We start from the raw sequence: 55,979 nt of genomic DNA, 5'->3' as shown, positions 1-55,979 counted from the left end.
CCCAGGCGCACAGCTCGCAGCCGACGCACTTCTCCAGGCCGTCCGGATGACGGTTGAGCTGGTGGCGGCCGTGGAAGCGGGGCGCCGTGACCTTCGGCGTCTCCGGATACTGCTCGGTGAGCCGCTTCTTGAACATGGCCTTGAAGGTCACGCCGAAGCCGGCCACGGGGTTCTGGAACTTCTCCCCCGGCTCCCCCGAGGCTCCAGCGGACCCCGATGAGCCCGTGAGCTCTGGTTTCTCAGACACCGCCGGCCTCCTTTCCGTCACTCGCGTTTCCGTCACTCTGAGTATCCGGCCCACCACTGACAACGAGCTCCCGCTCCCGCCGCGGGCTGCGCCTGGGCACCGGGGGCAGGGTCTGTCCGGGCAGCGGGGGCACCGGGAACCCGCCCGCCATGGGGTCGAAGGCCGGTTCGGGTCCGGCCGCTTCCGTCTCGGCCCGGGACCTGCGGTCGCGGAACATGTCGACGAGGAAGGAGACCAGCAGGACCGCGATCACGGCCGCGCCGACGTACAGGACGATCCGGGAGAAGTCGTAGCCCTCGTTGCGCAGGGCCCGCACGGTGGCCACGAGCATCAGCCAGACCACCGAGACCGGGATGAGGACCTTCCAGCCGAGCTTCATCAGCTGGTCGTAGCGGACCCGCGGCAGGGTGCCGCGCAGCCAGATGAAGAAGAAGATGAGCACCTGGAGCTTGAGGAAGAACCACAGCATCGGCCACCAGCCGTGGTTCGCCCCCTCCCAGAACGCGGAGACCGGGTACGGGGCCCGCCAGCCGCCCAGGAACATCGTCACCGCGATCATCGACACGGTCACCATGTGGATGTACTCGGCGAGCATGAACATCGCGAACTTGATGGAGCTGTACTCGGTGTTGAAGCCGCCGACCAGGTCGCCCTCGGACTCCGGCATGTCGAACGGGGCCCGGCTCGCCTCGCCGACCATCGTCACCATGTAGATGATGAAGGAGAGCGGCAGCAGGATGACGTACCAGCGGTCCGCCTGCGCCTCGACGATCGCCGAGGTCGACATCGTCCCGGAGTAGAGGAACACCGAGGCGAAGGCGGCGCCCATGGCGATCTCGTAGCTGATCATCTGGGCACAGGAGCGGATGCCGCCGAGCAGCGGGTACGTCGATCCGGAGGACCAGCCTCCGAGGACGAACCCGTACACCCCGACCGCGCCGACGGCGAGGATGTAGAGCGCGGCGATCGGCAGGTCGGTCAGCTGCATCGTGGTGCGCTGGCCGAAGATCGAGACCTCGTTGCCCGCCGGGCCGAAGGGGATGACCGCGACGGCCATGAAGGCGGGGATCGCCGCCAGGATCGGCGCGAGGACGTAGACCGCCTTGTCCGCGCGCTTGACGATCACATCCTCCTTCAGCATCAGCTTGACGCCGTCGGCGAGCGACTGGAGCAGGCCCCAGGGGCCGTGCCGGTTGGGGCCGACCCGCAGCTGCATCCAGGCGACGACCTTGCGCTCCCACACGATGGAGAACAGCACGATCAGCATCAGGAAGGCGAAGCAGAAGACCGCCTTGACGAGGACGAGCCACCAGGGGTCGGTGCCGAACATCGAGAGATCCTCGGCGGCGAGGACGGCGCGTTCGGGCGCCGTCGTGAGTGCGGTGAGGCCAGTCACGCTCGTACCTCCGATGGGACGACGGGAGCACCCGGTGCGGCGGCGGGGCCGATCCGTACCAGGCCGCCGGGGTTCGCGCCGGTGTCGGCGGGGATGCCGCGCCCGACCGAGTTCAGCGGCACCCAGACCACCCGGTCCGGCATGTCGCTGACCACGAGGGGGAGTTCGACGGTGCCGGCCGGCCCGGTGACGGCGAGCAGTTCGCCGTCCCGGACGCCGGACTCGGCGGCGGTGGCGGCCGAGAGCCGGGCGACGGCCGCGTGCCGGGTCCCGGCGAGGGCGGTGTCGCCCTCCTGGAGCCGGCCGAGGTCGAGCAGCATCCGGTGGCCGGCGAGGACCGCCTCGCCGTCACCGGGCCGGGGCAGCGGCCGCGCCGCTTCGCGCGGGTCGTCCGCGTGCCCGCCCGCCCAGCCGCCGAGCCGGTCCAGCTCGCGACGGGCGGCGGTCAGGTCCGGCAGCGCGAAGTGCACGTCCATGGCGTCGGCCAGCATGTGCAGCACACGGGAGTCCGTCGGCGCGAGCGTCCGGGGCATCTGCTCGGGCTTCAGCGCGGCCCGGAACATCCGGGCCCGGCCCTCCCAGTTGAGGAAGGTGCCGGACTTCTCCGGGACCGCGGCGACCGGGAAGACCACGTCGGCCCGGTCGGTGACCTCGCTCGGCCGCAGCTCCAGCGAGACCAGGAAGCCGACCCCGTCCAGGGCCTCCCGTGCGCGGGCCGGGTCCGGCAGGTCGTCGACCCCGACACCGGCGACCAGCAGCGCGCCCAGCTCGCCGGTGGCGGCGGCCTCGACGATCTGGCCGGTGTCGCGGCCGTGGCGGGAGGGCAGCTCGGCGACGCGCCACAGCTGCGCCACCTCGTCCCGGGCCCGCGGGTCGGTGGCCGGACGGCCGCCCGGCAGCAGCGAGGGCAGCGCGCCGGTCTCCACCGCGCCCCGGTCGCCGGCCCGGCGCGGAATCCACACCAGGCGTGCGCCGGTGGCGGCGGCCGTACGCACGGCGGCGGACAGGGCTCCGGGAACCCCGGCCAGCCGCTCACCGACGATGATCAGGGAGTTCTCCGCGCGCAGGGCGTCGGCGGCCGCGGCCCCCTCGGCCTCCAGGCCGACGCCGCCCGCGAGCGCGTCCAGCCACTCGGTCTCGGTGCCGGGGGCGGCGGGCAGCAGCGTGCCGCCCGCCTTCACCAGGCCGCGCGTGGCGTGCGAGGCGAGCGAGAAGGTCCGCTGTCCGCTCTTGCGGTGGGCCTTGCGCAGCCGCAGGAAGACCCCGGGGGCCTCTTCCTCCGACTCGAACCCGACGAGCAGGACCGCGGGAGCCTTCTCCAGCGCGGTGTAGGTGACCCCCTCGCCGTCCAGGTCCCGGCCGCGTCCGGCGACGCGGGCGGCCAGGAAGTCGGCCTCCTCCGCGCTGTGGACCCTGGAGCGGAAGTCGATGTCGTTGGTGTCGAGGGCGACCCGCGCGAACTTGCTGTACGCGTAGGAGTCCTCGACGGTCAGCCGGCCGCCGGTCAGGACGCCGGTACGGCCGCGGGCGGCGAGGAGCCCGGCCGCGGCGGCGGCCAGCGCCTCGGGCCAGCTCGCCGGCTCCAGGACGCCGTCGGCGCCCCGGACCAGCGGGGTGGTGAGGCGGTCACGCTGCTGGGCGTAACGGAAGCCGAACCTCCCCTTGTCGCAGATCCACTCCTCGTTGACCTCGGGGTCGTTGGCCGCCAGGCGGCGCATGACCTTGCCGCGCCGGTGGTCGGTCCGGGTGGCGCAGCCGCCCGCGCAGTGCTCGCACACCGAGGGGGTGGAGACCAGGTCGAAGGGGCGGGAGCGGAAGCGGTACGCCGCAGAGGTCAGCGCGCCGACCGGGCAGATCTGGATGGTGTTGCCGGAGAAGTACGACTCGAAGGGGTCGCCCACACCGGTGCCGACCTGCTGGAGCGCGCCGCGCTCGATCAGCTCGATCATCGGGTCGCCCGCCACCTGGTTGGAGAACCGGGTGCAGCGCGCGCACAGCACGCACCGCTCGCGGTCCAGCAGCACCTGGGTGGAGATCGGCACGGGCTTCTCGAAGGTCCGCTTCTTGCCGTCGAAGCGGGAGTCGGAGCCGCCGTGCGACATCGCCTGGTTCTGCAGCGGGCACTCGCCGCCCTTGTCGCAGACGGGGCAGTCCAGCGGGTGGTTGATCAGCAGCAGCTCCATCACGCCCTTCTGCGCCTTCTCGGCGACGGGCGAGGTGATCTGCGACTTGACGACCATGCCGTCGGTGCAGGTGATGGTGCAGGAGGCCATCGGCTTGCGCTGGCCCTCGACCTCGACGATGCACTGCCGGCAGGCGCCGGCCGGGTCGAGGAGCGGATGGTCGCAGAAGCGCGGGATCTCGATGCCCAGGAGCTCGGCGGCCCGGATGACCAGGGTTCCCTTGGGGACGCTGATCTCGACGCCGTCGATGGTCAGCGTGACGAGGTCCTCGGGCGGAACGGCCGCCTCGCCGCCCCCGGAGGGCGCACTCGTGGTGACTGTCATGCGTTCACCCCCCGGTGAGCGTTCTTGTCGTCGGCCCAGGCCGTGGACCGGGCGGGGTCGAAGGGGCAGCCCTTGCCGGTGATGTGCTGCTCGTACTCCTCGCGGAAGTACATGAGCGAGGAGAAGATCGGCGAGGCCGCTCCGTCTCCGAGGGCGCAGAAGGACTTGCCGTTGATGTTGTCGGCGATGTCGTTGAGCTTGTCGAGGTCGGCCATCTCTCCCTTGCCGGCCTCGATGTCACGGAGCAACTGGACCAGCCAGTAGGTCCCCTCGCGACAGGGTGTGCACTTGCCGCAGGACTCGTGGGCGTAGAACTCGGTCCAGCGGGTGACGGCCCGCACGACGCAGGTCGTCTCGTCGAAGCACTGGAGCGCCTTGGTGCCGAGCATCGACCCGGCCGCCCCGACGCCCTCGTAGTCGAGGGGGATGTCGAGGTGCTCCTCTGTGAGCATCGGGGTGGAGGAGCCGCCCGGGGTCCAGAACTTGAGCCGGTGCCCGGCCCGGATGCCGCCGCTCATCTCCAGGAGCTGGCGGAGCGTGATGCCGAGAGGGGCCTCGTACTGGCCGGGGCTGGTGACGTGGCCGCTGAGCGAGTAGAGCGTGAAGCCCGGGGACTTCTCGCTGCCCATGGACCTGAACCAGTCCTTGCCCTTGTTCAGGATCGCGGGAACCGAGGCGATGGACTCGACGTTGTTCACCACAGTGGGGCAGGCGTACAGACCGGCGACCGCGGGGAAGGGGGGCCGCAGCCGGGGCTGGCCACGCCGCCCTTCGAGGGAGTCGAGCAGCGCCGTCTCCTCACCGCAGATGTAGGCGCCGGCGCCGGCGTGCACGGTGAGTTCCAGGTCGAGCCCTGAGCCGAGGATGTCCGTCCCCAGGTAGCCCGCCTCGTATGCCTCGCGGACGGCCTCGTGCAGACGTCGCAGCACGGGGACGACCTCGCCGCGCAGGTAGATGAAGGCGTGCGACGAGCGGATCGCGTAGCAGGCGATCACGATGCCCTCGATGAGGCTGTGCGGGTTGGCGAAGAGGAGCGGGATGTCCTTGCAGGTCCCCGGCTCCGACTCGTCGGCGTTGACGACCAGGTAGTGCGGTTTGCCGTCGCCCTGCGGGATGAACTGCCACTTCATCCCGGTCGGGAAGCCCGCGCCGCCGCGTCCGCGCAGACCGGAGTCCTTGACGTACGCGATGAGGTCGTCGGGGTCCATGGCGAGCGCCTTGCGCAGGCCCTCGTAGCCCTCGTGGCGGCGGTAGGTGTCCAGCGTCCAGGACTCGGGCTGGTCCCAGAAGGAGGACAGGACGGGCGAGAGCAGCTTCTCGGGGCTCGTCCCGTTGTGGTCGATCTCGGCGGCCAAGGTCATCACTCCCCCTCCTCGGCTGCGGGCCCGGCCGGGTGCTCCGGGTCGGAGGCCGAGGTCTGCTGCGGTGCGTCGTGCGAGCTGAGGTGCTCGGACGGCGAAGGATCGTGCGGCTGCGGTTCGTTCACGCGTTCGCCGCGCGGAGAGACGACGCGGGTGCGGGGCGACGCCTCGCCCTTGGCGAGCTTCAGCCCGACGAGGGAGGCGGGGCCCGCGCCGCCGGACGCCTCGACGGCTCCGGGGCGCTCGTCGGGGAAGCCGGCCAGGATGCGGGCGGTCTCCTTGTACGAGCAGAGCGGGGCGCCGCGGGTGGGCTCGACGGTCCGGCCGGCGATCAGGTCGTCGACGAGCCGCGTGGCGCTCTCGGGCGTCTGGTTGTCGAAGAACTCCCAGTTGACCATGACGACGGGGGCGAAGTCGCAGGCCGCGTTGCACTCGATGTGTTCGAGGGTGACCTTGCCGTCCTCGGTCGTCTCGTCGTTGCCGACCCCGAGGTGCTCCTTGAGCGTGTCGAAGATGGCGTCGCCGCCCATCACCGCGCACAGGGTGTTGGTGCAGACGCCGACCTGGTAGTCGCCGCCGGCCCTGCGCCGGTACATGGTGTAGAAGGTCGCGACGGCCGTGACCTCCGCGGTGGTGAGGTCGAGCGTCTCCGCGCAGAAGGCGATGCCCGTACGGGAGACGTACCCCTCCTCCGACTGCACGAGGTGCAGCAGCGGCAGGAGGGCGGAGCGGCTGCCGGGGTAGCGGGCGAGCACCTCCTTCGCGTCCGCGTCGAGCCGGGCGCGCACCTCGGCCGGGTAGGGGGCGGGGGGGAGCTGCGGCATCCCCAGACTGACGTCTTGGCGTGATGCGGTCACCGGTCGACGCCTCCCATCACGGGGTCGATGGACGCGACGGCGACGATGACGTCGGCGACCTGGCCGCCTTCGCACATCGCCGCCATGGCCTGGAGGTTGGTGAAGGACGGGTCGCGGAAGTGGACCCGGTAGGGGCGGGTGCCGCCGTCGGACACGACGTGCACGCCGAGTTCGCCCTTGGGGGACTCGAGGGCGGTGTACACCTGCCCGACCGGGACCCGGAAGCCCTCGGTCACCAGCTTGAAGTGGTGGATCAGGGCTTCCATGGAGGTGCCCATGATGTTCCTGATGTGGTCGAGCGAGTTGCCGAGGCCGTCCGGCCCCAGGGCGAGCTGGGCGGGCCAGGCGATCTTCTTGTCGGCGACCATGACCGGGCCGGGCTCCAGCCGGTCGATGCACTGCTCGATGATCCGCAGCGACTGGCGCATCTCCTCCAGCCGGACGAGGAAGCGCCCGTAGGAGTCGCAGGTGTCGGCGGTGGGGACCTCGAAGTCGTAGGTCTCGTAGCCGCAGTACGGGTTGCTCTTGCGCAGGTCGTGCGGCAGGCCGGCGGAGCGCAGCACCGGGCCGGTCGCGCCCAGCGCCATGCAGCCGGTGAGGTCGAGGTAGCCGACGTCCTGCATCCGGGCCTTGAAGATGGGGTTGCCGGTGGCGAGCTTGTCGTACTCCGGCAGGTTCTTCTTCATGGTCCTGACGAACTCGCGCAGCTGGTCGACCGTCCCGGGAGGCAGGTCCTGGGCGAGGCCGCCGGGGCGGACGAACGCGTGGTTCATCCGCAGTCCGGTGATCAGCTCGAAGAGGTCGAGGACGAGTTCGCGGTCGCGGAAGCCGTAGATCATGATCGTGGTCGCGCCGAGCTCCATGCCGCCGGTGGCGACGCACACCAGGTGCGAGGCGAGCCGGTTGAGCTCCATGAGCAGGACGCGCAGGACGGTGGCCCGCTCGGGGACCTGGTCCTCGATGCCGAGAAGCTTCTCCACGCCCAGGCAGTACGCCGTCTCGTTGAAGAACGGCGTCAGGTAGTCCATCCGCGTGACGAAGGTGGTGCCCTGCGTCCAGTTGCGGAATTCGAGGTTCTTCTCGATGCCGGTGTGGAGGTAGCCGATGCCGCAGCGGGCCTCGGTGACCGTCTCGCCGTCGATCTCCAGGATCAGCCGCAGCACGCCGTGGGTGGACGGGTGCTGCGGGCCCATGTTGACGATGATGCGCTCGTCGTCGGACTTGGCGGCGGATTCGACGACCTCGTCCCAGTCGCCGCCGGTGACGGTGTAGACGGTCCCCTCGGTCGTGGCACGGGGTGTTGCACGGGGAGTGGTCATCAGGAGTACGACCTCCGCTGGTCCGGAGCCGGGATCTGGGCGCCCTTGTACTCGACGGCGATGCCGCCGAGCGGGTAGTCCTTGCGCTGCGGGAAGCCCTGCCAGTCGTCCGGCATCATGATCCGGGTCAGGGCCGGGTGCCCGTCGAAGACGAGCCCGAAGAAGTCGTACGCCTCGCGCTCGTGCCAGTCGTTGGTCGGGTAGACCTCGACGAGGGACGGCACGTGCGGGTCGCTGTCCGGAGCGGACACCTCCACCCGGATCAGCCGTCCGTGGGTGAGGGAGCGCAGGTGGTAGACCGCGTGCAGCTCGCGGCCCTTGTCCCCGGGGAAGTGGACCCCGCTGACGCCCGTGCAGAGCTCGAAGCGCAGCGCGGGGTCGTCGCGCAGGGTTCGGGCGACCTGGACCAGGTGCTCGCGGGCGATGTGGAAGGTCAGCTCGTCGCGGTCGACGACCGTCTTCTCGATGGCGTTCTCGGGGAGCAGGTCCTGTTCCTCCAGGGCCCCTTCGAGCTCGTCGGCCACCTCGTCGAACCAGCCGCCGTAGGGCCGGGAGGAGGCGCCCGGCAGGGCGACGGTGCGCACGAGTCCGCCGTAGCCGGAGGTGTCGCCGCCGTTGTTCGCGCCGAACATGCCCCTGCGTACGCCGATGACCTCGCCGGAGGTCTCGCGCGGGGCGGGTACGGCGTTGTCGTCGCGCTCGTCGCCGTGGTTCTGGTCGTTCACCGCAGCAGCCCCTTCATCTCGATCAGGGGCAGCGCCTTGAGGGCGGCTTCCTCCGCCTCGCGGGCGGCCTCCTCCGCGTTGACCCCGAGCTTGGAGTCCTGGATCTTCTGGTGGAGCTTGAGGATGGCGTCCAGCAGCATCTCGGGGCGCGGCGGACAGCCCGGCAGATAGATGTCGACCGGGACGATGTGGTCGACGCCCTGCACGATGGCGTAGTTGTTGAACATGCCGCCCGAAGACGCGCACACCCCCATGGAGATGACCCACTTGGGGTTCGGCATCTGGTCGTAGACCTGCCGCAGGACGGGCGCCATCTTCTGGCTCACCCGTCCCGCGACGATCATCAGGTCCGCCTGCCGCGGCGATCCGCGGAAGACCTCCATCCCGAACCGGGCCAGGTCGTAGCGGCCCGCGCCGGTCGTCATCATCTCGATGGCGCAGCAGGCGAGTCCGAACGTGGCCGGGAAGACGGAGGACTTCCGCACCCAGCCCGCGGCCTGTTCGACCGTGGTCAGAACGAAGCCGCTCGGCAGTTTCTCTTCGAGTCCCATGGTGTGCCCCTCAGCCCCTCAGTCCCATTCCAGGCCGCCGCGACGCCAGACGTACGCGTAGGCGACGAAGACGGTGAGCACGAAGAGCAGCATCTCCACGAGCCCGAAAATCCCCAGGGCGTCGAAGGAGACCGCCCAGGGATAGAGGAAGACGATCTCGATGTCGAAGACGATGAAAAGCATCGCCGTCAGGTAGTACTTGATGGGAAAGCGGCCGCCTCCGGCCGGCGTCGGCGTGGGTTCGATACCGCACTCGTACGCTTCCAGCTTTGCCCGGTTGTACCGCTTGGGGCCGATAAGCGTGGCCATGACCACGGAAAAGATCGCAAACCCTGCCCCGAGGGCGCCGAGCACGAGGATGGGCGCGTAAGCATTCACGCTCCTCGCTCCTTCCAGTCGTCCTTGACCGTTGGACCGCATCGGGCGACCGGCTCGCCACCTCACCAAGATCGTGCACATGTGAGGCAGTTCACAAGCCCGACTGCCCCGCATCCTATGCCCGTCACCCTGTGATCTGCGACACGGGGTGCGACAACGTCTTTGTGATCTCCACCACCTGACGAAGGATCATGAAGTCGTATGAGCGGTGATCTTCGTACGCGAAGCGGCCGAGTGATCACGAGACGTGACATTCGACGGCGTTACCGCTGGTCAAAGACGTGGTGCGCTATCAATAGGAGGCCCGTACAAGCAAATTCGCGGTGGATGCGCCGGGGATGATATGGCCACCGCCCCTCGCCCGGCAGGCCCCCGGCCCCGGCCGGGACCGCCGTCGAAACCTCACCCGGACGAGGGGCGCCGAGAGCCGAGGGGGACATGTGCACGCATTCACGAACTTCCGGATCACGCTCCGGACCCACCCCGGACCGACCGCCGCCCGCCCCGCCGCCCCGACCCGTCGCGCGCCGGAACGCGACGCCGCACACGGCCGCGAGGGTTGCCTGCCACGACGGACCCGCACTGTGACCTGCGCCACAGCTGTCACCCCCTCAGAAAATGGGGCTTGGCCATCGGTGTGAACAGATGGTAAGCGGCGGGCAATTCGGGCGTATTGCCGAAAGGCCGTGATCACGGGCCTGGTCAGACCTGCCCGTTTTGCCCGTTACGGCGTCAATAAGGGGCCCTGGAAAGCGGATTCGGAGATTCCGAACGTAACTGTGTCGCAACACACGTTTCTTGATGGGACCCCTACACCCCTGATAGCGCTAGTACTCATGTCCCACACCGCTCACATACCCAGCCACCGGAAGCCCCGTCAGCGCACCTCGACATCGACGCTGCGCGCCGGAGTCGCCGGTGGCGTCCTCAGCACCATCGCCGTCGCGGGCGCGGCCGGTCCGGCTCAGGCCGAGCCGGTGGCCCAGACGCTGGAGATGCCCACCATCACCTCGGGGCTCTCCACCGCCGTGGCCGCCTCCGCGCAGGCCACGCACCAGGTCGCCCTCGACCTGGAGACCCAGGCCGAGCAGGACGCCGCGGCCGAGAGCGCCGCGAAGAAGGCCAAGAAGGCGAAGGCCGAGGCCGTCCGCAAGGCCGAGGCCCAGAAGAAGGCCGAAGCCGCCGCCAAGGCCCGCGCGGAAGCGCAGGCGAAGGCGGAGGCAGAGGAGCGTGCCGAGCGCGCCTCCCGCACCGCCGCGCGCACCACGCTCAGCGCCTCCTCCGGCTCCGCGGGCGCCTCCTCGGGCAGCTCCTCCTCGAGCAGCTCCGCCTCCGCTCCCTCGTCCGCACCCTCGTCCTCGAACGCCACCGGCGCCGCGGCATCGGTCGTGGCGTTCGCCAAGGCCCAGGTCGGCGACGCGTACGTGTCCGGTGGCACCGGCCCCAACGCGTGGGACTGCTCCGGCCTGGTCCAGGCCGCGTACCGCTCGGTGGGCGTCGACCTTCCGCGCGTCTCGCAGTCCCAGTCGACCGCCGGCGCCCAGGTCTCCCTGAACAACCTCCAGCCCGGCGACATCCTGTACTGGGGCGGCGCGGGCAGCGCGTACCACGTGGCGATCTACGTGGGCGGCGGCCAGTTCGTCGGTGCGCAGAACTCCAGCACCGGCACGGTGCAGCGCTCGATGGACTACGACCGGCCCTCCGGCGCGGTCCGCGTTCTCTGACGCACCCGCACATGTCTCCGGCTCACGGGCGCCTGCGGGCGCCCGTGGCCTCGGCCGAGGGCCGCCGCTCCCCCGCTCGGGAGCGGCGGCCCTCCGTCGTTCCCGCGGCGAGAAGGAGCGCGAGGGCCGTCAGCAGGGCGCTGACCCAGGCGGGCGCCCGGAAGCCCAGCCCCGCGTCCAGGGCCAGCCCGCCCGCCCACGGGCCCGCCGCCGCCCCCAGGTTGAACGCGGTCGTGCAGAACGCGCCGGCCAGCGTCGGCGCTCCGGGGGCCAGCCCGAGGACCCGGGTGATGAGCGCGGTGCCCGTCCCGAAGGCGAGCATGCCGAGAACCGGGATCAGGGCCAGCGCCAGGAGCGGGCTGCCCGCCGTCCGAGCGAGCGCGGCCCACCCGAGGGCGAGGGCGGTCATGCCCACCGCGATGACGGCCGCCGGACGCGCGTCGGCGAACCGGCCCGCCACCGTGACCCCGAGGAACGAGCCCGCCCCGAAAAGCGCCAGGGCCGCCGGCACCCACCCCGCGCCCAGCCCGGTCTCCCGGGTGAGGAGCGGTTGCAGATAGGAGAAGGTGCAGAAGGTCGCCCCCTGGACGAGGGCCATCGTGACCAGGGTCGGCCGCAGTCGCGGACCGGTGAGCGCGCGCAGCTCGTCCCGTACGGGGGCGGGCCCGGTCCCGGCCCCCCGGCCGCCCGGGACGCCGAGGAGGATCGCGAGGGCGGCGGGGAGGGAGACCAGGGCGACCGCCCAGAACGCCGACCGCCACCCCCACTGCTCTCCCAGCACCGCGCCGGCCGGCACGCCCACCACGCAGGCGACCGTGACCCCGCCGACCACCACGGCGGTGGCCCGGCCCTTCAGCCCGGCGGGGACGAGCGCGACCGCCGTCGTCAGGGCCACCGCCCAGAAGCCCGCGTTGGCCAGGGCCCCGACGAGCCGGGTCGCCAGGAGGACGCCGTAGTGCGGGGTGAGCGCTCCGGTCACATGGACGGCGACGAACACCCCGAGGAAGACCAGCAGCGCCCGTCGGCGCGGCCAGGTGCGGCTGGAGAGCGCCATCAGGGGCGCGCCGACGACCATCCCGACCGCGAAGGCGGAGGTGAGGAGGCCGGCGGCGGAGAGGGAGACGTTCAGGTCTGCGGCGATGCCCGAGACGAGCCCGGACAGCATGAACTCCGAGGTGCCCTGGGCGAAGACCGCGAGCCCGAGGACGTAGACAGCGAATGGCATGGGTGTGAAGCCCCTTGGACGACAACCGTCGGTGGACAGACAGGCCGAAGTGCGGGGATGCGGGCCGCGCGGGCCCGTCGGCCGGGGCCGGCGGGGAGCGACGCGGAGGAGTGCCCGGCCGTCGTCGGCGGGGGCACGGACCCCGCGTACGGCGGTGTGTCAGCGCGTACGCGAGGGGGAACGGCCCGGAACCCGCGGTGATCCGGCGGCAGAACCGTACGAAGGGCGGCCGGCGGCCCCGAAGGGCGGTCGGCGACGCTCACTCAGCAGGAACACGGCCGCCGGCGCACCGGCGGCCGGAGTCTGTCGGACTCGGGGCTGGACATGGCGGGGAGCCTACCGGTGGGGCCGCGCGGGCTCCACCGGTTTTCCGGGCGCGGGGGTCAGCGGCGGCGGGGGCGGCGGTTCGTCCGCTCGGGCTCCCTGGCAGAGGTGGTGGGGGCGGGCGGCGCGTCGTACGGGAACTCCAGGTCCTCGTCGTCGTCCGTCGCCGTCGGGTCCGCGGCGAAGCTGGGCTCCAGGAAGAGCCCGTGGTGCTGGGGCGCCGCGGCGGCGTCCGGGACGGCCGTCTCCGGGCGTGCGGACTTCCGGGGCAGGGATGCGGTGGTCATGGCTGTCTGTCCTTGGGGTCGAGCAGCGCTGTATCGGCTTGTTCCGTACCCCGCTGGCCTGCGTTCGGGTGAGCGTGCGTCAAGAGAATTCGTACGCGCCGCGTGCCGCCGCTGGGGGCGGGGCGGGGCGCGGGCCCGGTCCGGGAACAGCCCGACGACCGGGGGAGACGCACAAATCATCGCACACGATCACGTGCGGGGCCGAGGATTACGCCCCGGCCGGGGCGGGAGCGGGGTCGCGCGGGGCGGCACGGAGGGGGCCGGGGAGCCGCCGGACGGCCCCGTCCTGCGCGGCGGGCGGCCCGGGGCGGGCGGGCCGCCGCGCGCCCGCCCGTACGGCGGCCCGGAGGGGGCCGCGCCGCCCCCCGCGCGCCGCACGTACGGGTCAGGCCTTGGGGGCGACCTTCGAGAGGCCGTTGATGATGCGGTCCATGGCGTCGCCGCCCGTCGGGTCGGTCAGGTTGGCCAGCATCTTGAGCGTGAACTTCATCAACAGCGGGTGGGTCAGGCCGCGCTGGGTGGCAACCTTCATGACCTTCGGGTTGCCGATCAGCTTCACGAAGGCGCGGCCCATCGTGTAGTAGCCGCCGTAGGTCTCCTTGAGGACCTTCGGGTAGTTGTTCAGGGCCAGTTCGCGCTGCGCGGGGGTGGCGCGGGCGTGGGCCTGGACGATGACGTCGGCGGCGATCTGGCCCGACTCCATGGCGTACGCGATGCCCTCGCCGTTGAACGGGTTGACCATGCCGCCCGCGTCGCCGACCAGCAGCAGGCCCTTGGTGTAGTGCGGCTGCCGGTTGAAGGCCATCGGGAGCGCCGCGCCGCGGATCGGCATCGTCATGTTCTCCGGGGTGTACCCCCACTCCTCCGGCATCGAGGCGCACCAGGCCTTGAGCACCTCGCGCCAGTCCAGCTCCTTGAAGGCGGAGGAGGAGTTGAGGATGCCGAGGCCGACGTTGGAGGTGCCGTCGCCCATGCCGAAGATCCAGCCGTAGCCGGGCAGCAGCCGGTCCTCGGCCCCGCGCCGGTCCCACAGCTCCAGCCAGGACTCCAGGTAGTCGTCGTCGTGGCGGGGCGAGGTGAAGTACGTCCGCACGGCGACGCCCATGGGGCGGTCCTCGCGGCGGTGCAGCCCCATCGCGAGGGAGAGCCGGGTGGAGTTGCCGTCGGCGGCGACGACGAGGGGGGCGTGGAAGGTGACCGGGGTCTTCTCCTCGCCGAGCCTGGCCTCGACGCCGATGATGCGGCCGGTGCGCTCGTCCTTGACGGGCGCGCCCACGTTGCAGCGCTCGTACAGCCGGGCCCCGGCCTTCTGCGCCTGGCGGGCCAGCTGCTCGTCGAAGTCGTCGCGCTTGCGGACCAGCCCGTAGTCCGGGTAGGAGGCGAGTTCCGGCCAGTCCAACTGGAGCCGTACGCCGCCGCCGATGATGCGCAGGCCCTTGTTCCGCAGCCAGCCGGCCTCCTCGGAGATGTCGATCCCCATGGCGACGAGCTGCTTGGTGGCGCGGGGGGTGAGACCGTCGCCGCAGACCTTCTCCCGCGGAAAGGCGGTCTTCTCCAGCAGCAGGACGTCGAGTCCCGCGTTGGCGAGGTGGTACGCGGTCGCGGAGCCGGCTGGGCCCGCTCCGACGACGATCACGTCCGCGCTGTGCTCGGAGAGGGGCTCGCTCACGGTCGGATCTCCCGAAGACTCGAATTCGCATGCCGCGCGGCACCGGACCCGTGCAGTCTATGGGGGCCTGCAGACCAACCCTCGAAGGGCTCCCTCATGTCGACAGCACCTGTCTCGCCTCCCGCCTCGGCCCCCGCGATACGCCTGCGCGTTCCGACGGACGAGGACGCCCTGACCTGGCATCGGACGTTCGACGACCCGGAGGTCATGGAGTACTTCGGCGGGCGCAGCTCCGAACTCTCCGCGTACGAGGAGCTCACCGCACGGCAGCGGCGGCACGACGCGGAGCTCGGCTACTGCCTGTGGACCGTCACGGACGAGCGGGACACCGTGCTCGGTTTCACCGGTGCGCAGCCGTGGCCGCACACGCACTACGGGCCGGTGGGCGCCACCGAGATCGGCTGGCGGCTGGGGCGGGCGGCGTGGGGACGCGGGTACGCCACCGCCGCCGCGCGCACCACGCTGGAGCGGGTGCGGGCGGCCGGGGTGAGCGAGGTCGTCGCGCTGGTCGACGTCCGTAACGCCCGGTCGATCGCGGTCGCGGAACGGCTCGGGATGCGGCGGGCCGAGTCGTACGCCACGCCGCGCGGGCGGGAGGCGTGCTGCTTCCGGCTGGAGCTCTGAGCCGCCGGACGTGCGTCAGGCGCGGGTGGCCCGGTGCAGGGCCACCACGCCGCCGGTCAGGTTGCGCCAGGCCACCTTCGACCAGCCGGCCTTCTGGAGCAGTGCGGCGAGGGCGCTCTGGTCGGGCCATTCCCGGATCGACTCGGCGAGGTAGACGTAGGCGTCCGGGTTGGACGACACCGCGCGGGCGGTCGGCGGCAGCGCCCGCATGAGGTACTCCGTGTAGACCGTGCGGAACGGGGCCCAGGTGGGCTGGGAGAACTCGCAGATGACGACCCGGCCGCCGGGCTTCGTCACCCGGTACAGCTCGCGCAGCGCGGCGTCGGTGTCCTGGATGTTGCGCAGCCCGAAGGAGATCGTGACCGTGTCGAAGGTCTCGTCCCTGAACGGCAGCTTCGTCCCGTCGCCGGCGGTGAACGGCATCCACGGGTGGCGTTCCTTGCCGACCCTGAGCATGCCGAGCGAGAAGTCGCACGGCACCACGTAGGCGCCCGCCCGCACGAAGGGCTGCGAGGAGGTGGCGGTGCCCGCGGCCAGGTCCAGGATCTTCTGGGCGGGGCGGGCGTCGACCGCCGCCGCGACCGCCTTGCGCCACAGCCGGGCCTGGCCGAGCGAGAGCACGTCGTTGGTCAGGTCGTAGTTGGCCGCCACGTCGTCGAACATCGAGGCGACTTCGTGCGGCTGCTTGTCCAGGGAGGCTCGGGTCACCCTCCCATTCAAGCAGCCCGGCCCCGGCCGGCCCCGCCCGGTGGCGGTGCGCGTCAGCGGGGGCGGAGCCCACCACGGAGAGCGTGTTCGAGACCGCCGCGCAGGCAGTCGAACTGATCTTTACTATTCTTCAACCTTTTCGGCACACGCTTGCTCAGTAAGAGGTGGGGACCGCCCAGGGGCGGCCACCGCGCCCTTCCCGGAACCGACGGAGCCACGGACCGCCATGCCCAGCCCCACCGCCGCATCTTCCCCGCCGCCGACCGAGGCCGAGCGGACCGAACCGCCCGGTGGTGCGGCGCCCCTCCCCCGGCCGCCGCACCACGGCCCCGGGGAGGCCCGGCGCCCGCCGTCCCGCCGGCAGACCGTCGGCGGGAGGCCGGGCCCGCCGGCCGCCCGGGGTCCGCGGCGCGGGGAGCCGCCCGCTCGCACCGGAGCCCGCCCTGAGCCGCGGAGCGGGGCCGCCTCATGACGCGCCGCCGCCCCACGGGCACCCTGCCGCCGGGGCACGGAGAGCCGGAGCGGGACGAGGAGACCTTCCGGCTGCGCGTGCTGTCCAGGACCGCGGGCCCCTCCCACGACGGCTCTCCCGACGGCCGGACGCGAAACCGGTCCCGCTCGCGGTCCCGAATACGGCGCAGACGGCGACAGCGCCGCCGCACGGCCGGTCTCGCCGTCCTGGCGATGACGCTCGTGGCGGGCGCGGCCCTGCTGGTCGCACGCCCCTGGCAGGAGGCGGGCGGCCCGGCGGCCGCCACGCCCGCAGAGGCCCGTACGGCGCCGGAGGAGAAGCCGGCACAGCCTTCGAAGCCCCCGGTCTCCCCGTCCCCGTCGGCGTCCCCCTCCGCGTCCCCGACCCCCTCCCCCTCCGCCTCTGCGGAGACGGGCCCACCGCGGCCCGAGGACGTGCCCGCCTACGGGCCCGGCACGTTCACCGTCGCCCGGGAGGGGGCCACCGGCTCCGGCAGGGGCAGCGCCTACCGGGTCGAGGTGGAGGACGGCACCGGCGTCGACCCCGACCGGGCCGCCGAGGTCATCGCCGCCATCCTGGCCGACCCGCGCGGCTGGAGCCATGACGGCGCACACGCGTTCCGCCAGGTCTCCGACAGTTCGGCGGGGATGGTGATCCGGATCGCGACTCCGGCGACCACGGACCGGATCTGCGGCCAGTACGGCCTGAACACCGGGGGCGAGGTCAACTGCCGGGGCGGCGAGAAGGTCATGGTCAACCTGCGGCGCTGGCTGCTCGGCTCCCCGCAGTTCGACGGTCCCGTCGCCGAGTACCAGGCCCTGATCATCAACCACGAGGTGGGCCACTGGCTCGGCCGCGGCCATGAGACCTGCCCCGGTCCGGGCCGCCCCGCACCCGCGATGATGCAGCAGATCAAGGGGCTGAAGGGGTGCGTCGCCAACGCCTGGCCGTACGACCGCCGGGGACGCTACCTGGGCGGCCCCTCGGTCCCCTGACGCCCCCCGGCGCCGGCCGGAGGAGCCCGGCGCGAGCGGAGGAGCTCAGCGGGAGCGGTGCACGAGCCGCCCCGCGAGCACCGTCGCCACACACGTCCGCGCCCCGGCCCTGCACAGCGCCGCCTCGTCGGGCACGTCGAAGACCGCGAAGTCCGCGCGGCCCCCGACCGACAGCGGGCCGTGCGCCGTACGGGCCAGGCCTCCGCCCGACGCGAAGGGGTCCAGGTCCGGCGGGGCCAAGGGGCCGGGCGGGGGCGGGAGCTGGATCAGTCCGGACCGGGCGACGGCCGCGGCGAGCGCGGGGTCGTGCGCGTCGAGGGGGCCCGCCAGGTGCGTGGTGCCGTGGCGCAGCATCCGCTGGAGCCCCCGCCGTATGCTGCCGGCCCGCCGGGCCGCGTCCATGGAGGCGGCGAGTCGCTCGAAGGCCTCGCCGGAGAGCGGGAGTTCGCCCAGCTCGTCGGCTTCTCGGGGGTCGGGGTGGTAGCAGCGGGTGAGCAGCGCGCCGGCCCGGTCCTGCCGCAGCGAGGGCGTGAGGAGGCCCGGCCAGCGGCGGACCCGGGCGGCCGGGTGGGCGGCGGCGACCTCCTCGTACGGGCCGAGGGCGGCGACGCGGTCGCCGTCCACGGCCACCGCGCCGTCCGCCACGGCCGCCGCGCCGAGGGGAAGGACCAGCGGCGCGGCGTGGATCGTCAGCACGGGGACGCTAGTTGGCGCCCAGGAGCTTCAGCTCCGGGTGCGCGGTGCCGCCCTTGATCGCGGTGGAGGAGATGTGCGAGACGACCCGCTCGTCCACCGGGTCCAGCGCCGGGTCCTCGTGCACGACGAGGTGCTCGTAGGTGGTGGCGCGCTGGGCGGGGACCCGGTCCGCCTTGCGGATCAGGTCGATGATCTCCAGCCGGTTGGAGCGGTGCTTGGCGCCGGCGGAGGAGACGACGTTCTCCTCCAGCATGATCGAGCCGAGGTCGTCCGCGCCGTAGTGCAGGGAGAGCTGGCCGACCTCCTTGCCGGTGGTGAGCCAGGAGCCCTGGATATGGGCGACGTTGTCGAGGAACAGCCGGGCGATGGAGATCATCCGCAGGTACTCGAAGAGCGTGGCCTGCGTCTGCCCCTTCAGCTTGTTGTTCTCCGGCTGGTAGGTGTACGGGATGAAGGCGCGGAAGCCGCCCGAGCGGTCCTGGACGTCACGGATCATGCTCAGGTGCTCGATGCGCTCGGCGTTGGTCTCGCCGGTGCCCATCAGCATGGTGGAGGTGGACTCGACGCCGAGGCGGTGCGCGATCTCCATGATCTCCAGCCAGCGCTCGCCGGACTCCTTGAGCGGGGCGATGGCGGTGCGCGGGCGGGCCGGCAGCAGCTCGGCGCCCGCACCGGCGAAGGAGTCGAGGCCGGCGGCGTGGATACGGCTGATCGCCTCCTCCGCGGACACCTGGGAGATCCGGGCCATGTGCTCGATCTCGGACGCGCCCAGCGAGTGGATGACCAGCTGCGGGAACGCCTTCTTGATCGCGGAGAAGTGCTCCTCGTAGTACTCGACGCCGTAGTCCGGGTGGTGGCCGCCCTGGAACATGATCTGGGTGCCGCCCAGCTCCACGGTCTCCGCGCACCTGCGCAGGATGTCGTCGAGGTCGCGGGACCAGCCCTTGGCGGTGTCCTTGGGCGGCGCGTAGAAGGCGCAGAACTTGCAGGCCGTCACACACACGTTGGTGTAGTTGATGTTGCGCTCGATGATGTACGTCGCGATGTGCTCCGTGCCGGCGTACCGGCGGCGGCGTACGGCGTCGGCGGCGGCGCCCAGGGCGTGCAGCGGCGCGGACCGGTAGAGGTCGAGCGCCTCCTTCGGGGTGATCCGACCGCCCTCGGCGGCTCGGTCGAGGACGGGCTGAAGGTCGGCCTTCTCGGTCACCGGGCTGTCACCTTTCGGCGGTTTTGCTGACGTTCCTCGGACCGATCCAGCCTACGCCAGCCCCTCGCCCGGTCAGCCGCCGGACCGGGCGAGGTTCCCGTAGGGCAGACCGGCGGCGCGCTCCTTGGAGCGGTAGTCGAGCGTGCCGTCGTCGGCGAGGCGGAAGACCAGGTCCGCCTCCGCGCTGGTGCACAGGCCCGGTGTGCTGGGGCGGTCCGGGTCGGTGCGCTCGCGGATGTTCAGCTCCTTCGCGGTGCCGGAGGCGAGGGCGCCGACGCTGTTGCAGGTGACGGTGAGGCCGAGCCGGGAGATGGTCGTGCTCATCCGGACGACTTGGGTCCCCTTCTTCCCCCCGGTGAAGACGGCGGTGAGGGTGCCGTGCGGCTGGCCGGTCGTCTTCTCCGTCACCGGGCCCTTCCAGGTGCCGAGGTACGCCTTCGGCACCTCGTCCACCGGGGCCCCGGTGGCGTCGGCGGGGCCGTCGGAGGCGGCGGGCGCCGGTCCGCCCGGGACGGACGCGGAAGCCGACGGCCCGGGGGCCGCGCTGCCGTTCCCCTCGCGCCCGTCGGCGCCGCCGCCCGGCAGGAGGCCGTCGAGCAGCCCCGTGCCGAGGGTGACGGCCGCCAGTGCGCCCGCGACGGCCAGGGCGACCGTGCAGCTCACCCGGCGGCTCCGGCGCGCCCGGCCTTCTTCCGCGCCGACGGTCATGGCGAACCGGGGGCCGCCGTTCCCCAGCTGCCCCGGGAGCCCGCCCGCGCCGGGGCCGGGGGCGGGAGCGCCGGGGCCGGGGGCGTCGGGGCCGGGGGCGTCGACGCCTCCCGCGCTCCCCGTGCCGCCCCCGCCGGCCGGAGCGCCGAAGGGCGGGTGGCGCGGGGGCGCCACCCAGGGCCCGAAGGCCCCGGGTGCCCCGGCCCCGCCCCCAAGGCCGCGCTGGCCGCCTGCCGGAGGGCGTCCGTCCCCGGTCGCGGGTCCGCTGACGGCGCCCGGTTCCGTCGCGGGCCCGCACTCCGCGTCAGAGACGGCCGCACCCAGCGACGCGCTGCTGAAGGGCACCGGCCCGGACAGCACCGGCGCGTCCTGCGGCTCCATGTCCAGCAGCGCCACCGCGGACCGGCTCACCTCGCGCACCAGCCCGCCGGGCAGCCAGCCGCCCGCCACCAGCGCGGCCGCGCCGCCGGGAGCGAGCGTGCGGGCGAGGTCGGCCGGGGCGGGGCGGGAGTCCGGGTCCTTGGCGAGGCAGCTCGCGACCACCTCGCGCAGCTCGCCCTCCAGGTCGCCCAGTTCCGGTTCCTCGTGGACGACCTTGTAGAGGAGCACGGCGGAGGAGTCGCCGGAGAAGGGGGCCGCGCCCGTCGCCGCGTACGCGAGGACGGCGCCCAGCGAGAAGACGTCCGCGGCGCCCGAGACGTCCTGGCCCCTGATCTGTTCGGGCGCCATGTAGCCGGGTGAGCCGACGGAGACCCCGGTGGAGGTGAGCGAGACGGTCGCGCCGAGCGCGCGGGCGATGCCGAAGTCGATCAGCCGAGGGCCGTCGAGGGCGAGCAGCACGTTGGACGGTTTCACGTCGCGGTGGACGATGTCCTGGCCGTGGACGGCCGCGAGGGCCTCGGCCAGCCCCGCGCCCAGGGCGCGTACGGCGTGCTCGGGCAGCGGCCCGTGCTCGGTGACCGCTTGGGAGAGGGGCGGCCCGGCCACGTAACCGGTCGCCACCCACGGCACCGGGGCGTCCGGGTCCGCGTCCAGGACGGGGGCCGTCCACTGCGCGCCGATCCGGCGGGCGGACTCGACCTCGCGCCGGAATCTGGCGCGGAACTGCTCGTCGAGGGCGAAATGGGGGTGGACGACCTTGACCGCGACCGTCCGGCCTCCGGCGCTGCGGCCGAGGTAGACCCGGCCCATGCCGCCCGCGCCGAGCCTTCCCAGCAGCCGGTAGGAACCGACGGTGTGCGGTTCGCCCGCTTCCAACGGCTGCATATGGCTCCCCCTGTGAACCCCGTGGACGGCCCGGACCCGGACCGAAGCCTAAGGGCTGTCCCGGGCGCCATCGGTGCGGACATCGGGAAACGACCGGACCATTCCCCTTCTCCCGCCGTCACGGGATGCCTCACCGCGGAAAAGAGCGTGAACGGGGCGTTCGGCGGAGTTCGTCGGAGGCTCACGGCGTTCAACGGTTCGCCGCCCACACGCCCTCTGCTATTCCGCTCACGGCCCCGGCAAAGGGGAGCGGGGAACGGGGCGGTGGGCGCGGGAAGGCACAGGCCCATTCGCTCTCGGCATTTCCCGTGGATTCGCCCCATTCCGCGCGGGGCCGCCGGATCAGCCGCCGAGCAGCTCCACGTGGACGTCCTGCGGATAGCCGGTGTCCCGGCCGGTCCGGCGGGCGAACTCGCGGACCCCGGCCAGCTGGTCGGGGCCGAACCGGAAGTCCAGCGTCGTGAAGTACCGTTCCAGCACCTTCGCGTCGAAGGACTCCCAGCGGGCCGCCTGCTCCGCGACCTTGGCGACCTCTTCGAGGGAGAGGTCGCGGGAGGCGAGGAACGCCTCGTGGACCTGGGCCGTCTGCTCGGGCCGGTCGGCCAGGAAGTCCTTGCGGGCCGCCCAGACGGCGAAGACGAACGGCAGCCCCGTCCACTCCTTCCACATCCGGCCCAGGTCGTGGACCTGGAGCCCGAGCCGGGGGGCGTCGTGCAGGTTGGCGCGCAGGGCGGCGTCGCCGATGAGCACGGCGGCGTCGGCCTCCTGCATCATCAGCCCCAGGTCGGGCGGGCAGGTGTAGTAGTCCGGCCGGACCCGGTAGCGCTCGGCGAGCAGCAGCTGGGCCAGGCGGACGGAGGTGCGGGAGGTCGAGCCGAGCGCCACCCTCGCCCGGTCGAGCTGTTCCAGCGGAAGCTGCGAGACGATCACGCAGGACATGACAGGGCCGTCGCAGCCGACCGCGATGTCGGGGAAGGCCACCAGGTCGTCGGCGTTGCGCAGGTACTCCACGAGGGTGACCGGACCGATGTCCAGGTCGCCCCTGACCAGCTGCTCGCTGAGCCGCTCCGGGGTGTCCTTGGAGAGCTCCAGGTCCAGCAGGGTCCCCGTCCGCGCCAGGCCCCAGTACAGCGGGAGGCAGTTCAGGAACTGGATGTGGCCGACGCGGGGCCGGCGGCGACGGTCGTCGTCGCCTTCACGGGGGGAGACGGTTGAATTGTCCACATCGTGAGGCTAGACCCGGCCCCGTGGGCCGGCACCACCGGGGCGTCGCGGGGGTTTGCGGGGCCCTCCCCGCGGACCGCTCGGCAGGGGAATCAAACCTTCGGGTGAAGTGATCTTTCCCTCTACCGCTCTCCAGAGACTGCGTGCTAGGCTCGTTCGCAAGTTGCAGTTTGGTTTCCCTTGCAGTACAAAGCCTGCGGAGCATGTAACCCGCAGGCTTTTGTAGTTTTCAGACTTGTTTGCAGGTTCTGGAGCAGGGCAACCCTTTGGCCCAAGGAGGGCTTATGGCTACCGGAACCGTCAAGTGGTTCAACGCTGAAAAGGGCTTCGGCTTCATCGCCCAGGACGGCGGCGGCCCGGATGTCTTCGTTCACTACTCCGCGATCAACGCGTCCGGGTTCCGCTCCCTCGAGGAGAACCAGGTCGTGAACTTCGACGTCACTCAGGGGCCCAAGGGTCCGCAGGCTGAGAACGTCACCCCGGCCTAGTTGCCCGGGTCGGCCGATCGCGGCCGCACATAGCAGTACCCAAGGAGCCCCGCTCCCCCGCCACGGCGGAGGAACGGGGCTCCTGCCTGTGCCCGCCCGCGCCCCCCGGGGCCGGCCCCGGGGCGCCCCTTGGGGGGGCGGCCGCGCCCCAAGGGCCGGGCGGGGACCGGCCCCACCGCCCCGACGCCCACCGCCGAACTGACGCGCCGTCGACCCCTCGGCGCCCGAACGTGTGGTGCGGTTCCCGCATCGTTGTCGAGGGCTTGTGCAGAGCGTCACCCACTGCTGACGAGTCCGCCCGCGACAAGGCAGACTGTTGAGCGTGATACCAGCGGTACCGAGCAGTCCGGACGCATCCCGCCCTCGCCGCGCGGGCGGCCGTCCGGACGTCGGCAGCACCGGCAGGACCCGCAGACGAGCGGGGCCGGCAGGCGAGCAGGACAGGGGGCATCAATGGACCGTGACAGCGGGCCACGCGTGCGCGTACCGGAGCAGCGTGCTCCAGAGAAACCGGGTACGGCCGACGCCCTGAGATTCACCGTGCTGGGCCCCGTACGGGCCTGGCGCGGCGCGGAGTTGCTCTCGTCCGGCTCGCCTCAGCAGCGCGCCCTGCTGACCGCGCTGCTGCTGCGCGAGGGCCGGACGGCCACCGCGGGCGAGCTGATCGACGCGTTCTGGGGCGCGGACCCGCCCTCGCAGGCGCTGGCCACGATCCGGACGTACGCCTCCCGGCTGCGCAAGATCCTGGGGCAGGACACCCTGGTCAGCGAGTCGGGCGGCTACGCGATCCGGATCGGCCGCGGCGCGCTCGACCTCACGCTGGCCCAGGACCTGGCCGCGGAGGCGGAGAAGGCCCGCGCCAGCGGCGACCGCTGCCAGGCGCGCACCCTGGTCAACAAGGTGCTGGAGCTGTGGGACGGCGAGGCGCTGGCCTCTGTGCCGGGTCCGTACGCGGAGAACCAGCGCGCCCGGCTGGAGGAGTGGCGGCTCACCCTCACCGAGACCCGGCTCGATCTGGACCTGGAGGTCGGCAGCCACGCGGAGGCGGTCTCCGAGCTCACCGCGCTCACCGCCGCGCACCCGCTGCGCGAACGGCTGCGCGAGCTGCTGATGGTGGCCCTGTACCGCAGTGGCCGGCAGGCAGAGGCGCTGGCCGTGTACGCCGACACCCGCCGGCTCCTCGCGGAGGAGCTGGGCGTCGACCCCCGCCCCGAGCTGGCCCGGCTCCAGCAGCGCATCCTGCGGGCCGACGACGAGCTGGCGCGCCCCGACGGCGCGCCGGCCCCCGCGGCCGCCCCGCTGCGCCCCGCCCAGCTCCCGGCCACGGTGCCCGACTTCACGGGCCGGTCCGCCTTCGTGGCCGAGCTGGGCAACCGGCTCTCCACAGCCGGGAGTTCGGTGATGGCCGTCTCCGCGGTGGCCGGCATCGGCGGCGTCGGCAAGACGACGCTCGCCGTGCACGTCGCCCACCAGGCCCGCCCGCACTTCCCCGACGGCCAGCTCTACGTCGACCTCCAGGGCGCGGGCTCCCGCGCCGCCGAGCCGGAGACGGTGCTCGGCTCGTTCCTGCGCGCGCTCGGGACGACGGACTCGGCGATCCCGGACACCCTCGACGAGCGGGCCGCCCTGTACCGCTCGACGCTGGACGGCCGCCGCGTCCTGGTCCTCCTCGACAACGCCCACGACGCCGCCCAGATCCGCCCGCTGCTGCCCGGTACACCGGGGTGCGCGGCGCTCGTCACGAGCCGGGTGCGGATGGTCGATCTGGCCGGGGCGCACCTGGTGGACCTGGACGTGATGTCACCGGAGGAGGCGCTTCAGCTCTTCACCCGCATCGTCGGCCAGGAGCGCGTCAGCTCCGAGCGAGAGGCGGCGCTCGACGTGGTGGCCGCGTGCGGCTTCCTCCCCCTCGCCATCCGCATCGCCGCCTCCCGGCTGGCGGCCCGCCGCACCTGGACGGTCTCCGTCCTCGCCGCCAAGCTCGCGGACGAACGCCGCCGGCTGGACGAGCTCCAGGCGGGGGACCTCGCGGTCAAGGCCACCTTCGAACTGGGCTACGGCCAGCTGGAGCCGGCCCAGGCCCGCGCCTTCCGCCTGCTGGGCCTCGCCGACGGCCCCGACATCTCCCTCGCCGCGGCGGCGGCCCTCCTGGACCGGGAGCCCCACGCCACGGAGGACCTGCTGGAGGCGCTGGTCGACACGAGCCTGGTGGAATCCGCCGCTCCGGGCCGCTACCGCTACCACGACCTCGTACGGCTCTACGCGCGTGCGTGCGCGGAACGGGACGAGCAGCGGCAGGAGCGGGAGCTGGCGCTGTCGCGGCTGCTGGACTTCTACCTGGCGACGGCAGCGGGGGTGTACGCGCTGGAGCGGCCGGGGGACCGGCTGGTGGACCACCTGGAGCCCACGGAGCACGCGGGGCTCGCGTTCGGCGACCGGCACACGGCCCTGGACTGGCTGTACACCGAGGCGACCAACCTCCTGGCCTGCGTACGCCAGGTGGCGCGGCCCGCCACCCTGCGCCGCGCGGTGGACCTGCTGTACGCCGCCCTGGACCTGGGCGAGTCGGGCGCGAACGCCAAGCAGTACGAGGCGGCGGCCGTGACGGTGCGCGAGGCCGCCCGGGAGTGCGACGACCCGCGGGCGGAGAGCCGCGCCGTCATGTCCCTCGCCAACGCGCACCAGCTGGCGGGCCGGTTCGACCACGCGGACCGGGAGGCCGACGAGGCGATGCGGTTGGCCGAGGCCGCCGGGGACCTGCTGGCGGGCAGCTGGGCGGCCAACGCCCGCGGCATCATCGCGCTGTACCACAATCGCCATCAGGACGGGGAGGCCTTCCTGAGCCAGGCGATCGAGGCGTTCCGCAGCGACGGGAACCGTCCGGGCGAGGCGAGCGCGCTGTGCAACCTCTCCCGCATCCACCTCGCCACGGGCCGCACCGGCAGCGCGATCACCCTGGCCCGTTCCGGCATCGAGATCTATGACGTCCTCGGCCACGCCCTGCGCGGCGCGAACGGCCGCTACGCCCTGGGGATGGCTCTGACCCAGAGCGGGGAGTTCTCGGCCGCCACCGCGAAGCTGACCGAGGCGCTGGAGATATTCCGGGACAGCCGCCAGCGGCTGTGGGAGGGCATGAGCCTGTTCCGGCTGGCCGAGGTGGAGATCGCGTCGGGCCGTCCCGCGCAGGCCGCCCAGTACGCGGAGTCGGCGCTGAGCGTCCTGCGGGGCATCGGCGGCGAGTGGCGGCGCGGCAACGTGCTGACCGTGCTGGGGCGGGCGCTTTCCGGGATCGGCCAGACCGGGCGTGCCCAGGTCTGCTGGCACGAGGCGCTGGCCATCTACGACGAGCTCGGCTCTCCGGAGGCGGCCGACGTCCGGTCGCTGCTGAGGACGGCCACCAGGTCCTGAGGACGGCCGCGTTCATCGTTCGTTTATCGCCGCCCGGCATGCTCGGCTCTGTCGATCCGTCGCGTCGGGGGGCAGACGGGGGCGACATCGGCCGCGCTACTAAGGTGAGCGGCCCCACGAGGCCCGTCCGGCCGTCCACGGGGGAACAGCCGGACGGGCCTCGCCAGCCGACTGCGTACGTATCGCACGAAGAGAAGGAGTTGACCGCCATGGCCGACGCCACGAAGAAGGACCCGGTCTTCAAGCCCGCTGACCAGCACGCCACCGGCGAGCCGACGACGCTGGACCAGCACGCGACCGGCGAACCGGCGATCACGACGCAGGACCAGCACGCCACGTCCGAGCCGTTCAAGCCGGCCCAGTAGACCTTCCCGACGGGGGAAGCGGGGGGAGCGGGCACGACGACGCCGAGGGGGAGTCGTCGCGCCCGTCGTACGGGGGGATGTGTGAGGGGCCCGAGCCGGGGGACATGCTCGGGCCCCTCCCGCGTGTCCGGGGGCGTTCGCGGGCCACGCGCCGCGCGCCGCGGCGCGCACGACGGGCGCGGGCCGTCCGCGCGGGGCGAATGCGGGCCGTCCGCGCGGGGCGGGAAGCGGGCCGCCGGGGACCGCCCGGCGGCCGGGCTCAGAGCGCCCGGGCGGTCACTTCGCAGCGCTTGACCCGGGCCACCTTGCCGGGGCTCTCCATCCGCAGCGTCAGCGTGCTGGCCTCGCCGCCGTCGAGCTCCGTGGTCGTCTCCGCGGTGTCCACGGTCTTGCCGAGGGCGTCGAGGAACCGCACGTCGATCTCGTACGCCTGCGAGCCCGGCTCGTTCGCCCGCAGCTCGACCACGGACGAGGTGACGGCCCTGCGCTTGCCCTTGCGCGGCTGGGCGCAGCGCAGGACGCGGACGACGGGCGCGTCGGAGGCGGTGGGCGCGGGCGAGCCGTAGGAGGAGCCGGTGGAACCCGAAGAGGCGTCGTCAGAACCGTAGGCGTCGTGATCGGTGTCGCGGTAGCCGTTGTTGCTCTTCTTCGAACTGGAGCAGCCGCCGCCCGAGCTGCTGCTCTTGCCGTTGCGGCTCTTGCCGCCGCTGGTGGAGGTCGAGAATCCGGTGAGCGCGAGCACCACCACGACCAGGACCGCCGCGAACCTCGTCTGTCGCCGCATCATCGACGCAGCCCCCCTTGTTCGTCTCTGTTCGTCGTCTCTGCCACGCGCCGCCTGCCGACGCCGTCGACAGGTGCTCCGTCGCACCGGCGGCGGGCGGCCGCCCCCAGCATGCCGGGCGCGGCCCCTTTGCCGGGTCATGACCCTGTCACGATCCGGTCATGATCTGCGTGGCGGGGGTGAGCGTGCGGGCGTAGCGTCACAAGCAGGGGGATGTCCGCGCAGGCCCTTGGAGGCTGACGATGATCCGCAACGTCCTCGGAGCCCTCGTCGCCCTCGCCGGTGCGGCGGCGGCCGTGCTGAGTCCGTTCCGCGACTGGTACGCCGGGCGGCAGGGGAGCGACTACCGGGTGCGGGACCTCTTCACGGGGATCACCGGTACGGAGTCGGACGTGCTGGTCTCGATCCTGCTGCCGTTCCTGGTCGCCGCGCTGCTGGTGATCGCCGGGGTGGTGCTGCGTTCGCGGGCGGCAGTCGCGCTGGCGGGGCTGCTGACGCTGGGCTTCACGATCCTGTGGATGGTCCGCCAGGGGCAGGCGGCGGGCTCCCTCGTGGTGGACGGCAGCGGGTCCGGGCTCCAGACGGGCGTGGCGGCCGCCCTGGCCGGCGGGGTGCTGATGCTGATCGGCGCGCTGCTGATGAGCGGGCGCGACCGCGGGCGGCGGCGAGCCCTGCGGGGCCGGAGGCGGAGGCGGGGCGGGCGAGCCGGACACGAGTCGGCCGAGCCGTACGCGGCGCCCGGAGCGGGCCGCGCGGACACCTGGCCGCCCACGCAGGAGCCGGGGATGTCGGCGCACACGTCGCCGGGTCCGGAGCCGGAACCCGACCCGTACACGGGACCCGGCCCCCGCGACCCCGGCGCGCGGCCCTCTCCGCCGGCCTCCGCGGCGGAGGCCGACCCCCGGGACCCCGTGCACCCGCCGCCCCGGCAGGAGTGACGCGGGGGCCGGGCGGCCGGGGGCGGCTCAGGTCCGGGCCCGGTTCCCCGTGCCCGTGCCCTTCAGCGCGTCCAGGGCGTAGACGCAGCGGTCCTTGCTGCACGCGTAGACGACGCCCGCCTGGGCGACCGGGGAGCCCGTGATCTCGCCGCCCGTGGCGAGCTTCCACCGCAGCTGGCCGCCCGCCGCGTCCAGGGTGTACAGGACGTGGTCCGCGGAGCCGAAGTGCACCCGGCCGTCTGCCACGACCGGAGAGCCGACCACGTCGCCGCCCGCCGCGAAACGCCACTTCGGGGTGCCGGTGACCGCGTCCAGGGTGTAGAGCGCGCTGCCACTGCCGACGTGCACGTTGCCCACCGCGACCAGCACCGGCTCGATGGAGGACCGGGCCTCCGTGGCGATCCGCCAGCGGTCCTTGCCGGTCGTCGCGTCCAGCGCGTACACCGTGCCGAGGTAGTCCGCGAGATACACCCCGCCGCCGGTCACCGCGGGACCGGGCGCGAAGGCGGGCGGCGACAGGAAGACCGCCGGGGACTCGAAGTGCCAGCGCACCAGGCCCGACCCGGCCTCCACCGCCAGCACCCGGGTGCCCGCCGCGATGTAGACGTAGCCGTCGGGGGCCGGGGTGACCCGGACGGGGACGCCGCCGCAGGAGGCCGCGTCACCGATGGGGTACGACCAGCGCTCCCTGCCCGTCCGGGCGTCCAGCGCGCGGAGCCGGGCGTCCTGCCAGACGTACACCGCGCCGTCGTGGAGGACCGGACCGGCCTCCGGGGTCTCGAAGTCGCTCTGCACACCGGTGACTTCCCACAGCATGTCACCGTTGGACGCCTCCCGCCCCTGGACGCCGCCGCCCCGCGTCGCGGTCACGACCGTGCCCCGGTCGGCCTTGAGCGCGTACACCCAGGCGTCGGTCCGCAGCCGCCACTGGTCGGCGCCGGAAGCGGCGTCCAGGGCGTAGAGCGAGGGGCCGTCCGACGCGTGAATCCGGCCGCCGTCGACGGCCATCGACCAGGCCACGTCGCGGGTCTTGAACTGACGCCGTCCGTTGCCCACGTCCAGCGCGTGGACCTCGAAGGACGTCACGTACAGCAGATCGCCGGAGACGACGGGCGTCCCCCACACGTCGTTGGACATGCGGAAGCGCCAGGGCCGCCAGCGGTCGGGGGCGGCGGGTGCGGCGTCGGGGGCGGGCCCCGGGGCCGGGACGGGTACGGCGGGGGCCGGCGCGGCCGGGCCGTGCGGGCCGCCGGGCGGCCGGACCCAGCCGGTGGCGGCGGCGGGGTGGGCGGCGGCGGCCCCGCGCCCCTCCCCCGCACGGGGGCCGGGCCCGATCGGCGCCTTGGCCCCGGGCAGATGCACGGGCCCGCCGTCGGGCGCCCCGGCGGACGGCGGGGCGGACGGGCCGGACAGCGGTGAGGGCGAGGCGAGCGGCGAGGGCGAACGCAGATCGGCCCCGCTGCGCCAGGCGGTGTCCCGGTCCGGGGCCCTGGGCGGCTGCGGCGGGGGCGGAGGCGCGTGTGGGACGGGCGGGGCGGTACGGCCGCCGCCCCTGCGCCGCTCGATCATCGCGGTCGCGGAGAGCGGCAGCCAGGCGGAGGCCGTCCCGCTGTCGTCGCCGCCGGAGGCGAAGAGGTGCGGGGAGAGCTGGGCCTGGAGGTCGGCGGGGGTGGGGCGGTGGGCGGCGTCCATCTGCATGCAGGACTCGATCAGCGGCCGCAGGTCGTCGGGCAGCCCCTCGGTGTCGGGGCCCTCGCGCAGCAGCATGAACACCGTCTCGACCGGGTTGGCCCCGTGGAAGGGGGCGTGCCCGGTCGCGGCGAAGACCAGCGTGGAGCCCAGCGAGAAGATGTCGCTGGCCCCGGTGACACTGCGGGAGTCCCGGGCCTGCTCGGGCGACATGTAGGCGGGCGTGCCGACGGCGACGTTCGTCATCGTCAGACGGGTGTTGGAGACCCCGGACGCGATGCCGAAGTCGATCACCCGCGGGCCGTCCTCGACGACGAGGACGTTGGACGGCTTCAGGTCGCGGTGGACGAGGCCGGCGCCGTGGATGGACTGGAGGGCCTCGGCGATGCCGGCGGCGAGCCAGCGCACGGCCTGGGTCGGCATCGGCCCGCACTCGTTCACTATCTCTTCGAGCGAGGGCGCGGGCACATAGGCGGTGGCGAGCCACGGCACGGCGGCACGCGGGTCGGCGTCGACCACGGCGGCGGTGTAGAAACCGCTGACCGCGCGGGCGGCCTCGACCTCGCGGGTGAAACGGACCCGGAACAGCTGGTCCTCCGCCAGTTCGGTCCGCACCGTCTTGATCGCCACCCGTCGGCCGGACGCCGAACGGGCGAGATAGACCAGCCCCATGCCGCCGGCCCCGAGCCGCCCCAACACCTCGAACGGGCCGATTCGTCTCGGGTCGTGCTGCGTCAGCTGCTCCACCACTTGCCTGCCACCTCCCCCTACGGACCTCGGCGACGAGGTCCGCGCATTACCGCCCGGTCGATTCCCGCCCTGCTCAGCGTCTCACCACCGGGCATCACCTGGCGGCGCGCACCCTGATTCTTCCTGGCGCGGGCGTCGGTGGCTAACCGGGGGGCGGACGTGGGTGTCTCGTCACACGTCGGCCGGAATCCGCCCACAACGGTTCACGGAAGCAGTTCGGCGGGTTGCAGTACGGCGAAGGCGGCCCCTTGGTCGTCGTGCAGGAGCGCCATCCGGCCGTAGGGGATGTCGAAGGGCGGCTGGGTGATCCGCCCGCCGAGCCGCACGGCGAGTTCGGCGGCCGCGTCGCAGTCGGCGACGGCGAAGTACACGAGGAAGTGGCTCGGCATCTCGGCCGGGAACGCGTCTGTGATGACGCTGCGGCCGCCCACCGCCGTGTCCGGGCCCGGCTCGGTCCCTTCGGGGGACCACATCCGGAAGTCGACGAACGCCTCCGCGTCGCCGGAGACGTCGTGGCCGGCCTCGTCCAGGTCGGTGCCGCGGAAGCCGAAGACGCTCTCGTAGAAGGGGTCCACCCGTTCCGGTCGGCGGGTGTAGACCTCGGCCCAGCAGAAGGAGCCCGGTTGGTTCTGCTTCTCGAAGCCCTCGCGTTCCTCCGCCTGCCAGAGGCCGAAGACCGCGCCTGCGGGGTCGGCCGCCTGGGCCAGGACGCCGGCCCGCCCTGCCCGTACCGGATCGGTGATGACCTGCCCTCCGTGCTCGCGGATGGCGGTGACGGTGGCCCGGATGTCGTCGGTGGAGAAGTAGACGCCCCAGGCCGTGGGCATCCGGCCGTCCTTCTTGGCGGCGAGCGCGGCGACCGCCCGGCCGTCGCTGAACGCGTCCGCGAAGGGCATGCCGTCGCCGGCCCGGAACGTCCAGCCGAAGAGCCCGCCGTAGAAGCGCTTGCCCGCTTCGAGGTCGGAGAGCTGCACGTCCGCCCAGCACGGCGCGGAATGCGCGAATGCGGCCATGGACCCGATCCTTCCGTCGCGGTGATGCCCGTACTGGTCAACGTAACGTCGTGCCCCGCCCCGCGCGCTCCGGCGCACACCGGACGCACGCCGGACGCACGGGAAGGGGACACCCGGGGAACGTGTGTCCGAACAGTGAAGGATGAATCACCATGTGGACGAAAGTTGTCCACCGACGTTGTCCACAGGCTGTTGATAACACTTACGGGGCGCCGCGCTCCCGGCTCCCTCGGCCGCGCAGGCCTTGGCCGAAAAGCATCGCCCTCACCTGCGCGCACCCCGCCAATCCTAGGGCGATCCCCATTTGCAGTCGGCCGAATCGCGCTCCCACCCCCCGTCGGTAAGCTGACGGCATGACAGGACAAGTACGCACTGTCGACGGCCGCGTGGCCGGTCGACGCGGTCAGGCGACGCGGCAGAAACTGCTCGACTGCCTCAGCGAGATGCTCAGCTCCTCGCCGTACCGGGACGTCAAAGTCATCGACGTCGCCCGGAAGGCCGGGACTTCACCCGCGACTTTCTACCAGTACTTCCCCGATGTGGAGGGCGCCGTCCTCGAAATCGCCGAGGAGGTCGCCAAGGAGGGGGCCGGCCTGACGGAGCTGGTCGCCGGCCGCTCCTGGATCGGCAAAGCCGGCCGGCAGACGTCCGAGCAACTGGTCGATGGATTCCTCGACTTCTGGCGGCACAACGACGCGATCCTCCGCGTGATCGACCTCGGCGCGGCCGAGGGGGACAAACGGTTCTACAAGATCCGCATGAGGATTCTGAACTCGGTGACCGCCTCCCTCACGGACGCGGTCAAGGAGCTCCAGAGCAAGGGCAAGGTCGACGCGGACGTCAGCCCGGCGGCGATGGCGGGCTCCCTGGTCGTGATGCTGGCCGCAGCCGCCTCGCACCAGAAGGGCTTCACCGCCTGGGGCGTGAAGCAGGCCGAGCTGAAGCCCAACCTGGCCCTGCTGGTCCACCTCGGCATCACCGGCAAGAAGCCGCCGAAGTAGTCCGTCGGCATCCGACACCGCTCATCGCCGGGCGGGCACACCCCCACCCGGACACCCCTCGTCCTGTCTCACCGACGGCGGGCCACCGCGCACGCGCCGCCGGTGGCCCGCCGTCGGTGTTCCCGGACGCCGGGCGCCAGGACGCCCCCGGCCACCGCTGAGGGGCCGCGCACCGCCTCCGCACCACCCGGGACGCCCGCACCACCCGCGAGGCCCGGAGCGCCCGGACCGCTTCCCGGACCGGCCGGAGAGACCCCGGACCGCCCGGAGCTGCCGGAGCTGCCAGAGCTGCCGGAGCTGCCAGAGCTGCCAGCGAGACCGGACCGGCCAAAGCCGCCGCCCCACGCGCTCCTGATACCAAGGGGCCATGAGCGATACCCCCGGCCACCACGCCTTCCTCTCCCTCCTGCACGCCCAGCGCGTCTGGGACACCGATCTCCCCGGCTTCGACCCGGCCGCCGCACCGCCGCGGCCCCTCCCCCTGTTCCACGCCTGGTTCGCCGACGCGGTCGCCGCCGGGCAGAGCGAGCCGCACACCATGTCCCTCGCCACCGTCGACACCGCGAACCGCCCCGACGTACGGACGCTGATGCTGCACGACGCGGACGAGCGGGGCTGGCACTTCGCCACCCACGCCACCAGCGCCAAGGGCCGCCAGCTCGCAGCCGGCCCGTACGCCGCGCTCGGCTTCTACTGGGCGGCGCGGGGCAGGCAGGTGAGAGTGCGGGGCCCGGTCACCCGCTGCACCCCCGCCGAGAGCAGCGCCGATCTGCACGCCCGCTCCACCGGGGCCCTGGCCGCCGCCCTGACCGGGTCGCAGAGCGAGACCGTCGGCTCGGTGGCCGAGCTGCACCGGGCGGCGGACGCCGCCCTGGAGCGGGCGCGGGAGCAACCGGACGCCGAGGCTCCGACGTGGACGCGGTATGTGGTCGAGCCGGCGGAGGTGGAGTTCTTCCAGGGCGACGCCCGGCGTCGGCACATCCGGCTCCGCTACCGCCGCACGGAAGCGGGCGACTGGGCGCGCGACCTGCTCTGGCCCTGAGCACGGACAGCAGTTTCCGCCGGTTTCACCGAGAAAGGGGCACTATGGGAGACAGGTGACGAGTGACAGGTGAGCTGTTGGGAGGAGCCCCATGCCACGAGCCCGTTCCCGTTACGCCCCCGACCGGGGCCTCACCGGCCGCATGGTCACCACCATGTTCCTGATCGGTCTGCTGTACGTCGTCTTCGTGGGCGTTCTCCTGGCCGCCCTGCAAGGCTCCTGGCCGATCATCCTCGTCATCGCGGGCGGGCTGTTCATCGCCCAGTTCTGGTTCAGCGACCGCATCGCCGCCTACGGCATGGGGGCCCGCGAGGTCACGCCGGAGGAGGCCCCCGAGCTGCACGGGGCCATCGACCGGATCTGCGCGCTGGCGGACATGCCGAAACCCAGGGTGGCCATCTCCCGCAGTGACGTGCCGAACGCGTTCGCCACCGGGCGCAGCGAGAAGACCGCCCTGGTCTGCGCGACGACGGGCCTGCTGCGCAGACTGGAGCCCGCGGAGCTGGAGGGGGTCCTCGCCCACGAGATGTCGCACGTCGCGCACCGGGACGTCGCCGTCATGACGATCGCCTCGTTCCTCGGCGTGCTGGCGGGGATCATCACCCGGGTGGCCCTGTGGGGCGGCTTCGCCCGCACCCGGCCCGGCAACGACCCGGCGGGCATCCTCCTGCTGCTGATCCCGCTGATCAGCGCCGTCGTGTACGCGATCAGCTTCCTGCTCACCCGGCTGCTCTCCCGCTATCGCGAACTGTCCGCCGACCGCGCCGCCGCCCTGCTCACCGGCCGGCCCTCCGCGCTTTCCTCCGCCCTGACGAAGGTCAGCGGGCAGATGGCCCGCATCCCGACCGAGGACCTGCGGAAGGCGGAGCCGTACAACGCCTTCTACTTCGTTCCCGCGTTCTCCTCCAAGGAGAGCCTGGGCCGGCTGTTCTCCTCGCACCCGACGCTGGAACGGCGCCTGGACCAGCTGGCCCGCATCTCCGCCGACCTGTCACGCTAAGGAGTCGTCACCCGTGGGCCTGCTCGACGTGATCCTCGGCCGGAGCAAACCGGTCCGCCCCGACCTCGACCAGCTCTTCGCCGTGCCCTCCGCCGCCCTGACCCTCCAGGCGGCCACCGGCCTCACCCCGACCGGCCGGGGCTCGGTGTGCTTCGCGGGCGTCGAGGGCGGCGGCTTCGCCCGGCTCCAGGAGGACGTACGGGAGCTTCTGGACGCGGACACCGGCCGCGGGGGCGTCCCGGTGGAGTTCAGCCGGGACGCGTACGGCTACACCTGGCTGCTCGCCAGCCACCCGGCGGACGACTCGGCCGCCCTGGTCAACGACCTGCACGCGGTCAACACGCTGCTCCAGGACGGCGGCTTCGGCCCGCACCTGCTCTGCTCGCTGATCGGCTTCCGGGACGCGGAGGGGCGTGCGCTGGCGTTGGTGTACCTCTACAAGCGCGGCACGTTCTACCCGTTCGCCCCGCTGCCCGGCGACGTCGAGAAGCGGGACAACCAGCTGGAGCTCCAGGTCAGGGGGGTCCTCGGCGACGACCTCCGGGTGGAGAAGGACCTGTCCCGGTGGTTCCCGGTGTGGGGCGCGCCGGGGCTGTGATCAGCCGCTGACGGTGGCAGCGGTGGCGGCGTGGTCCAGGAACGCGTCCCAGGCGGCCGGGGCGACGGCGAAGGTGGGCCCGTCGGTGACCTTGGAGTCGCGGACGTGGACCGTGTGGGGGCAGGTGGCGACCTCCACGCAGGCAGCGCCCTCGTTGCTGCTGTAACTGGACTTGCGCCAGTCGTAGGCGACTTCGATGCACTCTCCGCCCTCGTTGTTGCTGTAGCTGGACTTGAACCAGAACAGTTCGGGCCCTGTCTTCACAGTTCTGCCACCTTCTTCTCGATGAACTCGGCAGACTCCCAGGGGTTGAGCGCCTGCGCACGCAGGGTGCCGAAGAGGTCGAAGAGGTCGCTGACCCGTTCGGGCTTGGAGATCAACGTAGCGCCCCCTTGCCCCTCCTGATACACGAGGTGGCGGCCTTCCTCCGTGGCCATCAGCTTCATCGGCCCGTTCAGACCGGCATGGGTAGGGCGGCGGGTCGGCATCACCTGCAGGGTCAGGTGATTCATCGTGCGCATGCACTCCAGTAGGTGTCGAAGCTGGTCCTTGAGCACCGCCTCGCCGCCGAGGGGGCGTTCCAGGATCGCTTCCTCGATGACGTACCCCACACGTGGCGGCGTTTTCCGGGTGAGCACCGCGCCGCGCTCCATCCGGGCTTCGACGTGCCGCACGATCTCCTGCTCCGTGTACGCCGGAACTCGCGCCTCGTACAGTGCCCGCGCGTACCCCTCGGTCTGGAGCAGTCCCGGGATCACCATCGTCTCGTACGCACTGATGACGCGCGCCAGACGCTCCAGTCGTACCCAGTCCAGGATCTTTGCGGGGTACTTCTCCTCGTCCACCAGATCGCAGCACGCCTCCAGCGCCCCGTCCGCACCGAACGCCCGCTCCGCGTCCATCAGCAGGTCGCGCGAGGGGATGCGCTCCGCCCGCTCGACCGCGCCCATCAGCGACTCCGAGATCAGCAGTTGATCCGCCGCCGCCTTCTGCGTGAGCCCGGCCCGTGCCCGGTGGATACGGATCAGCTCCCCCACGAGCCGCCGTCCGTGCGTCAGCTCACCACTCGTCCCCACAGCCATCACCACCCTCCCCACATCACGTCGATGTGGACCGTGTCCTGCTGGTCACGCTACGCAGTCGGCGGAATGCTCGTAGCCATGACGAGCAAGAAGCACCCCGAATGGGTACCCACCGCCGGGCACCGACTGCACCTCTCCGGCATCCACTTCGACGCCATCCGGCTCCGGGGCGTCCGGGGCGAGGCCGTGCTCCAGCATCTGGCCACCCTGACGGAGGGCGAACCGGGCCCGGTGGTGCGGGAGATGGCGGGGGCGCGGTGGACGTACTTCCTGATCCCGCCGGGGTCGAGCGACGGATACGACTGGCCGCCGGGCGCGACCTGTTTCGGGCCGGCCGCGCGCGACCAGTGGGTGGGCATTCCCGCCCCGGACGGCAACACCTATCCGCTGAGCTGGCGGTGCGGGGCGCCGGAGGAGGACGAGTTCGTGGACGCGGAGCTGCTGCACGGGTTGGTGCTGGCCCAGCTGGCCCCGGCGGCGGACGACGCGTGACCGCTGCGGGGCCGCGACCCGTACAGGTGGGGTGAGCCGTCCGTACGAGCCGGGTGAGCCGTCCGTACCGGGGAGGGGATGGGCGCTTCCTTACGAGTGAGTGAGGGCGCCCGAAGCCCGAGAGCCGAAGCGCCGATCGCGACCTTGAGGGGTGCCGACCCCCTCCCGTGATCAATTCGCAATCGATTTCCCTCTTGACCGAGACTCATCAACCGTGCGGGCGATTACGCTCCGAACCATGCTCAACAGCCCCTCCACCGCAGGCACCGACGACGCCATCGCCCTCACCGACCGTACGGACGACCGGCCCGTCTACGTCATCGGCGGCGGCCCCGGAGGCCTCGCCGCCGCCGCCGCGCTCCGCGCGCGGGGCGTACGGGTGGTGGTCCTGGAGAAATCGGACCGGGTCGGCGCCTCCTGGCGCCGCCACTACGACCGGCTGCGACTGCACACCACCCGCCGTTGGTCCGCGCTGCCCGGGCTGAAGATGCCGCGCCGGTTCGGACGGTGGGTGAAGCGGGACGACGTGGTGCGGTACCTGGAGAAGTACACCGAGCACCACGAGCTGGAGGTGGTCACCGGCGTCCGGGTGACCCGGATCGACCGCGCCCCCGACGGCTCCGGCGACTGGCAGCTCACCGCCACCGGCGGCCGGGTCATGCGGGGCCGCGCGATCGTCGTCGCCACCGGCTACAACCACACCCCGCGCATCCCCGAATGGCCGGGGCGCGACACGTTCACCGGCACGCTGGTGCACGCCGCGGAGTACCGCGACCCGGCCCCGTACGCGGGCCGGGACGTCCTGGTCGTCGGCATCGGCAACACGGGCGCGGAGATCGCCGCGGACCTGGCGGAGGGCGGCGCGTCCCGGGTACGCATCGCGGTCCGCACCGCCCCGCACATCGTCCGCCGCTCCACCGCGGGCTGGCCGGCCCAGGCGACCGCCATCCTGGTGCGCCGCCTCCCGGCGTGGCTCGTCGACCGCGCGGCGGCCGTCCTGGCCCGGATCGCCGTGCCCGACCTGTCCGCCCAGGGCCTCCCCCGCCCCGCCACGGGCCTGTACTCCCGCGTCCGGCAGGGCGCGATCCCGGTCCAGGACGTGGGCCTCATCGACGCGGTACGGGCCGGCACGGTGACCCCGGTCGCGGCCGTCTCCTCCTTCGACGGGGACGCGGTGGTCCTGGCCGACGGCTCCCGGATCACCCCGGACGCCGTCATAGCCGCCACGGGCTACGACCGCGCCCTGGAGCCCCTGCTCGGCCACTTGGACGTCCTGGACGCCCGGGGCCGCCCGCTCACCCACGCCGGCCGTCCCCCGAAGCACGCCCCCGGCCTCTACTTCACCGGCTTCACCAATCCGATCAGCGGAATGCTCCGCGAGATGGCCCGGGACGCCGAGAAGATCGCCAAGCGGGTGGCCCGCTCACCACGCTGACCCCTGCCCGCCCCGGCCCCTGCCCCGAACACCACGCCCCCGTGGATCAGCCGCCCCCCGGCACCGCGGAGGGCACCGGCGTGGCGACCGACCAGAAGTCGGACCGCACGTTGGGCCGGGGAATCTCGACGTTCTCGTACGCGGGGCCGTTGGGCGGGGTGGAGGGGGCGGCCACTTCGGACTTCTCCACGCAGGGTGTGTTGACCTCAAAGTGAGCCTGGCCCTGGTCGGCGATCTCCACGTTGATACCGAATCCATCAGGAGTTCGGGCAAAAATCGCTGGGTACTTCTGGCTGGCATTTACTGAAACAATCTCGTAACCACTCTCTCTCCAGAACCTCTCGACCGTCCCCAGAAAGCTGCCGCGGCGTGCCTCCGAGATATCAGTCATCACGGCACGGCGACGAGTAAGGTCGCAGCTCCCGCTCGTCGTATCGTCGTGCGCCCACTGGACGCTCGGGTTAATGGCATTAAACGTTGAATCCAGCAGGGCGTCCGAGCGTTCAGCCGCTTGTTGCATATTCATGTTTCCCCCTCTTTCCGACTCCCCCGCGACTCCACATCCGACGATCAACCCGCTTGCCAGGAAGGCACTCGACACTGATCTGACAGGCCGGTTCATCGCCACTCCGTCGACTTGATTTCATTTGAGTTACCGGAAATTACCAAGGCAATATTTCGTGCGGACACAGCGTCCTTCTCCGGCGTGAAGTACTGAGAATGGGCGTCGAACGCCCCTCCGTCACGAAGGGGCCTCGGTCCGTCACCGACTTCGAAGCGACGCCCGCCAAAGGCCTTGCTCGCCGGGTCCTTGCCGAAGTAGAGGTCGTCGTCATCCCTGTCCGCAATCTCGCCTGCGACATACATGGGAAGCGGCCCGGCCAGCAGCAATGGGGCAGCTACTACAGCTTGCTGTTTGGAGGGCAGCTTGGTCACGGGATCGTTCTCGGCTGCTCCGACGAAGACGTGGTCCTTACCGACGCCCAGTTCTTCGGCCCTGTCCACACCGGTACCCGGGCTGCCCAGCAGGATGATGTCGTCCGCGCCCGGAATCCCGCTGGCCTGCTGAGTCGCGGTGCCCACCGTCAGGGAGCCGTAGGAGTGCCCGATCGCCGTCAGATGGGGGTCTTCGTTGTCATTCGTCGCCACCAGCCCCCTCATGAAGTCGTTGTATGCGACAGCTCCTTTCCGCGCATCGCCCGCGCCCACGACGTCCACGTCTTGCGGCGCGTCATAACCGAGCCACACGACAGCCGCGCTCGACTGGTCCAGCCTTCGCGCGCCCTTGGCCGTGTCCAGCCCCCGCTGCAAAGTACTGTCAACGAATTCCTTGTCGAGCCTGGTACCGAGCCCCGGAACGTAGGCCGAGACGTTCTTGGACGTATCGGGGTTTCCGTAGGCGACGATGGCGCGCCCGTTTCCCTCGTCCCCGATGCCCAACAGGAGCATCGGCACTCTGCTGGGCTCGTTCAGCTTGGTCCGGAGCTCCCGCAGCGCGTCCAGCTTGGTCCGGGCGTCGTCGTCGCCCCGTCGTTCCAGTTCAGCGATCAGCACCGGCAACTGGTTGCGGTTCGCCTCGTCGCGCGCCGCGGCCGGAATTCCGTCGAGGTTGCCGATCAGGTCGGGTGCGACTTCCAGGTACTCGCGGCGCTGCTCCGCACTCAGCCCGTCCCACCAGGCCTTGCGTCCAGCAGCCGACGCGCCCCAGGGGACCCCGTCCCTCAGGTGGCTTCCCGCCGTGGAGCGGACCGCCGCCGCGTCCCGGGCCGTGTCCTCCACGGCCGCCGTCGTGACGTCGAGGCCGTCGGCGGCCTTGAGCTTGCTCAGTACCTTCGCGTATCTCGCGTCGATCTCCGCTGCCGTACGCACCGCACGCGCGATGGTGTCCGCGATGGTCCGGGCCTTCGCCGCGTTCGGGTTGGGCTCGAAGGGCGCGCCGGGGAATCCGGGTCGCTCATCGAGTCCGGGAGGCTCCAGAGGGAGCCGCGCGCTGCCCCGGGCCGTGCCGCCCGGTTCCTCCCTCTCGCCCAGCAGGGTCCCGGCGACAGCGGCCGGGTAGCTGACCGAACCGTCCTCGTGGACGGTGAACCTCAGGCAGGCCGCGTCCTCCAGTGCGTCCAGGAGCTGTTTACGGGGCGCGGCCAGTTCGGATGCCAGACCGTTCAGCGCCGTACGGATGAGACCGGCTTCCACGTGCACATAGCGAAAGTTTCGGCTCAAGCGCTCCAGCCTGGAGACGGCCGCGTCGGCCGCGTCGCTCTCCTGGGTCTCCCGCAGCTTCGCCGCCATCGCCCTGTCGGTCCTCGCCCGGTCGGAGCCGGCCCGGCCGGAAACCTCGTGCCAGCCGTCGCCCGCGTTCTCGAACTCCCCCGGTTTCAGGTCCCGCAGAAGCCGCCAGGTCAAGGTGGCGCCGGTCACCGGGGTTCGCCCTGCTTCACGACACCGAAGGACCTTTCGACAGCGGAGTCCGTCTCGCCCATCTCCTTGGCGACCTTGAGCAGAGCCCCGCTCAGGTAGCCGCACTCACCGCGCACTGCCGTCAGCCGCGCCTCCCAGGACTCCCTGACGTCTTTCAGCACGGCCAGCGACGCGAGTCCCCGGCCGCCGGAGACGACGCCTTCATGCGCGACGCCGAGCCGGCCGCGGCTGATCTCGGTGCTGATGCGCAAGGCGTCGGCGGTCCCTGACGCCTTCGTCCAGGGGCCGCCCCGGTGGCTCAAGCCGCCCCGGGCACCGCCCTCCTCCCGGCCTGTGCGGGGCCCGGAGCCGTCGGTTGCGAACGAAGCCGGTGACCTGCGCGGTGCGGTGTCTCCCTGCTCCGGGGTTCTGGGCCTGCCCGCCAGCTCGAACAATTCCCGCCACTGTCCAGAATGCTGCACAGCCCCGCCCCGCCTTTGCTTCTTCCGCCCCTGGCTTTCTCAGCAGGTGACGCTACAGCGCAGAATGCATCGGCACACAAGCGAAAGGGAAAGGAAAGCGGAGAAACACTCTTGCGCGCGCATTCCCCGAAAAGGTCATCACACAAAAATAAGGACGCCCTGCCCCCGCAGGGCTGATGCTTTTCCGACTGCGGGATGCAGCAGCAGGTCGAGCATGCGCTCGGTCCATGGCCGACCGTGACCGGCGGCAGCGATGAGGCCCGCCTCGTCGGCTTGGTGAAACCGCCCGTCAGCCGCCGGTCGGGTGAGCGCGGTGGCGGGGCGCAATCCGCCGGCGACGGCCCTCGCCTTCTTCGCCACGAGGCGCCACACGGCGGGCCCCTCGCTCGCCTGCGTCGTCCCCGGGATGACGCAGGCGCCGACCGGCTCCTCTGCCGGCCGCCGCCGTGCGGACCGCTCCACCGAGGGGCGCGCCCAGGCCGTCGCCGTGACGGCTCTGACGCGGGGCTACGGTCGGGAGGAGGACCTGACACCCAGCGCCCCGAAGTCGGCGCCGGCCGGGTCTTCAGGTGCAGGCCCTTCTCTCCGGGAGTCCGTGGTGACCGTTCGCCGTGTCGTGCCCAACATCCAGACCGAGGCCGTGGAGGAGAGCCGGGAGTTCTACGGCCTGCTCGGCTTCGAGGAGGTCATGAACCTCGGCTGGATCACCACTCTCGCTTCGCCGACCCGGCCGCAGGAACAAGTCAGTTTGCTGACCCACGACCTGACCGCCCCGGCCGTCCCCGATCTGAGCATCGAGGTGGACGACGTGGAAGCGGCCTACGCGGCCGTACGGCAGAGCGGTGCGGAGATCGTGCACCCGCTCCAGGACGAGGAGTGGGGTGTGCGGCGGTTCTTCGTCCGCGATCCCAACGGCCGGGTGGTCAACGTGCTCGGCCACCGCTGACGTCGGCCCCGGGGGGCCCGGGCCCCGGGGCTCCGGACCCGGGGGGCCACCGTGGGTGCGAGGGCCGGGCTCCGATGGACGCCGTGGGTGCGAGGGCCGTGGGTGTGGCGGCCGTGCGTGCGAGACCCGTTGGTGTGGGGGCCGTTGTGGTGTGGGGGCCGTCACTCCCGCCGGTGTCACGTTCCACCGAGCCGGTTCCGTCCTGTGTGTGCAAGCACTGACGACAGCGAAGGAGCCAACCATGAACGCCCGACTCAACGCCTTCACCAGCCCGACCGCCGGGAAGATCATCAAGCACCTCGTCTCGGTGGGCGCGGTGGCTGACCGAGCAGGGCACCCGTATCGCCGACGCGGCGGGCGGGGTCCCGGACGACGTCCGGGCGCGCGGCCGAGCACTACGACGAGGAGCAGCTCGTCGCCCTGGTGTCACTGCTCGCATCCTGGGAGGACCGGCCGAGCACGCCGACCTGGTAGCCACCGGCCGGCTGCTGGACGATGACGTTGAGCCGGTTGAAGGTGTTGTTCAGGGCGACGTGTCTCAGAAGTGGATCAAGGCATGCACTGCTCGCCGATCGTGTAAGTGCTGGCTATGATGCGGCATCGCTGGTGCTGGTCAGCTTCGCTGGTTGGTGGAGACGTTGGAAGGGCCGTTCGGTAGATGGTCGCCGCAGGTGCAGCCGACTCATGGCAGGCAACGTTCGCTTCCTTGGTCCGGGAGGTTGCTGCTTCCCATCCCGGCGGCGCGGCAGGTGGAGCCCTGCGTTCAACGCTCGGCATGGCGCAGAACGCCGAGGAGGAGTTGGCCGTCGACGACCTGTGTCACGTCATCGAGTACTTCCATCTCTCGATCAGCCGTACCCAGTACGAGAGGCTGACCGAGCTGGCTGGCCAGCTCGGAGTGGCGGACCTTCCTCAGTTGATCGACCTGGAGCCGTCCCTGGGGGATTGACTCTGCTGGCCCTGCGACACGGCCCGCACCGGAGCGCCTGCGGTCGTCCATCCGTTTCCGTCCCCGTGTCGACCGGGGCAGCAACGGCAGCACGAACTCCCGTTCCGGCTCGGCAAGTTCATGGCGACCTGTCACGTGATCATGATCCAGCACCCAGGGCTCCTGAGGGCGGGGACTGGTAACGAGGCCTGCGGCGGCGTCCGCCCCGTGGTGGGGTCAGGTCGCGGTGACGGTTTTGATGATCCGGCTGGGGTGGCCGAGAGCTGCCCGCGATTCGGGGAGTCGTGGGAGGCCGACGAAGACGTGGAAGGCATCGGGATAGAGGTGCATCTCAGCGCCGGTGCCGGCGGCCTTGGCCTTGGCGACCATCTTCTTGGCGTCGGGGCACAGAATGTCGCGTTCGCCGTGGAAGACGCGGATGCGGGGCAGTGCGCGCAGGCTGTCGTTGAGCGGGCTGAGCCAGGGGTGTCGCAGGGGGCGGCCCCCGGCCCAGCGGCGCATGGCCCATCGCGCTCCTTCGCTGCCGACCATGGGGTCTCGCGGCTCGATGACGGGGATGTCGGGGTTGGTCAGGGTCGCGTCTGTACAGGGCGAGAACAACAGGACCGCGTCGGGAAGAGGACAGTGTTCGTCCCGGGCCCGGATGGTGAGCGCCATCGCGAGGGCGCCGCCCGCTGAATCGCCCGCGGCGATCACCGGCAACCCGGATTCGGTCAGGCCGTCGTAGAGCTTGTGGAGCTTGGGGTAGGCCTCGTCGCCGGTGTGCTCGGGGGCGAGCGCGTACACAGGGACAGTCACGCGCAGCGGGGTGGCAAGCCCTAGGTTTCCGATGATGGGCCAGTGCGGTGTGACCAGCGGGTGCACGTACGCACCACCGTGCGTATAGAGCAGTTCCCCCACGGGACGAACACCCTTCGGAGTGAGCGTGCTGTGCAGCCCGTGCAGGCCGTCCGCGCCGGGCGGGCCGTCCGCGCCGGGCGGGCTGGGCGATCGGCCGAACACGCCGCCGTTTCCTGCATATCGTGGCCCCATGGACGTGTTCGACGAACTGTTGCGGGGCGTGCGAGGCAAGGGTGCGGTGTTCGGCCGCTCGGTGCTGTGGGCGCCGTGGTCCCTGCGGTTCTCGGACGGGGCGTATCTGACCCTGTGCGTACCGCTGCGAGGGGCGGGCTGGATCGTGCCCGAGGGCGGCGAGCCGCTGCGCGTGGGACTCGGCGAGGCCGCGGTCGTGCGGGGGCCGGCGCCGTTCGTCTTCACGGACGACCCGGCGAACAGCACGGGGCCGGGGCAGGTCATCGGCGTACGGGAGGTCAGTTGGGGGATCGGCCGGAACCCGGTCCTCGCTCCGGACGGCGGTCCGGAACTGGACGGCCCCACCGTGCTGTTGGTCGCCTCCTTTGACGTACAGGAACAAGTCCCCCAACGGCTCCTGCGGGCGCTGCCGCCCGTCCTCGTCGTCCCCGACGACCACGACTGCACCCAGATGCGGGACTATCTCGCGGCGCAGATCAGCGGCGGGCGGCCGGGGCACCAGATCGTGCTCGACCGGCTTCTGGACTGGCTGCTGGTGTGCACGCTGCGGGACTGGTTCGCCCGCCCAGAGGCCAACCCGCCGGGGTGGTACGGAGCGCTCGGGGACGACGTGGCGGGTCCGGCCCTGCGGGCGATGCACGAGAACCCCGCGCACCCCTGGACGACGGCGGAGCTGGCGGGCCGGGCCGGGGTGTCGCGGACGACCCTGGCGAAGCGGTTCACGGAACTCGTCGGCGACGGCCCTGTGGCCTATCTGACCGAGTGGCGGATGACCCTCGCCGCCGACCTGCTGACCCGTCCGGAGCTGACCGTGGCGGCCGTGGCCAGGCAGGTCGGTTACGCCGACGCCTTCGGCTTCAGCGCGGCGTTCAAGCGGGTGCGCGGCGAGAGCCCGAGTGCCTATCGCCGCGAGACCGTGGCGTCCGACGCGGCGGGATGAGCGGGGGACGGCCCCGTACGACCACGGAGCCGCCCCGTACGCCCGGGGCGCGGGGGCGGCCGCGCAAGGTGACGGAGAGGGGCTCCGTGCGGGCCGCCCCTCCCCGGCTCACCTCTGCGTCACCCCCACGCGCCGTTCGCCGCCGCTTCCCGGACGACGTCGGCGAGGTCGCGCGGCTCCCGGCCGAGCGCCCGCCGTACGCCGTCCAGCACCGGCGCCTCCCGGCTCGTGGCGATCGGCCGCAGCACCTCGGCCCAGAGCGCGGCAGCCGACTCCGGGACGCCACGGGCCACCAGGCCGGCCCGGAAGGTGGGCTCGTCGATCGGGAGGTAGGAGGCGCGCACCCCGGCGGCCCGGCCGATCTCCTCCAGGACCTCCGCGACGCTGAGCGCCCTGGGGCCGGACAGCTCGTACACCTCGCCCGCGTGGCCGTCCTCTGTGAGCGCGGCGGCGGCCACCGCGGCGATGTCGTCGGCATCGACGTACGCGGCCCTGCCGTCTCCGGTGGGCAGGGCCAGCCGGCCGCCGCGTATGCCCTCCAGGAAGTCGCCCTCGGTGAAGTTCTGGGCGAACCACCCGGGCCGCAGGATCGTCCACGGCGCCCCGGAGGCCCGTACGGCACGCTCCCCCTGGGCGTGCGGGGTGTCGCCGTCGTGGTCGGGGCCGAAGTAACCGGGTACGCCCGTGCCCCGCGCCGACAGCAGCACGATCCGCTGCACCCCGCTCGCCACGGCCTGCTCGACGAAGGCGGGGGTCAGGGAGGGCGAGATGTCGAGCGGAACGATGTACACGGCCGCGGCACCGTCCAGGGCCGTCTTCCATGTGGTCCGGTCCGCCCAGTCGAACGGGGTGTCGCCGGACCGCGAGGCCGCGCGGGTCTCCACGCCCCGCTCGCGGAGGAGGGCCACGACCCTGCGGCCGGTCTTGCCGGTACCGCCGACCACCAGCACGGGGCCCTGTGTCGGCGTTGCGTCTGTCTGTGTCATGGCCCCAGCGTCGCCCGGCCGGAGGCCCGCCGCCCATGGCTCAGCGTCCGGGAAGGATGTCCGAGCGTCCGCGCGCCGCCGACCGGGGGCGGGGACCGAAGGCGGGAACGGGGGCCGAAGGCGGGAGCGGGGGCCGGGGAAGCCGGGCCTCCGGGAGACGCGACTGAGGCCCGAATCCAGGAGATCCGGGCCTCAGTCGTCTTCATCAGTAGCGGGGACAGGATTTGAACCTGCGACCTCTGGGTTATGAGCCCAGCGAGCTACCGAGCTGCTCCACCCCGCGTCGTGGACACCACTCTACGCCACGGAACGCCCCTTCATGACCACATGGTCCCGCGCCCGGTCGGCCGCTCCCGGGGCGGCGACCGACCGAAGGCTTGACGCTGCGTCAGCCGCACGTTGTCCACACGGTGTTGTGTCGTGGAGCCGCCGAGATGGGCCGGGCGCGCGACAGCGGATTCGATGTGCGGCGCCCCGTCACCGGCCCATCCGCAGTGACGCCGCGCGGGCCCCGGGGCGCCCGGACCCCGGACACCGGGGCGGCCCGGGGGTCAGCCGGCGGCCGGGGGGTTGAACCGGGAAAGCGCAGGCTCCGACCAGCGCAGCGGGGAGGCGGCGGAGATCTCCCGTACGGCGTCGATCTCGAACTCCACGAGGCGCTCCGCCCCCGGGGTGCGGTCCACCGCCTCCCCGCTCCACACCGTGCGGGCCCATCCGGAGAGGTGCAGGGCCGTCCCGGTGTCCCAGCCGGGCAGCAGCAGGCCGGCGGCCGGGTTGAGTTCGAGGTTGCCCAGGGTCAGGAACATGGCGTTGCCGCGGTAGTCGGGCCAGCGCAGCAGCCGGGGCGAGAGCACCTCGACGAAGCCCGGATCGCCGCCGCGGTGCGAGGCGTCGGCGTCGCCCCGGTCGGAGGCGGTGGCGACGAAGAAGGTGTCGGCGACCCGCAGGGCCTGCTGCTGCGCGGGGGTCAGCGCGGTGCTGTCGGTGACTGTGCGGCGCTCCGTCGCGCGTTCCCGCGGAGGGAGTTCACGGTGATGACGCTGCTGGATGTACTTGGGGCAGTTGGAGATCACCTGGTCGAGATCGACTCGGAGCCGGCCGCCGTCACGGACCGCCCGGCCGTTCATCCGCATCCGGCGGCGGGCGGCCGGGGCGATGGCGATCATGCCGATCCGGGCGGGACCGGCGACCCCGGCGCCGGTGCCGGTCAGCAGGCCGGCCAGCGGGTCGCCGGGCTGCGGCAGCGCGTCGACGAGCAGGGTGTGCGGCGCGGGAACCTTCAGGAATCCCGGCTCGCCGAGGAGTTGGGTCGCCCACACCCGGCCCCCCTCGTCCGTGCCGCCCACCACCAGGAAGGGCTGCTCCGCGAGGAAGTCCGCCGCCACCGCGGGGACCGTGTCACGGATGACGGGCTGCGCGTGCGCCGCCTGCCGGGCGAGCCCCGCCCGCTCCTGCGCGGCGATCTCACCTCGGTGGTAGCCGCTCATGGCCACCCCCTTCCCTTCCGTCGTGCCTGCCCGGCGGGCCGGGCAGGGGGGTGCGTTCTAGAAGAAACCACAGGTGGGAGCACCGGCTGTCGGGGCGTCTGCCGGGTCGGCCCCGGTGGGCGCGTAGATCTCCAGGCGGATGCCGTCGGGGTCGGTGAAGAAGATGCCGCCCGAGGCGCCGTTCTCGCCGTGCGGCACCACGCCGTCATAGCTGAACGCGGCTCCCAGCCCGCGCAGGACCTCCTCCGTGGCCCGCACCTCCTCGACGGAGTCCACCTGGAAGGACAGGTGGTGGAGGCCGGGCCGGTCGGTCGCGAACGCCCCCGCGCTCTGCTCCCACAGGGTCACCAGAAGCCGTGAGCCGCGCCCCAGGAAGACCCAGCGGCGGTCGGCGTCCTTGCCCTCGGCCAGCACCTCGAAGTCGAAGACCTCGCGATAGAAGGCCAGCGAGCGGGACAGGTCGGTGACGTTGAGGCCGACGTGACCGGTCTGGAGGTTCTTGGCCTTGCTCATGTTCGATCCCCATGCCTTCGGTCGGGGTCACGAGCCGTCCTCGTAACCACTCACACGCAGTTTGGCGGTTAGACGCACGGGAGGTCAACCGGTGATCTTCATTTGGCTGGTTACCATTGACAGAGCATCCGCCCACCCGCGTGACGGAAGGAGCCCAGCCGTGCCGCAGCCCCCCGGGCCCGATCCCCGGCCTCTCACCGGCGAGCCGCTCGCCCTCGACCTCCTCAACACCCGGTGGATCGACGGGGGCGGGCCGCACGACCTGCTCGACTCCGTGGCCGGTCTGGCGGTCTGGCTGGACAGCGCCCCGGTACGCACCCACCTCGGGCTGCCCGACGGCGTTCCGGCCGCCGACCGCACCACGCTGGACCGGCTGCTGTACGCCCGCGCGGCGCTGGACGCACTGGCCGCCCCGGCCGCCCGACGCGATCCGGCCATCCTCGACGGCGCGACCCAGCTCAACGAGGTGCTCTCACACGGGCGCGTCCGGCGCGAGCTGGGGCCCGACGGGCTTCCGGCGTCCGTGGTCGAGACGGACGCGCCGTCCTGGGGCCCCGCCTGGTATGCGGCGGAGAGCTGGCTCAGCCTCGTGGCGGACCGCCCCGACCGCATCCGCCCCTGCGCCAACGAGGCCTGCGTCCTGCACTTCTACGACGTCTCCAAGAACGGGACGCGCCGCTGGTGCTCCATGGCCGGCTGCGGCAACCGCGCGAAAGCCAAGCGCCACCACGCCCGCCGCTCCGGCATCTGACGCCTGACACCCCCCGGCCGCCCCGCACACCGCCCCGGCGACGGCGACGACGCCATGGGACGCGCCCGCCCCGGCCCCGCACACCCGCGAAGCCCGCACGCATCACGCCATACCCGCCACGCCCTGCCCATCACGTCGCGTGCGCCGCGCCCCGGCCTCGCTCCGCACACCTCGCCCCGCCCGAACGACCGCCCCCGCCTGCGGTGCCAGTCGCGCCCCCCGGCAGTCGCGCGCTACGCCTCCCCCGCCGCCCCGCCGGCCCGTGCGCGCCTGCTGTGGCGGGCGACCCGCACGCGGTTGCCGCAGCCCACCGTGCACCACTCGCGCCGGGCGTGGGTCCGGACGAAGTAGAGGATGCAGCCAGGGGCCGGGCAGGCCCGGAGCCGGTCCGCGGCCGGGCCCGTGAACAGGTCCACGGCGGCTGCGGCGATCTCTCCGAGGGCCGCCCCGCCGACGTCGTCCGCAGCGGTGCGGACGACGGAACGGAAGCCGGACCCCGCCACCAACTCCGGCCAGTGGGCGGCCGACCGTGCGCGGGCGTTCACGACGGCGAGCGGGCCGGTCTCGGGGTCCTCCCCAGAAGTGCGTGCCGCGGCCAGCGACCGCAGCGCCCCGCGCAGCTCCAGGAACTCCCGGTAGCGCGCGGGGTCGATGGGCCCGGCCTCGCTCAACCGGTCCGCCAGCACAGGCGAGAAACGGCCGCGCCGCGCGGCCAGCCAGACGTCCACGGCCTGCGGTCCGGCGGCGAACGCGTCCACCAGCCGCCCTCGCACCCCTCCCCTGATGTACGTGGTGTTGACCAGGTCAAGTGGCAACGGTTCGCCGGACAAGGGCAGTTCATCGGCCGCCGACGGCTCCAGCTCCTCGGTCACCGGCCGCTCCCGTCCGTCCCCGACACTCTTGGCCATGCCCCCATCCTGCCCCGGCCGCCTCCGGTGAGCGCGGGAGGCCCCGGCCCCGGAGGAGCACCCGCGTCCCGTTCCCGGGACACGCCACCTTGCTAATGCAAGAATAGCGATTCACGCGTTAGCTGATTGTCGAGGAAGGAACCCCGTGTCCGAGGCCCCCGTGTCCGAGGTCCCCGCCCCCGAGCTCGCCGCCCCTCGCCCGCCCGCCCCGCCCCGGGGCCCCTCCACGGCGGGCCGTTTCGCCTCCGCCGTACGCCGTGCCGTGGCGCTGCCGGCGAGCAAGGCCCCCGCGCGCCCGCCCCTCCCCGTCGTCATCCGGGCGACGCTCTGCGGCTCGGTCGCGCTGGTCCTGCTGGTGGCCGTCGGCGGCCTGCTGGACGAGCCGGTACTCATACCGCCGCTCGCGGCCAGCGCCGCCCTGGTCTTCGCCGCGCCCGCGCTGCCCCTGGCCCAGCCGCGCAGCGTGATCGGCGGGCAGGCGGTCTCGGCGATCGTGGGTTTCCTGACGCTCGCCGTCGCGGGCGGCTCGACCTGGGCCGCCGCGGTCGCGGGCGGCCTCGCCATCGGGGCGATGGCGCTCACCCGCACCGCGCACTCCCCCGCCGCGGCGACCGCGGTCATCGTCGTGGTGGCCCAGCCCCCGGCCGTGACGTTCCTCCCCCTGCTGCTTCTCGCCACCGTCCTGATCACGGGCGTCGGCTTTCTGGCCGACCGGGTGGGCGGCCCCGGTAGAGGCGGCTCCGGGGCGGCCCCCTACCCGACCCACTGGTGGTAGGCGCCAACCAGGGTCGTAAGCCCGCCTGGTGATTGTGCGCCACCACTCCGTTTCCGCCCGGCGTCCGCGCGCCGGGTACGTGCCGGCCCGCACGTACCGGCCCGCACGTACCGGTCGGGCTCCGGCCGGATCAGCGGCCGGTCCCGCCCTCCGCCACGGCGTCCGCCGGCTCCCGGACGCGACGGATCACGAGGGCCATCAGCGCCGCCATCGCGCACAGCGCCCCCGAGGCGTACCAGACCACGTCGTAGCTGCCGAACACGTCTCGCGCCACTCCTCCGAGGAACGCCACCACCGCCGCGCCCACCTGGTGCGAGGCCAGCACCCAGCCGAAGACGATCGCGCTGTCGTCGCCGTACTGCTCGCGGCACAGCGCCAGCGTGGGCGGGACCGTGGCGACCCAGTCCAGCCCGTAGAACACGATGAAGAAGACCATCGGCGGCCGCACTTCGGGCGCCATCAGCATCGGCAGGAACAGCAGCGAGATCCCCCGCAGCGCGTAGTAGACGGCGAGGAGCCTGCGGGCGTCGTAACGGTCGGTCAGCCAGCCGGAGAAGACCGTGCCGACGATGTCGAAGACCCCGATCACCGCGAGCAGCGAGGCCGCCGCCGTCACCGGCATGCCGTGGTCGTGGGCGGACGGGACGAAGTGGGTGCGGATCAGGCCGTTGGTGGACGCCCCGCAGATCGCGAACGAGCCCGCCAGCAGCCAGAACGGGCCGGTGCGCGCCGCGTCCGCCAACACCCGCACCGCCCTGCCCGCGGCGCCGCGCACGGGCGCGGGCTTGGGCGCGTACGTCCCGCCGTACGGGGCGAGGCCCACGTCGGCCGGGTGGTCGCGCATCAGCAGCCAGACGAACGGGACGACGACGAGGGCCGCCAGGGAGACGGTGACCGAGGCGGGCCGCCAGCCGTGCTCGACGACGATCCAGGCGCAGAGCGGGAGGAAGACCAGTTGCCCGGAGGCCCCCGCCGCGGTGAGGATGCCGGTCACCAGGCCCCGGCGGGCCACGAACCAGCGCTGGGTGACCGTCGCGGAGAACGCCATCGCCATGGACCCGGTACCGAGGCCGACGAGCAGCCCCCAGTAGAGCATCAGCTGCCAGGAGGCCGTCATCCAGACGCTGGCCAGCGCCCCGGCGGCCACGGCGGTCAGCGCCACCGCGACGACGCGCCGGATGCCGAAGCGGTCCATCAGGGCGGCGGCGAACGGGGCCATCAGCCCGTAGAGCGCCATGTCGATGGAGACGGCCAGCCCGATCTCCCCGCGCGACCACCCGAACTCGGTGTGGAGCGGGTCGATGAGCAGACCGGGCAGGGAGTTGAACGCCGCGCCGCCGATGATCGTCACGAAGGTGACAGCGGCGACGATCCACGCCCGGTGGACGGCGAACGGGGAACGGCGGCGGGGGCGGGGGCAGTCCGGAACGCTTCCGGGGACGGCGGGCCTGGTTGTCTGGGTCACGTCCACCAGGGTCGGGGGGCGGCCGGGGGCGATCGAGTGGCCCGAAGGACACGGTTCGCAGGGATCGGGCCAAGCGCGGCCAGGGTCTCACGGTGCGGTCCGGCCCGCGTGCCGACCCGGGGCCCTCGCGTCCCGTGACAACGGGCGTACCGACGCCGGGACGGCGGGCGTACCGAGCCCGGGACAACGGGCGTACCGAGCCCGGGACGGCGGGCATGCCGACGCCGGGGCGCCGGGCCGCCCCCGGCTCAGCCGTCCGCTGACGCCCCCGCGCACCGCCTCTCCTCCCCCACCCCTCCGCCGGGCAGGCCTGGACAGGGCCCTCAACGCGCCCGCCACCGCTCCCCGTCCCGGAACCCCGCCCGGGCGAGGCACGCCCACGCGAGGCCCGCGCCCACCGCGTACCAGAGCAGGTCCGGGGCGTTGAAGGTCGAGCCGAGCACCAGCCGGGCCGCCATGCTGTGCGCCGCCAGCTCGGCGGGTACGCCGGTGAGCTGGGCGAACTCCACCGCCCAGCTCAGCGCCAGGGCCAGCCCCGCGGCGACGGCCGGGCGGCGGCCCAGGCGCGGGGCGACGAGCACCACCAGGGCGCACAGCAGCACGGTGTAGAGCGCGTCCCCGGCGTACTCAGCGACGGCCCCCGCGACCGCGGCCCGGGCCCCGAGCCCGGCGGCGATCGTCAGGGCGGCGGCCACCAGCGCCACGAGCCGCACCCGGGACGCGCTCAGGGGCCGCGTCCGGTCCGGAGCCCCGGCCGCCTCCGCCGCCCGCCGGCCCCCCGCACGGTCCGGGCCGTCCGTGCGGGCGGCCCCCGACGCGCCCGTCACCCGGCACGCCCCTCACCGTGAACCGGCCAGGCCGACCACCACACCGCCACCACCCCCAGGTCGATCGTCACCGCCGACGGCGACTCCGCAGCCCTCACCGCCTCCACGCCCCGCCCGGCCCGGGGCGCGGCCCGCCCCGACCAGCCGGAGCGGACCCGCCACATCGTAGGCGTACAGGCGGTCGAGGACCTCCGGCGGGACGTGGGGCCGGGCCGCCTCGGACCACGCCCTCAGCCGGAAACCCGCCGCACCGCCCACCGGAACCCGCCGCACCGCCCAACGAGACCCGCCCCGCCGCAGGGAACGGCGGGCGGCGGGCGGGAGTCACGAGCCGCGTCGGGAATGAACACGCTCCCTGTCGGCTTCTCCCCCACGTCGGTACCCTCGGTCAGCACGTGGTCTATACCAGCCACAGGGTTCGCCGACAGGCTCCGCCGGGCGTTCCACCGCCCGGGGGCCCGCGCATCACCGAGGAGGCCGTCATGCCGCACCGCGTCGTCGTCCTGGCCCTGGACGGACTGCTCCCCTTCGAGCTCGGCATCCCGCAGCGGATCTTCGGCCGTTCGCTGGGCTCGACGGCGGACGCCAGGGGGACGAGGCTTTACGACGTCGTGACCTGCTCGGTCCGGCCGCCGGGGCCGGTCAGGACCGACGCGGACTTCTCCGTCCTCGTCGAGCACGGCCCCGAGGCCCTCGCGACCGCCGACACGGTGGTGGTCCCCGCCTCCTACGAACTGGGGCCGGTGTTCGAAGAGGGCAGGCTCACCGAGGAGTTGGCGGCAGCTCTCGCCCACGTCCGGCCGGGCACCCGGATGGTCTCCATCTGCACCGGCAGCTACGTCCTGGCCGCGGCCGGGTATCTGGACGGCCGGCCCGCCACCACGCACTGGTCCTCCGCCGACCACTTCCAGCGGACCTTCCCGCGGGTGCGCGTCGACCCGGACGTCCTGTTCATCGACGACGGCGACGTCCTCACCTCCGCCGGAGTCGCCGCCGGCATCGACCTCTGTCTGCACCTGGTGCGGCGCGACCACGGGACGGCCGTGGCGAACGAGATCGCCCGCCGCACCGTCGTCCCCCCGCACCGGGACGGCGGACAGGCGCAGTACATCCACCGCCCCCTGCCCGACCCGCAGTTCGCGACCACCAGCGCCGCACGCGCCTGGGCGCTGGCCCGCCTGGAGCGGCCGATCCTGCTGCGGGAGATGGCGGAACAGGAGGCGATGAGCGTACGGACGTTCACCCGCCGCTTCCGTGAGGAGGTCGGCATCAGCCCCGGCCAGTGGCTCACCCAGCAGCGGGTGGAGCGGGCCAGGCACCTGCTGGAGTCGACGGACCTGTCGATCGACCAGGTGGCCCGGGACGCGGGCTTCGGCACGGCGACCTCCCTGCGCCAGCACCTCCAGGCGGCCCTGGGCGTGCCGCCGACGGTCTACCGGCGTACGTTCCGGTCCTCGGCGGACGCCACTTCCCAGGCCGTGTCCGACAAGCGCTCGCGAGCGAGAGGGCTTGTCGTAGCGGAGGGGGACCCGTCGTTCTGAGGGCCGAGCCGTCCCGGTCGCCCTGTCTCTCAGCTCACCACGACCCACCACGAGATCGATGATCAGCCAGGCCCTGGGCCGCGTCGTGGACCGCCGGAAGCCCGAGAGCCGTTCGCCGGGGGGCGGCCCGAACCGCGGTCCCGTCCCCGCGCTCCCCGAGTCGCGGCTCCCGCTCCCCGCTCCCCATTCCCCGCGCTACGGGTGCGAGGAGCGGGCCCGCCCCCGCGCCGCCCAGGTCAGACGGTGAAGAGACGGGGCGCCGGCTCGCGGGTCTCGCCGCCCTGGGGGACGACCGGCGGCACCCGCCGGGGGCGCACCGGGCCGCGCCGGTCGACCTCGCACCAGATCTGCTTCCCGACACCCTCCGGCTGCCAGCCCCAGCGGTCCGCGAGGCCGTCCACCAGCTCCAGGCCCCGGCCGTTGGTCTCGTCGCCGTCCGCGTGGCGCTGGAGCGGCGGGCGGTCGCTGGCGTCCGCGACCTCGACCCGGACGGTCCCGGTCACTCCGCCTGCCGCGCCGAACAGCATCCGCAGCACGGCCGGACAGCCCGTGTGGACGACCGCGTTGGTGACCAGCTCCGAGATCAGCAGGATGAGCGTTTCAGCGAGCGGCTCGTCCTCCCCTATCCCCGATCCGGCCAGGCGCGACCGCGCCCACCTACGGGCCCGTCCCACCTCCGCGGGATCTGGACCGACCTCCAGCTGAACCTGAAGCACCTGCACCGCTCACACCATCCGAACCGGCGGGCACATCGCCTCGCGCCTCCTCGGGGTCACGGAACGTGACTCCCTGACCCGACAGCATGGTTGACGTACAGTCACCGCAACAACCACTTCGGGCATATTCCAGCGCGAAGGAGTACGCGCGGTACATACTGTGCGACGCACGCTGCGGGGAGTCGAACGGGAGCGCGCCGCCCGCAGGGGAATCGCTTCCCGGGCCGGGCCGGCCCCTCTCCCGCGCGAGCCCTCGGTCCGGACCGGAGCCGCCGCACAGGCCGCCCCCGGTTCGTCCGGTTCCAGAACCACTCGCATGCCACGGAGGGTACCCGAGCCGACCGCCGGCTCCGCCCGGTGACGAACCGCACAAAGGGCGCAAGCCCCTGTGGCCACCGGCCGCATGCGCCGAGTCACCCTCCGCCCTCGGCTTCCGTCGTCCCGGCCGCCGCACCCCCGCAGAGCCGCCCGGAAGCGACCGGCCGGGGCCCGGACCGGCCACAGGGTCGCCCGCGCCGGCCGCCCCGGCGAGCCGGAACACGGGCCGGGGCCCCGGCCCGTGCACGGGGCAGGTGGACGTCTGCCTCCCAGGTGAAGCGCGTGCCGCCGCGGGAACGGAGGCAGCCTCGCCCATCGGCCGCGCCGCGTCGTGGGCGAACGGTTCCGCCCCGGCCGCTCCGCGCCGGAACTCCGGCCACCACCGGCCCGC

At 72.7% G+C, this 55,979-nt stretch carries 53 protein-coding genes, 1 tRNA gene and 1 pseudogene (1 of these 55 running past the window's edge); 20 read left to right on the top strand and 35 right to left on the bottom strand.

Annotated features, from left to right (window positions below; genetic code table 11):
* The 9 genes in view from nuoI to V9U70_RS07010 are tightly spaced (at most 29 nt apart) and all read right to left on the bottom strand, a layout consistent with a single transcriptional unit that may run on beyond the window.
* Positions 1-247: the 5' portion of an NADH-quinone oxidoreductase subunit NuoI gene (nuoI, locus tag V9U70_RS07050; RefSeq protein WP_336673605.1), read on the bottom strand. 443 nt of this gene lie to the left of the window's left edge; only the first 247 of its 690 coding nucleotides appear in the window; it begins with the start codon at positions 245-247; the stop codon falls past the left edge of the window.
* Entirely contained in the window at positions 240-1,643 is a 1,404-nt protein-coding gene (gene nuoH / locus V9U70_RS07045) for an NADH-quinone oxidoreductase subunit NuoH (protein ID WP_336673604.1), read from the bottom strand. The genes nuoI and nuoH overlap by 8 nt, the downstream gene beginning before the upstream one ends.
* A complete protein-coding gene (locus V9U70_RS07040) occupies positions 1,640-4,150 on the bottom strand; it encodes an NADH-quinone oxidoreductase subunit G (RefSeq protein WP_336673603.1) in 2,511 nt (836 codons plus the stop codon). The genes nuoH and V9U70_RS07040 overlap by 4 nt, the downstream gene beginning before the upstream one ends.
* Positions 4,147-5,511 (bottom strand): NADH-quinone oxidoreductase subunit NuoF, encoded by a 1,365-nt coding sequence (nuoF, locus tag V9U70_RS07035; RefSeq protein WP_336673602.1) that lies wholly within the window; start codon positions 5,509-5,511, stop codon positions 4,147-4,149. Before nuoF ends, V9U70_RS07040 begins: the two co-directional genes overlap by 4 nt.
* Positions 5,511-6,335 (bottom strand): NADH-quinone oxidoreductase subunit NuoE, encoded by an 825-nt coding sequence (nuoE, locus tag V9U70_RS07030; protein ID WP_336673601.1) that lies wholly within the window; start codon positions 6,333-6,335, stop codon positions 5,511-5,513. The genes nuoF and nuoE overlap by 1 nt, the downstream gene beginning before the upstream one ends.
* Before the next feature lie 29 nt (positions 6,336-6,364).
* Positions 6,365-7,687, bottom strand: coding sequence for an NADH-quinone oxidoreductase subunit D (locus V9U70_RS07025; protein WP_336673600.1), 1,323 nt, complete (start codon positions 7,685-7,687; stop codon positions 6,365-6,367).
* Positions 7,687-8,412 carry an NADH-quinone oxidoreductase subunit C gene (locus tag V9U70_RS07020; protein ID WP_336673599.1) on the bottom strand — a complete coding sequence of 242 codons (726 nt, stop codon included), beginning with the start codon at positions 8,410-8,412 and terminating at the stop codon, positions 7,687-7,689. The genes V9U70_RS07025 and V9U70_RS07020 overlap by 1 nt, the downstream gene beginning before the upstream one ends.
* Positions 8,409-8,963 (bottom strand): NuoB/complex I 20 kDa subunit family protein, encoded by a 555-nt coding sequence (locus tag V9U70_RS07015; protein WP_336673598.1) that lies wholly within the window; start codon positions 8,961-8,963, stop codon positions 8,409-8,411. The genes V9U70_RS07020 and V9U70_RS07015 overlap by 4 nt, the downstream gene beginning before the upstream one ends.
* Before the next feature lie 18 nt (positions 8,964-8,981).
* Positions 8,982-9,341, bottom strand: a complete 360-nt coding sequence (locus tag V9U70_RS07010; RefSeq protein ID WP_003967084.1) for an NADH-quinone oxidoreductase subunit A — start codon at positions 9,339-9,341, stop codon at positions 8,982-8,984.
* Between the two features lie 836 nt (positions 9,342-10,177).
* Here V9U70_RS07010 and V9U70_RS07005 point away from each other — a divergent pair.
* On the top strand, positions 10,178-11,065 hold the full coding sequence (locus V9U70_RS07005) for a C40 family peptidase (RefSeq protein WP_336673597.1): 888 nt from the start codon (positions 10,178-10,180) through the stop codon (positions 11,063-11,065).
* Between the two features lie 22 nt (positions 11,066-11,087).
* Here the strand turns inward: V9U70_RS07005 and V9U70_RS07000 are convergent, their stop codons facing one another.
* The 3 genes from V9U70_RS07000 to V9U70_RS06990 form a co-directional block, all read right to left on the bottom strand.
* Positions 11,088-12,290: a Cmx/CmrA family chloramphenicol efflux MFS transporter gene (locus V9U70_RS07000; protein ID WP_336673596.1), complete on the bottom strand. Its 1,203-nt coding sequence runs from the start codon at positions 12,288-12,290 to the stop codon at positions 11,088-11,090.
* A gap of 383 nt (positions 12,291-12,673) precedes the next feature.
* The gene (locus V9U70_RS06995) at positions 12,674-12,901 is read right to left on the bottom strand and encodes a hypothetical protein (protein ID WP_336673595.1); all 228 of its coding nucleotides are present in this window, start codon (positions 12,899-12,901) and stop codon (positions 12,674-12,676) included.
* A gap of 385 nt (positions 12,902-13,286) precedes the next feature.
* Complete coding sequence (locus tag V9U70_RS06990) at positions 13,287-14,570, bottom strand: geranylgeranyl reductase family protein (RefSeq protein WP_336673594.1); 1,284 nt, start codon at positions 14,568-14,570, stop codon at positions 13,287-13,289.
* A gap of 96 nt (positions 14,571-14,666) precedes the next feature.
* Between V9U70_RS06990 and V9U70_RS06985 the strand changes: the two genes are divergently transcribed.
* Positions 14,667-15,194 (top strand): GNAT family N-acetyltransferase, encoded by a 528-nt coding sequence (locus V9U70_RS06985; protein WP_336673593.1) that lies wholly within the window; start codon positions 14,667-14,669, stop codon positions 15,192-15,194.
* Positions 15,195-15,209: 15 nt separating this feature from the next.
* On the opposite strand, the gene V9U70_RS06980 is transcribed toward V9U70_RS06985, so the two are convergent.
* Positions 15,210-15,902 (bottom strand): demethylmenaquinone methyltransferase, encoded by a 693-nt coding sequence (locus V9U70_RS06980; RefSeq protein WP_336673592.1) that lies wholly within the window; start codon positions 15,900-15,902, stop codon positions 15,210-15,212.
* Positions 15,903-16,370: 468 nt separating this feature from the next.
* On the opposite strand from V9U70_RS06980, the gene V9U70_RS06975 reads away from it, so the two are divergent.
* On the top strand, positions 16,371-17,369 hold the full coding sequence (locus tag V9U70_RS06975) for a DUF3152 domain-containing protein (protein WP_336673591.1): 999 nt from the start codon (positions 16,371-16,373) through the stop codon (positions 17,367-17,369).
* A gap of 45 nt (positions 17,370-17,414) precedes the next feature.
* Here V9U70_RS06975 and V9U70_RS06970 read toward each other — a convergent pair whose 3' ends face one another.
* The 4 genes from V9U70_RS06970 to V9U70_RS06955 all read right to left on the bottom strand — a co-directional run bounded on the left by V9U70_RS06970 (position 17,415) and on the right by V9U70_RS06955 (position 22,470).
* Positions 17,415-18,065, bottom strand: coding sequence for an imidazolonepropionase-like domain-containing protein (locus V9U70_RS06970; RefSeq protein ID WP_336673590.1), 651 nt, complete (start codon positions 18,063-18,065; stop codon positions 17,415-17,417).
* Positions 18,066-18,072: 7 nt separating this feature from the next.
* The gene (mqnC, locus tag V9U70_RS06965) at positions 18,073-19,272 is read right to left on the bottom strand and encodes a cyclic dehypoxanthinyl futalosine synthase (protein ID WP_336673589.1); all 1,200 of its coding nucleotides are present in this window, start codon (positions 19,270-19,272) and stop codon (positions 18,073-18,075) included.
* A gap of 72 nt (positions 19,273-19,344) precedes the next feature.
* Entirely contained in the window at positions 19,345-21,246 is a 1,902-nt protein-coding gene (locus V9U70_RS06960; RefSeq protein WP_336673588.1) for a serine/threonine-protein kinase, read from the bottom strand.
* Positions 21,247-21,588: 342 nt separating this feature from the next.
* A complete protein-coding gene (locus V9U70_RS06955; protein ID WP_336673587.1) occupies positions 21,589-22,470 on the bottom strand; it encodes a menaquinone biosynthetic enzyme MqnA/MqnD family protein in 882 nt (293 codons plus the stop codon).
* A gap of 284 nt (positions 22,471-22,754) precedes the next feature.
* On the opposite strand from V9U70_RS06955, the gene V9U70_RS06950 reads away from it, so the two are divergent.
* The 3 genes from V9U70_RS06950 (at position 22,755) to V9U70_RS06940 (ending at position 26,731) form a co-directional block, all read left to right on the top strand.
* Complete coding sequence (locus V9U70_RS06950; RefSeq protein ID WP_003967102.1) at positions 22,755-22,958, top strand: cold-shock protein; 204 nt, start codon at positions 22,755-22,757, stop codon at positions 22,956-22,958.
* A gap of 453 nt (positions 22,959-23,411) precedes the next feature.
* Positions 23,412-26,366 (top strand): SARP-family global regulator AfsR, encoded by a 2,955-nt coding sequence (gene afsR, locus V9U70_RS06945; RefSeq protein ID WP_336673586.1) that lies wholly within the window; start codon positions 23,412-23,414, stop codon positions 26,364-26,366.
* Between the two features lie 209 nt (positions 26,367-26,575).
* Positions 26,576-26,731, top strand: a complete 156-nt coding sequence (locus V9U70_RS06940) for a hypothetical protein (RefSeq protein WP_336673585.1) — start codon at positions 26,576-26,578, stop codon at positions 26,729-26,731.
* Between the two features lie 259 nt (positions 26,732-26,990).
* Here V9U70_RS06940 and V9U70_RS06935 read toward each other — a convergent pair whose 3' ends face one another.
* A complete protein-coding gene (locus tag V9U70_RS06935; RefSeq protein ID WP_336673584.1) occupies positions 26,991-27,518 on the bottom strand; it encodes a hypothetical protein in 528 nt (175 codons plus the stop codon).
* Positions 27,519-27,757: 239 nt separating this feature from the next.
* On the opposite strand from V9U70_RS06935, the gene V9U70_RS06930 reads away from it, so the two are divergent.
* Positions 27,758-28,453 carry a hypothetical protein gene (locus V9U70_RS06930; RefSeq protein ID WP_336673583.1) on the top strand — a complete coding sequence of 232 codons (696 nt, stop codon included), beginning with the start codon at positions 27,758-27,760 and terminating at the stop codon, positions 28,451-28,453.
* 27 nt (positions 28,454-28,480) lie between these two features.
* Here the strand turns inward: V9U70_RS06930 and afsK are convergent, their stop codons facing one another.
* Both afsK and V9U70_RS06920 read right to left on the bottom strand, forming a co-directional pair.
* Entirely contained in the window at positions 28,481-30,892 is a 2,412-nt protein-coding gene (afsK, locus tag V9U70_RS06925) for a protein serine/threonine kinase AfsK (RefSeq protein WP_336673582.1), read from the bottom strand.
* A gap of 203 nt (positions 30,893-31,095) precedes the next feature.
* Positions 31,096-31,905, bottom strand: a complete 810-nt coding sequence (locus tag V9U70_RS06920; RefSeq protein WP_336673581.1) for a VOC family protein — start codon at positions 31,903-31,905, stop codon at positions 31,096-31,098.
* Positions 31,906-32,258: 353 nt separating this feature from the next.
* Between V9U70_RS06920 and V9U70_RS06915 the strand changes: the two genes are divergently transcribed.
* The 4 genes from V9U70_RS06915 to pspAB all read left to right on the top strand — a co-directional run bounded on the left by V9U70_RS06915 (position 32,259) and on the right by pspAB (position 35,546).
* Positions 32,259-32,906 (top strand): TetR family transcriptional regulator, encoded by a 648-nt coding sequence (locus V9U70_RS06915; RefSeq protein ID WP_336673580.1) that lies wholly within the window; start codon positions 32,259-32,261, stop codon positions 32,904-32,906.
* Positions 32,907-33,273: 367 nt separating this feature from the next.
* On the top strand, positions 33,274-33,948 hold the full coding sequence (locus V9U70_RS06910) for a pyridoxine/pyridoxamine 5'-phosphate oxidase (protein ID WP_336673579.1): 675 nt from the start codon (positions 33,274-33,276) through the stop codon (positions 33,946-33,948).
* Between the two features lie 91 nt (positions 33,949-34,039).
* Positions 34,040-34,948, top strand: a complete 909-nt coding sequence (gene htpX / locus V9U70_RS06905) for a zinc metalloprotease HtpX (protein WP_336673578.1) — start codon at positions 34,040-34,042, stop codon at positions 34,946-34,948.
* Positions 34,949-34,961: 13 nt separating this feature from the next.
* Positions 34,962-35,546 (top strand): PspA-associated protein PspAB, encoded by a 585-nt coding sequence (gene pspAB / locus V9U70_RS06900; RefSeq protein WP_336673577.1) that lies wholly within the window; start codon positions 34,962-34,964, stop codon positions 35,544-35,546.
* On the opposite strand, the gene V9U70_RS06895 is transcribed toward pspAB, so the two are convergent.
* Together V9U70_RS06895 and V9U70_RS06890 are read right to left on the bottom strand one after the other, a co-directional pair.
* Positions 35,547-35,810, bottom strand: a complete 264-nt coding sequence (locus tag V9U70_RS06895; RefSeq protein ID WP_336673576.1) for a DUF397 domain-containing protein — start codon at positions 35,808-35,810, stop codon at positions 35,547-35,549.
* A complete protein-coding gene (locus tag V9U70_RS06890; protein WP_336673575.1) occupies positions 35,807-36,628 on the bottom strand; it encodes a helix-turn-helix domain-containing protein in 822 nt (273 codons plus the stop codon). The genes V9U70_RS06895 and V9U70_RS06890 overlap by 4 nt, the downstream gene beginning before the upstream one ends.
* A 78-nt stretch (positions 36,629-36,706) precedes the next feature.
* On the opposite strand from V9U70_RS06890, the gene V9U70_RS06885 reads away from it, so the two are divergent.
* A complete protein-coding gene (locus V9U70_RS06885) occupies positions 36,707-37,120 on the top strand; it encodes a hypothetical protein (protein ID WP_336673574.1) in 414 nt (137 codons plus the stop codon).
* Positions 37,121-37,358: 238 nt separating this feature from the next.
* Entirely contained in the window at positions 37,359-38,555 is a 1,197-nt protein-coding gene (locus V9U70_RS06880; protein ID WP_336673573.1) for a flavin-containing monooxygenase, read from the top strand.
* 46 nt (positions 38,556-38,601) lie between these two features.
* Here V9U70_RS06880 and V9U70_RS06875 read toward each other — a convergent pair whose 3' ends face one another.
* The 4 genes from V9U70_RS06875 to V9U70_RS06860 form a co-directional block, all read right to left on the bottom strand.
* Positions 38,602-39,081, bottom strand: coding sequence for a hypothetical protein (locus tag V9U70_RS06875; RefSeq protein WP_336673572.1), 480 nt, complete (start codon positions 39,079-39,081; stop codon positions 38,602-38,604).
* Between the two features lie 92 nt (positions 39,082-39,173).
* On the bottom strand, positions 39,174-40,973 hold the full coding sequence (locus tag V9U70_RS06870; protein WP_336673571.1) for an alpha/beta hydrolase: 1,800 nt from the start codon (positions 40,971-40,973) through the stop codon (positions 39,174-39,176).
* The gene (locus tag V9U70_RS06865; protein ID WP_336673570.1) at positions 40,970-41,224 is read right to left on the bottom strand and encodes a hypothetical protein; all 255 of its coding nucleotides are present in this window, start codon (positions 41,222-41,224) and stop codon (positions 40,970-40,972) included. Before V9U70_RS06865 ends, V9U70_RS06870 begins: the two co-directional genes overlap by 4 nt.
* Before the next feature lie 348 nt (positions 41,225-41,572).
* Positions 41,573-41,806, bottom strand: a complete 234-nt coding sequence (locus V9U70_RS06860; RefSeq protein ID WP_336673569.1) for a hypothetical protein — start codon at positions 41,804-41,806, stop codon at positions 41,573-41,575.
* A 226-nt stretch (positions 41,807-42,032) separates the two neighbouring features.
* Here V9U70_RS06860 and V9U70_RS06855 point away from each other — a divergent pair, with 226 nt between their 5' ends.
* The 3 genes and pseudogenes from V9U70_RS06855 to V9U70_RS06845 all read left to right on the top strand — a co-directional run bounded on the left by V9U70_RS06855 (position 42,033) and on the right by V9U70_RS06845 (position 43,329).
* Positions 42,033-42,380 carry a VOC family protein gene (locus tag V9U70_RS06855; protein WP_336673568.1) on the top strand — a complete coding sequence of 116 codons (348 nt, stop codon included), beginning with the start codon at positions 42,033-42,035 and terminating at the stop codon, positions 42,378-42,380.
* 311 nt (positions 42,381-42,691) lie between these two features.
* Positions 42,692-42,818: pseudogene (locus V9U70_RS30510) on the top strand (carboxymuconolactone decarboxylase family protein); the annotation flags it as partial.
* A 337-nt stretch (positions 42,819-43,155) separates the two neighbouring features.
* Complete coding sequence (locus V9U70_RS06845) at positions 43,156-43,329, top strand: hypothetical protein (RefSeq protein WP_336673567.1); 174 nt, start codon at positions 43,156-43,158, stop codon at positions 43,327-43,329.
* Between the two features lie 216 nt (positions 43,330-43,545).
* On the opposite strand, the gene V9U70_RS06840 is transcribed toward V9U70_RS06845, so the two are convergent.
* Positions 43,546-44,361: an alpha/beta hydrolase gene (locus tag V9U70_RS06840; protein ID WP_336673566.1), complete on the bottom strand. Its 816-nt coding sequence runs from the start codon at positions 44,359-44,361 to the stop codon at positions 43,546-43,548.
* Here V9U70_RS06840 and V9U70_RS06835 point away from each other — a divergent pair.
* Positions 44,360-45,301: an AraC family transcriptional regulator gene (locus V9U70_RS06835; RefSeq protein ID WP_336673565.1), complete on the top strand. Its 942-nt coding sequence runs from the start codon at positions 44,360-44,362 to the stop codon at positions 45,299-45,301. The two genes, V9U70_RS06840 and V9U70_RS06835, sit on opposite strands and share 2 nt — an antisense overlap.
* Before the next feature lie 119 nt (positions 45,302-45,420).
* On the opposite strand, the gene V9U70_RS06830 is transcribed toward V9U70_RS06835, so the two are convergent.
* The 4 genes from V9U70_RS06830 to V9U70_RS06815 form a co-directional block, all read right to left on the bottom strand.
* On the bottom strand, positions 45,421-46,287 hold the full coding sequence (locus V9U70_RS06830; protein ID WP_336673564.1) for an NAD(P)H-binding protein: 867 nt from the start codon (positions 46,285-46,287) through the stop codon (positions 45,421-45,423).
* Between the two features lie 209 nt (positions 46,288-46,496).
* Positions 46,497-46,570: transfer RNA gene (locus tag V9U70_RS06825), tRNA-Met, on the bottom strand.
* 268 nt (positions 46,571-46,838) lie between these two features.
* Positions 46,839-47,774, bottom strand: a complete 936-nt coding sequence (locus V9U70_RS06820; RefSeq protein ID WP_336673563.1) for a pyridoxamine 5'-phosphate oxidase family protein — start codon at positions 47,772-47,774, stop codon at positions 46,839-46,841.
* Positions 47,775-47,831: 57 nt separating this feature from the next.
* Positions 47,832-48,287, bottom strand: a complete 456-nt coding sequence (locus V9U70_RS06815) for a VOC family protein (protein WP_336673562.1) — start codon at positions 48,285-48,287, stop codon at positions 47,832-47,834.
* A 160-nt stretch (positions 48,288-48,447) separates the two neighbouring features.
* On the opposite strand from V9U70_RS06815, the gene V9U70_RS06810 reads away from it, so the two are divergent.
* The gene (locus V9U70_RS06810) at positions 48,448-49,038 is read left to right on the top strand and encodes a CGNR zinc finger domain-containing protein (protein WP_336673561.1); all 591 of its coding nucleotides are present in this window, start codon (positions 48,448-48,450) and stop codon (positions 49,036-49,038) included.
* Positions 49,039-49,271: 233 nt separating this feature from the next.
* Here the strand turns inward: V9U70_RS06810 and V9U70_RS06805 are convergent, their stop codons facing one another.
* Complete coding sequence (locus V9U70_RS06805) at positions 49,272-49,946, bottom strand: CGNR zinc finger domain-containing protein (protein WP_336673560.1); 675 nt, start codon at positions 49,944-49,946, stop codon at positions 49,272-49,274.
* Positions 49,947-50,208: 262 nt separating this feature from the next.
* Between V9U70_RS06805 and V9U70_RS06800 the strand changes: the two genes are divergently transcribed.
* Positions 50,209-50,721, top strand: a complete 513-nt coding sequence (locus V9U70_RS06800; RefSeq protein ID WP_336673637.1) for an HPP family protein — start codon at positions 50,209-50,211, stop codon at positions 50,719-50,721.
* A gap of 130 nt (positions 50,722-50,851) precedes the next feature.
* Here V9U70_RS06800 and V9U70_RS06795 read toward each other — a convergent pair whose 3' ends face one another.
* A complete protein-coding gene (locus V9U70_RS06795) occupies positions 50,852-52,186 on the bottom strand; it encodes an MFS transporter (RefSeq protein WP_336673559.1) in 1,335 nt (444 codons plus the stop codon).
* 323 nt (positions 52,187-52,509) lie between these two features.
* Entirely contained in the window at positions 52,510-52,914 is a 405-nt protein-coding gene (locus tag V9U70_RS06790) for a DUF2809 domain-containing protein (RefSeq protein WP_336673636.1), read from the bottom strand.
* 581 nt (positions 52,915-53,495) lie between these two features.
* On the opposite strand from V9U70_RS06790, the gene V9U70_RS06785 reads away from it, so the two are divergent.
* Positions 53,496-54,554, top strand: coding sequence for a GlxA family transcriptional regulator (locus V9U70_RS06785; protein ID WP_336673558.1), 1,059 nt, complete (start codon positions 53,496-53,498; stop codon positions 54,552-54,554).
* A 236-nt stretch (positions 54,555-54,790) separates the two neighbouring features.
* On the opposite strand, the gene V9U70_RS06780 is transcribed toward V9U70_RS06785, so the two are convergent.
* The gene (locus V9U70_RS06780) at positions 54,791-55,276 is read right to left on the bottom strand and encodes an ATP-binding protein (RefSeq protein WP_336673557.1); all 486 of its coding nucleotides are present in this window, start codon (positions 55,274-55,276) and stop codon (positions 54,791-54,793) included.
* Positions 55,277-55,979 lie beyond the last annotated feature (703 nt).

The organism is Streptomyces pratensis (genome assembly GCF_037137275.1).
In the GTDB taxonomy this organism is placed as follows: Bacteria; Actinomycetota; Actinomycetes; order Streptomycetales; family Streptomycetaceae; genus Streptomyces; species Streptomyces pratensis_B.
Note: the sequence above shows the minus strand (reverse complement) of the source record. Positions and strands in the feature narration are given on the sequence as shown.

Coding starts and splice junctions, on each gene's coding strand:
- V9U70_RS07040 (WP_336673603.1), bottom strand. CDS start 4,150: ATGACAGTCACCACGAGTGCGCCCTCCGGGGGCGGCGAGGCGGCCGTT.
- nuoF (WP_336673602.1), bottom strand. CDS start 5,511: ATGACCTTGGCCGCCGAGATCGACCACAACGGGACGAGCCCCGAGAAG.
- nuoE (WP_336673601.1), bottom strand. CDS start 6,335: ATGCCGCAGCTCCCCCCCGCCCCCTACCCGGCCGAGGTGCGCGCCCGG.
- V9U70_RS07025 (WP_336673600.1), bottom strand. CDS start 7,687: ATGACCACTCCCCGTGCAACACCCCGTGCCACGACCGAGGGGACCGTC.
- V9U70_RS07015 (WP_336673598.1), bottom strand. CDS start 8,963: ATGGGACTCGAAGAGAAACTGCCGAGCGGCTTCGTTCTGACCACGGTC.
- V9U70_RS07005 (WP_336673597.1), top strand. CDS start 10,178: ATGTCCCACACCGCTCACATACCCAGCCACCGGAAGCCCCGTCAGCGC.
- V9U70_RS07000 (WP_336673596.1), bottom strand. CDS start 12,290: ATGCCATTCGCTGTCTACGTCCTCGGGCTCGCGGTCTTCGCCCAGGGC.
- V9U70_RS06995 (WP_336673595.1), bottom strand. CDS start 12,901: ATGACCACCGCATCCCTGCCCCGGAAGTCCGCACGCCCGGAGACGGCC.
- V9U70_RS06985 (WP_336673593.1), top strand. CDS start 14,667: ATGTCGACAGCACCTGTCTCGCCTCCCGCCTCGGCCCCCGCGATACGC.
- V9U70_RS06975 (WP_336673591.1), top strand. CDS start 16,371: ATGACGCGCCGCCGCCCCACGGGCACCCTGCCGCCGGGGCACGGAGAG.
- V9U70_RS06960 (WP_336673588.1), bottom strand. CDS start 21,246: ATGCAGCCGTTGGAAGCGGGCGAACCGCACACCGTCGGTTCCTACCGG.
- V9U70_RS06950 (WP_003967102.1), top strand. CDS start 22,755: ATGGCTACCGGAACCGTCAAGTGGTTCAACGCTGAAAAGGGCTTCGGC.
- afsR (WP_336673586.1), top strand. CDS start 23,412: ATGGACCGTGACAGCGGGCCACGCGTGCGCGTACCGGAGCAGCGTGCT.
- V9U70_RS06940 (WP_336673585.1), top strand. CDS start 26,576: ATGGCCGACGCCACGAAGAAGGACCCGGTCTTCAAGCCCGCTGACCAG.
- V9U70_RS06935 (WP_336673584.1), bottom strand. CDS start 27,518: ATGATGCGGCGACAGACGAGGTTCGCGGCGGTCCTGGTCGTGGTGGTG.
- V9U70_RS06930 (WP_336673583.1), top strand. CDS start 27,758: ATGATCCGCAACGTCCTCGGAGCCCTCGTCGCCCTCGCCGGTGCGGCG.
- V9U70_RS06920 (WP_336673581.1), bottom strand. CDS start 31,905: ATGGCCGCATTCGCGCATTCCGCGCCGTGCTGGGCGGACGTGCAGCTC.
- V9U70_RS06915 (WP_336673580.1), top strand. CDS start 32,259: ATGACAGGACAAGTACGCACTGTCGACGGCCGCGTGGCCGGTCGACGC.
- V9U70_RS06910 (WP_336673579.1), top strand. CDS start 33,274: ATGAGCGATACCCCCGGCCACCACGCCTTCCTCTCCCTCCTGCACGCC.
- htpX (WP_336673578.1), top strand. CDS start 34,040: ATGCCACGAGCCCGTTCCCGTTACGCCCCCGACCGGGGCCTCACCGGC.
- V9U70_RS06890 (WP_336673575.1), bottom strand. CDS start 36,628: ATGGCTGTGGGGACGAGTGGTGAGCTGACGCACGGACGGCGGCTCGTG.
- V9U70_RS06885 (WP_336673574.1), top strand. CDS start 36,707: ATGACGAGCAAGAAGCACCCCGAATGGGTACCCACCGCCGGGCACCGA.
- V9U70_RS06880 (WP_336673573.1), top strand. CDS start 37,359: ATGCTCAACAGCCCCTCCACCGCAGGCACCGACGACGCCATCGCCCTC.
- V9U70_RS06875 (WP_336673572.1), bottom strand. CDS start 39,081: ATGAATATGCAACAAGCGGCTGAACGCTCGGACGCCCTGCTGGATTCA.
- V9U70_RS06845 (WP_336673567.1), top strand. CDS start 43,156: ATGGCGCAGAACGCCGAGGAGGAGTTGGCCGTCGACGACCTGTGTCAC.
- V9U70_RS06835 (WP_336673565.1), top strand. CDS start 44,360: ATGGACGTGTTCGACGAACTGTTGCGGGGCGTGCGAGGCAAGGGTGCG.
- V9U70_RS06840 (WP_336673566.1), bottom strand. CDS start 44,361: ATGGGGCCACGATATGCAGGAAACGGCGGCGTGTTCGGCCGATCGCCC.
- V9U70_RS06830 (WP_336673564.1), bottom strand. CDS start 46,287: ATGACACAGACAGACGCAACGCCGACACAGGGCCCCGTGCTGGTGGTC.
- V9U70_RS06820 (WP_336673563.1), bottom strand. CDS start 47,774: ATGAGCGGCTACCACCGAGGTGAGATCGCCGCGCAGGAGCGGGCGGGG.
- V9U70_RS06815 (WP_336673562.1), bottom strand. CDS start 48,287: ATGAGCAAGGCCAAGAACCTCCAGACCGGTCACGTCGGCCTCAACGTC.
- V9U70_RS06805 (WP_336673560.1), bottom strand. CDS start 49,946: ATGGCCAAGAGTGTCGGGGACGGACGGGAGCGGCCGGTGACCGAGGAG.
- V9U70_RS06785 (WP_336673558.1), top strand. CDS start 53,496: ATGCCGCACCGCGTCGTCGTCCTGGCCCTGGACGGACTGCTCCCCTTC.